This window comes from Lacinutrix sp. (genome assembly GCF_029238095.1).
In the GTDB taxonomy this organism is placed as follows: domain Bacteria; phylum Bacteroidota; class Bacteroidia; order Flavobacteriales; family Flavobacteriaceae; genus Lacinutrix.
Genome location: NZ_JAQWGS010000012.1, coordinates 1 through 57,025 on the forward strand (window position 1 = coordinate 1; position 57,025 = coordinate 57,025).

Annotated in this window: 61 protein-coding genes and 1 pseudogene (1 of these 62 cut by a window edge); 32 read left to right on the forward strand and 30 right to left on the reverse strand. The window is 31.1% G+C overall.

Going from position 1 to position 57,025, the window contains the following annotated elements; all coding sequences use genetic code 11:
* Nucleotides 1-312: pseudogene (locus P8H50_RS03760) on the reverse strand (hypothetical protein); the annotation flags it as partial.
* Between the two features lie 90 nt (nt 313-402).
* Here P8H50_RS03760 and P8H50_RS03765 point away from each other — a divergent pair.
* The 8 genes from P8H50_RS03765 to ftsY all read left to right on the forward strand — a co-directional run bounded on the left by P8H50_RS03765 (nt 403) and on the right by ftsY (nt 5,318).
* On the forward strand, nt 403-1,176 hold the full coding sequence (locus tag P8H50_RS03765; protein WP_300205757.1) for a 3'-5' exonuclease: 774 nt from the start codon (nt 403-405) through the stop codon (nt 1,174-1,176).
* A gap of 104 nt (nt 1,177-1,280) precedes the next feature.
* Nucleotides 1,281-1,892, forward strand: a complete 612-nt coding sequence (locus P8H50_RS03770) for a fumarylacetoacetate hydrolase family protein (RefSeq protein ID WP_300205759.1) — start codon at nt 1,281-1,283, stop codon at nt 1,890-1,892.
* Between the two features lies 1 nt (nt 1,893).
* Nucleotides 1,894-2,235, forward strand: coding sequence for an Hpt domain-containing protein (locus P8H50_RS03775; RefSeq protein WP_300205761.1), 342 nt, complete (start codon nt 1,894-1,896; stop codon nt 2,233-2,235).
* A 3-nt stretch (nt 2,236-2,238) separates the two neighbouring features.
* On the forward strand, nt 2,239-3,486 hold the full coding sequence (locus P8H50_RS03780; RefSeq protein WP_300205763.1) for a CinA family nicotinamide mononucleotide deamidase-related protein: 1,248 nt from the start codon (nt 2,239-2,241) through the stop codon (nt 3,484-3,486).
* Between the two features lie 79 nt (nt 3,487-3,565).
* A complete protein-coding gene (gene rpmB, locus P8H50_RS03785; protein WP_300205765.1) occupies nt 3,566-3,802 on the forward strand; it encodes a 50S ribosomal protein L28 in 237 nt (78 codons plus the stop codon).
* Nucleotides 3,803-3,829: 27 nt separating this feature from the next.
* Entirely contained in the window at nt 3,830-4,012 is a 183-nt protein-coding gene (gene rpmG / locus P8H50_RS03790) for a 50S ribosomal protein L33 (protein WP_076733668.1), read from the forward strand.
* A gap of 8 nt (nt 4,013-4,020) precedes the next feature.
* A complete protein-coding gene (locus P8H50_RS03795) occupies nt 4,021-4,173 on the forward strand; it encodes a DUF4295 domain-containing protein (protein WP_300205769.1) in 153 nt (50 codons plus the stop codon).
* 170 nt (nt 4,174-4,343) lie between these two features.
* The gene (ftsY, locus tag P8H50_RS03800) at nt 4,344-5,318 is read left to right on the forward strand and encodes a signal recognition particle-docking protein FtsY (RefSeq protein WP_300205771.1); all 975 of its coding nucleotides are present in this window, start codon (nt 4,344-4,346) and stop codon (nt 5,316-5,318) included.
* Nucleotides 5,319-5,725: 407 nt separating this feature from the next.
* Here the strand turns inward: ftsY and P8H50_RS03805 are convergent, their stop codons facing one another.
* The gene (locus tag P8H50_RS03805; RefSeq protein ID WP_300205773.1) at nt 5,726-6,796 is read right to left on the reverse strand and encodes a serine hydrolase; all 1,071 of its coding nucleotides are present in this window, start codon (nt 6,794-6,796) and stop codon (nt 5,726-5,728) included.
* Nucleotides 6,797-6,920: 124 nt separating this feature from the next.
* On the opposite strand from P8H50_RS03805, the gene rimO reads away from it, so the two are divergent.
* Nucleotides 6,921-8,225, forward strand: a complete 1,305-nt coding sequence (rimO, locus tag P8H50_RS03810) for a 30S ribosomal protein S12 methylthiotransferase RimO (protein WP_300205775.1) — start codon at nt 6,921-6,923, stop codon at nt 8,223-8,225.
* A 5-nt stretch (nt 8,226-8,230) separates the two neighbouring features.
* Nucleotides 8,231-8,788, forward strand: coding sequence for a thioredoxin family protein (locus P8H50_RS03815; RefSeq protein ID WP_300205777.1), 558 nt, complete (start codon nt 8,231-8,233; stop codon nt 8,786-8,788).
* Nucleotides 8,789-8,804: 16 nt separating this feature from the next.
* On the opposite strand, the gene P8H50_RS03820 is transcribed toward P8H50_RS03815, so the two are convergent.
* On the reverse strand, nt 8,805-9,314 hold the full coding sequence (locus tag P8H50_RS03820) for a hypothetical protein (protein WP_300205779.1): 510 nt from the start codon (nt 9,312-9,314) through the stop codon (nt 8,805-8,807).
* Complete coding sequence (locus tag P8H50_RS03825; protein WP_300205782.1) at nt 9,311-10,201, reverse strand: hypothetical protein; 891 nt, start codon at nt 10,199-10,201, stop codon at nt 9,311-9,313. Before P8H50_RS03825 ends, P8H50_RS03820 begins: the two co-directional genes overlap by 4 nt.
* Nucleotides 10,202-10,334: 133 nt before the next feature.
* On the opposite strand from P8H50_RS03825, the gene P8H50_RS03830 reads away from it, so the two are divergent.
* From P8H50_RS03830 to argS, 3 genes are all read left to right on the forward strand, one after another.
* Entirely contained in the window at nt 10,335-11,186 is an 852-nt protein-coding gene (locus tag P8H50_RS03830; RefSeq protein WP_300205784.1) for a DUF4349 domain-containing protein, read from the forward strand.
* A 64-nt stretch (nt 11,187-11,250) separates the two neighbouring features.
* A complete protein-coding gene (ctlX, locus tag P8H50_RS03835) occupies nt 11,251-12,183 on the forward strand; it encodes a citrulline utilization hydrolase CtlX (RefSeq protein WP_300205786.1) in 933 nt (310 codons plus the stop codon).
* A gap of 144 nt (nt 12,184-12,327) precedes the next feature.
* Nucleotides 12,328-14,124 (forward strand): arginine--tRNA ligase, encoded by a 1,797-nt coding sequence (gene argS / locus P8H50_RS03840; RefSeq protein ID WP_300205788.1) that lies wholly within the window; start codon nt 12,328-12,330, stop codon nt 14,122-14,124.
* 227 nt (nt 14,125-14,351) lie between these two features.
* Here argS and P8H50_RS03845 read toward each other — a convergent pair whose 3' ends face one another.
* The gene (locus P8H50_RS03845; RefSeq protein ID WP_300205790.1) at nt 14,352-15,059 is read right to left on the reverse strand and encodes a hypothetical protein; all 708 of its coding nucleotides are present in this window, start codon (nt 15,057-15,059) and stop codon (nt 14,352-14,354) included.
* A gap of 393 nt (nt 15,060-15,452) precedes the next feature.
* Between P8H50_RS03845 and P8H50_RS03850 the strand changes: the two genes are divergently transcribed.
* The 4 genes from P8H50_RS03850 (at nt 15,453) to P8H50_RS03865 (ending at nt 19,394) form a co-directional block, all read left to right on the forward strand.
* Nucleotides 15,453-16,046: a fasciclin domain-containing protein gene (locus P8H50_RS03850; protein ID WP_300205792.1), complete on the forward strand. Its 594-nt coding sequence runs from the start codon at nt 15,453-15,455 to the stop codon at nt 16,044-16,046.
* 99 nt (nt 16,047-16,145) lie between these two features.
* Nucleotides 16,146-16,763 (forward strand): SprT-like domain-containing protein, encoded by a 618-nt coding sequence (locus P8H50_RS03855; protein ID WP_300205794.1) that lies wholly within the window; start codon nt 16,146-16,148, stop codon nt 16,761-16,763.
* A gap of 48 nt (nt 16,764-16,811) precedes the next feature.
* Complete coding sequence (locus tag P8H50_RS03860) at nt 16,812-17,909, forward strand: mannose-1-phosphate guanylyltransferase (RefSeq protein ID WP_300205796.1); 1,098 nt, start codon at nt 16,812-16,814, stop codon at nt 17,907-17,909.
* A gap of 3 nt (nt 17,910-17,912) precedes the next feature.
* Entirely contained in the window at nt 17,913-19,394 is a 1,482-nt protein-coding gene (locus P8H50_RS03865; RefSeq protein WP_300205798.1) for a DUF389 domain-containing protein, read from the forward strand.
* Between the two features lie 15 nt (nt 19,395-19,409).
* On the opposite strand, the gene P8H50_RS03870 is transcribed toward P8H50_RS03865, so the two are convergent.
* Both P8H50_RS03870 and P8H50_RS03875 read right to left on the reverse strand, forming a co-directional pair.
* On the reverse strand, nt 19,410-20,177 hold the full coding sequence (locus tag P8H50_RS03870) for an ATP-binding cassette domain-containing protein (RefSeq protein ID WP_300205800.1): 768 nt from the start codon (nt 20,175-20,177) through the stop codon (nt 19,410-19,412).
* On the reverse strand, nt 20,177-20,914 hold the full coding sequence (locus P8H50_RS03875; protein ID WP_300205802.1) for an ABC transporter permease: 738 nt from the start codon (nt 20,912-20,914) through the stop codon (nt 20,177-20,179). Before P8H50_RS03875 ends, P8H50_RS03870 begins: the two co-directional genes overlap by 1 nt.
* Before the next feature lie 161 nt (nt 20,915-21,075).
* Here P8H50_RS03875 and pafA point away from each other — a divergent pair, with 161 nt between their 5' ends.
* Nucleotides 21,076-22,737 carry an alkaline phosphatase PafA gene (gene pafA, locus P8H50_RS03880; RefSeq protein ID WP_300205804.1) on the forward strand — a complete coding sequence of 554 codons (1,662 nt, stop codon included), beginning with the start codon at nt 21,076-21,078 and terminating at the stop codon, nt 22,735-22,737.
* Here the strand turns inward: pafA and P8H50_RS03885 are convergent.
* The 7 genes from P8H50_RS03885 to rsfS form a co-directional block, all read right to left on the reverse strand.
* A complete protein-coding gene (locus P8H50_RS03885; RefSeq protein ID WP_300205806.1) occupies nt 22,734-23,084 on the reverse strand; it encodes an SdpI family protein in 351 nt (116 codons plus the stop codon). The two genes, pafA and P8H50_RS03885, sit on opposite strands and share 4 nt — an antisense overlap.
* Before the next feature lie 21 nt (nt 23,085-23,105).
* Entirely contained in the window at nt 23,106-23,372 is a 267-nt protein-coding gene (locus tag P8H50_RS03890) for an acyl-CoA-binding protein (protein ID WP_300205808.1), read from the reverse strand.
* The gene (locus P8H50_RS03895; protein WP_300205810.1) at nt 23,373-24,023 is read right to left on the reverse strand and encodes a phosphatidylserine decarboxylase family protein; all 651 of its coding nucleotides are present in this window, start codon (nt 24,021-24,023) and stop codon (nt 23,373-23,375) included. It lies immediately after the preceding gene.
* A complete protein-coding gene (locus tag P8H50_RS03900) occupies nt 24,013-24,834 on the reverse strand; it encodes a phosphatidate cytidylyltransferase (RefSeq protein ID WP_300205812.1) in 822 nt (273 codons plus the stop codon). Before P8H50_RS03900 ends, P8H50_RS03895 begins: the two co-directional genes overlap by 11 nt.
* A gap of 3 nt (nt 24,835-24,837) precedes the next feature.
* Complete coding sequence (locus tag P8H50_RS03905; RefSeq protein ID WP_300205814.1) at nt 24,838-25,443, reverse strand: LUD domain-containing protein; 606 nt, start codon at nt 25,441-25,443, stop codon at nt 24,838-24,840.
* 111 nt (nt 25,444-25,554) lie between these two features.
* On the reverse strand, nt 25,555-27,531 hold the full coding sequence (gene ftsH / locus P8H50_RS03910) for an ATP-dependent zinc metalloprotease FtsH (protein WP_300205816.1): 1,977 nt from the start codon (nt 27,529-27,531) through the stop codon (nt 25,555-25,557).
* Between the two features lie 8 nt (nt 27,532-27,539).
* Nucleotides 27,540-27,911, reverse strand: a complete 372-nt coding sequence (gene rsfS, locus P8H50_RS03915; protein ID WP_300205818.1) for a ribosome silencing factor — start codon at nt 27,909-27,911, stop codon at nt 27,540-27,542.
* 105 nt (nt 27,912-28,016) lie between these two features.
* Between rsfS and P8H50_RS03920 the strand changes: the two genes are divergently transcribed.
* A complete protein-coding gene (locus P8H50_RS03920; RefSeq protein WP_300205820.1) occupies nt 28,017-28,748 on the forward strand; it encodes a biotin--[acetyl-CoA-carboxylase] ligase in 732 nt (243 codons plus the stop codon).
* Here P8H50_RS03920 and P8H50_RS03925 read toward each other — a convergent pair.
* Both P8H50_RS03925 and pyrE read right to left on the reverse strand, forming a co-directional pair.
* On the reverse strand, nt 28,745-29,140 hold the full coding sequence (locus tag P8H50_RS03925; protein ID WP_300205822.1) for an SRPBCC family protein: 396 nt from the start codon (nt 29,138-29,140) through the stop codon (nt 28,745-28,747). The genes P8H50_RS03920 and P8H50_RS03925 overlap by 4 nt on opposite strands.
* Nucleotides 29,141-29,204: 64 nt before the next feature.
* The gene (gene pyrE, locus P8H50_RS03930; RefSeq protein WP_300205824.1) at nt 29,205-29,849 is read right to left on the reverse strand and encodes an orotate phosphoribosyltransferase; all 645 of its coding nucleotides are present in this window, start codon (nt 29,847-29,849) and stop codon (nt 29,205-29,207) included.
* 130 nt (nt 29,850-29,979) lie between these two features.
* On the opposite strand from pyrE, the gene P8H50_RS03935 reads away from it, so the two are divergent.
* Nucleotides 29,980-30,561, forward strand: coding sequence for an NUDIX domain-containing protein (locus P8H50_RS03935; protein WP_300205826.1), 582 nt, complete (start codon nt 29,980-29,982; stop codon nt 30,559-30,561).
* On the opposite strand, the gene P8H50_RS03940 is transcribed toward P8H50_RS03935, so the two are convergent.
* From P8H50_RS03940 to P8H50_RS03955, 4 genes are all read right to left on the reverse strand, one after another.
* On the reverse strand, nt 30,558-31,241 hold the full coding sequence (locus P8H50_RS03940; protein ID WP_300205828.1) for an N-formylglutamate amidohydrolase: 684 nt from the start codon (nt 31,239-31,241) through the stop codon (nt 30,558-30,560). The genes P8H50_RS03935 and P8H50_RS03940 overlap by 4 nt on opposite strands.
* On the reverse strand, nt 31,238-32,464 hold the full coding sequence (locus tag P8H50_RS03945; protein ID WP_300205830.1) for a glutamate-cysteine ligase family protein: 1,227 nt from the start codon (nt 32,462-32,464) through the stop codon (nt 31,238-31,240). The genes P8H50_RS03940 and P8H50_RS03945 overlap by 4 nt, the downstream gene beginning before the upstream one ends.
* Before the next feature lie 2 nt (nt 32,465-32,466).
* Nucleotides 32,467-33,912 carry a RimK family protein gene (locus tag P8H50_RS03950; protein ID WP_300205832.1) on the reverse strand — a complete coding sequence of 482 codons (1,446 nt, stop codon included), beginning with the start codon at nt 33,910-33,912 and terminating at the stop codon, nt 32,467-32,469.
* 188 nt (nt 33,913-34,100) lie between these two features.
* Nucleotides 34,101-35,834 carry a M14 family metallopeptidase gene (locus P8H50_RS03955; RefSeq protein ID WP_300205834.1) on the reverse strand — a complete coding sequence of 578 codons (1,734 nt, stop codon included), beginning with the start codon at nt 35,832-35,834 and terminating at the stop codon, nt 34,101-34,103.
* Between the two features lie 97 nt (nt 35,835-35,931).
* Between P8H50_RS03955 and P8H50_RS03960 the strand changes: the two genes are divergently transcribed.
* The gene (locus P8H50_RS03960; RefSeq protein ID WP_300205836.1) at nt 35,932-37,554 is read left to right on the forward strand and encodes a SulP family inorganic anion transporter; all 1,623 of its coding nucleotides are present in this window, start codon (nt 35,932-35,934) and stop codon (nt 37,552-37,554) included.
* 46 nt (nt 37,555-37,600) lie between these two features.
* On the opposite strand, the gene coaD is transcribed toward P8H50_RS03960, so the two are convergent.
* The 3 genes from coaD to P8H50_RS03975 form a co-directional block, all read right to left on the reverse strand.
* Nucleotides 37,601-38,056, reverse strand: coding sequence for a pantetheine-phosphate adenylyltransferase (gene coaD / locus P8H50_RS03965; protein ID WP_300205838.1), 456 nt, complete (start codon nt 38,054-38,056; stop codon nt 37,601-37,603).
* Nucleotides 38,057-38,058: 2 nt separating this feature from the next.
* Nucleotides 38,059-38,934 (reverse strand): tetratricopeptide repeat protein, encoded by an 876-nt coding sequence (locus tag P8H50_RS03970; protein ID WP_300205840.1) that lies wholly within the window; start codon nt 38,932-38,934, stop codon nt 38,059-38,061.
* A gap of 64 nt (nt 38,935-38,998) precedes the next feature.
* The gene (locus P8H50_RS03975; protein ID WP_300205842.1) at nt 38,999-39,973 is read right to left on the reverse strand and encodes a D-alanine--D-alanine ligase; all 975 of its coding nucleotides are present in this window, start codon (nt 39,971-39,973) and stop codon (nt 38,999-39,001) included.
* A 206-nt stretch (nt 39,974-40,179) separates the two neighbouring features.
* Here P8H50_RS03975 and P8H50_RS03980 point away from each other — a divergent pair, with 206 nt between their 5' ends.
* The 3 genes from P8H50_RS03980 (at nt 40,180) to yaaA (ending at nt 42,787) form a co-directional block, all read left to right on the forward strand.
* On the forward strand, nt 40,180-40,737 hold the full coding sequence (locus P8H50_RS03980) for a PASTA domain-containing protein (RefSeq protein ID WP_300205844.1): 558 nt from the start codon (nt 40,180-40,182) through the stop codon (nt 40,735-40,737).
* A gap of 6 nt (nt 40,738-40,743) precedes the next feature.
* Nucleotides 40,744-41,790 (forward strand): RluA family pseudouridine synthase, encoded by a 1,047-nt coding sequence (locus P8H50_RS03985; protein ID WP_300205846.1) that lies wholly within the window; start codon nt 40,744-40,746, stop codon nt 41,788-41,790.
* A 238-nt stretch (nt 41,791-42,028) separates the two neighbouring features.
* Nucleotides 42,029-42,787, forward strand: coding sequence for a peroxide stress protein YaaA (yaaA, locus tag P8H50_RS03990; protein ID WP_300205848.1), 759 nt, complete (start codon nt 42,029-42,031; stop codon nt 42,785-42,787).
* Here yaaA and P8H50_RS03995 read toward each other — a convergent pair whose 3' ends face one another.
* The gene (locus tag P8H50_RS03995) at nt 42,788-42,919 is read right to left on the reverse strand and encodes a 30S ribosomal protein THX (RefSeq protein ID WP_300205850.1); all 132 of its coding nucleotides are present in this window, start codon (nt 42,917-42,919) and stop codon (nt 42,788-42,790) included.
* 86 nt (nt 42,920-43,005) lie between these two features.
* Here P8H50_RS03995 and P8H50_RS04000 point away from each other — a divergent pair, with 86 nt between their 5' ends.
* Nucleotides 43,006-43,728, forward strand: coding sequence for a hypothetical protein (locus tag P8H50_RS04000; RefSeq protein ID WP_300205852.1), 723 nt, complete (start codon nt 43,006-43,008; stop codon nt 43,726-43,728).
* A 4-nt stretch (nt 43,729-43,732) separates the two neighbouring features.
* A complete protein-coding gene (locus tag P8H50_RS04005) occupies nt 43,733-44,413 on the forward strand; it encodes a uracil-DNA glycosylase family protein (protein WP_300205854.1) in 681 nt (226 codons plus the stop codon).
* Nucleotide 44,414: 1 nt separating this feature from the next.
* On the opposite strand, the gene P8H50_RS04010 is transcribed toward P8H50_RS04005, so the two are convergent.
* Nucleotides 44,415-45,665, reverse strand: a complete 1,251-nt coding sequence (locus P8H50_RS04010; protein WP_300205856.1) for a carboxypeptidase-like regulatory domain-containing protein — start codon at nt 45,663-45,665, stop codon at nt 44,415-44,417.
* 141 nt (nt 45,666-45,806) lie between these two features.
* On the opposite strand from P8H50_RS04010, the gene bshC reads away from it, so the two are divergent.
* The 6 genes from bshC to P8H50_RS04040 all read left to right on the forward strand — a co-directional run bounded on the left by bshC (nt 45,807) and on the right by P8H50_RS04040 (nt 53,446).
* Nucleotides 45,807-47,405, forward strand: coding sequence for a bacillithiol biosynthesis cysteine-adding enzyme BshC (gene bshC / locus P8H50_RS04015; protein WP_300205859.1), 1,599 nt, complete (start codon nt 45,807-45,809; stop codon nt 47,403-47,405).
* Between the two features lie 3 nt (nt 47,406-47,408).
* Nucleotides 47,409-48,779 (forward strand): aminotransferase class V-fold PLP-dependent enzyme, encoded by a 1,371-nt coding sequence (locus P8H50_RS04020; RefSeq protein WP_300205861.1) that lies wholly within the window; start codon nt 47,409-47,411, stop codon nt 48,777-48,779.
* A gap of 97 nt (nt 48,780-48,876) precedes the next feature.
* Complete coding sequence (gene guaA / locus P8H50_RS04025; protein ID WP_300205863.1) at nt 48,877-50,409, forward strand: glutamine-hydrolyzing GMP synthase; 1,533 nt, start codon at nt 48,877-48,879, stop codon at nt 50,407-50,409.
* A gap of 232 nt (nt 50,410-50,641) precedes the next feature.
* Complete coding sequence (locus P8H50_RS04030) at nt 50,642-52,618, forward strand: LysM peptidoglycan-binding domain-containing protein (protein WP_300205864.1); 1,977 nt, start codon at nt 50,642-50,644, stop codon at nt 52,616-52,618.
* 31 nt (nt 52,619-52,649) lie between these two features.
* Nucleotides 52,650-53,210 carry a hypothetical protein gene (locus P8H50_RS04035; RefSeq protein ID WP_300205865.1) on the forward strand — a complete coding sequence of 187 codons (561 nt, stop codon included), beginning with the start codon at nt 52,650-52,652 and terminating at the stop codon, nt 53,208-53,210.
* On the forward strand, nt 53,210-53,446 hold the full coding sequence (locus P8H50_RS04040) for a DUF3820 family protein (RefSeq protein WP_300205866.1): 237 nt from the start codon (nt 53,210-53,212) through the stop codon (nt 53,444-53,446). Before P8H50_RS04035 ends, P8H50_RS04040 begins: the two co-directional genes overlap by 1 nt.
* A 142-nt stretch (nt 53,447-53,588) precedes the next feature.
* Here P8H50_RS04040 and arsB read toward each other — a convergent pair whose 3' ends face one another.
* The 5 genes from arsB to P8H50_RS04065 all read right to left on the reverse strand — a co-directional run.
* The gene (arsB, locus tag P8H50_RS04045) at nt 53,589-54,635 is read right to left on the reverse strand and encodes an ACR3 family arsenite efflux transporter (protein ID WP_300205868.1); all 1,047 of its coding nucleotides are present in this window, start codon (nt 54,633-54,635) and stop codon (nt 53,589-53,591) included.
* A 3-nt stretch (nt 54,636-54,638) separates the two neighbouring features.
* Nucleotides 54,639-55,271 (reverse strand): protein-tyrosine-phosphatase, encoded by a 633-nt coding sequence (locus P8H50_RS04050; protein ID WP_300205870.1) that lies wholly within the window; start codon nt 55,269-55,271, stop codon nt 54,639-54,641.
* A gap of 23 nt (nt 55,272-55,294) precedes the next feature.
* Nucleotides 55,295-55,762 (reverse strand): DUF6428 family protein, encoded by a 468-nt coding sequence (locus P8H50_RS04055; RefSeq protein ID WP_300205871.1) that lies wholly within the window; start codon nt 55,760-55,762, stop codon nt 55,295-55,297.
* Between the two features lie 48 nt (nt 55,763-55,810).
* Nucleotides 55,811-56,143, reverse strand: coding sequence for a metalloregulator ArsR/SmtB family transcription factor (locus P8H50_RS04060; RefSeq protein WP_300205872.1), 333 nt, complete (start codon nt 56,141-56,143; stop codon nt 55,811-55,813).
* Between the two features lie 188 nt (nt 56,144-56,331).
* Nucleotides 56,332-57,025, reverse strand: the final stretch of a protein-coding gene (locus P8H50_RS04065) for a glycoside hydrolase family 2 TIM barrel-domain containing protein (protein ID WP_300205873.1). It continues 1,124 nt past the right edge of the window; 694 of the gene's 1,818 nt are visible here — the last part of the coding sequence; the start codon falls outside the window, past its right edge; the stop codon is at nt 56,332-56,334.

A 57,025-nucleotide genomic window follows, 5' to 3' on the forward strand; every position in this document is an offset into this window, starting at 1 on the left:
AGGTGCGACTTCGTTTACTATAAAAGTAGTTGTGTATTTACCTTCTGTACCAACTAATTGTATTAAAGTTATAAGTTCTACTTTACTTTTAGCAGGAACATTCATAATTGTTGGTCTGTTACTACTGCGTCTAAAGTCTTCTGTAACCACTCTTAAAAACACATCGTAAGCAATAGAATCTGTATTAGTCGCATAAAGTTTTAAACGTTTGCCTTTCTTTTCTTCAGAGAGTTTAACAAACTCATGCTCATTTTGTGAAAAACATGAGATAGTAATAAGTAAACAAGTAAGTAGTGTTAGGTAGGTTTTCATTGTAAAATTTAAAGAATCAAAGTAAAAATAACATAATACATTTATATTTGCATAAACTGTACCAAGTTTTGGTGCAAAACTATAAATAACATGCAATTAAACCTTAAAAAACCAGTTTGCTTTTTCGATTTAGAAACTACAGGAATTAATATTTCTAAAGATAGAGTTGTAGAAATATCAATTTTAAAAGTGTTTCCTAACGGAAATAAAGAAAGTAAAACATGGTTGGTGAATCCAGAAATGCCAATTCCAGCTGAAACTTCAGCAATTCATGGCATTACAGATGCGCGTGTGGCAAACGAGCCTACGTTTAAAGCTTTGTCTAAGGAAATTAATAGCATGATTAAGGATTGCGATTTAGCAGGTTTTAACTCTAACCGCTTCGATATTCCTCTGTTGGCAGAAGAAATGCTGAGAGCAGACATGGATTTTGATATGAAAGGTAGAGTAGCAATAGATGTGCAAACTATTTTTCATAAAATGGAAAAACGTACATTAAGTGCAGCGTACAAATTTTACTGCAATAAGAGTTTAGAAAACGCACACTCTGCAGAAGCAGATACTTTAGCAACATACGAGGTTTTAAAGGCACAATTAGACCGTTATGAAGATTTAGAGAACGATTCTAAATTTCTTGCAGAGTTTAGTGCCCATAAAAAGTTTGCAGATTTTGCAGGATTTATTAATTATAATGAAGCAGGCGAAGAGTGTTTTAGTTTTGGGAAACATAAAAATAAAAAAGTACTAGATGTTCTAGATAAAGAACCTGGTTATTTTGGTTGGTTATTAAATGCCGATTTTCCTCTGTATACCAAAAAGGTGCTAACAGCAATAAAGCTAAGAGCGTTTAATAATAAGATTTAACAATAACTAATGTTTATTGCCACTTCGAGTAATTCTGAAGCATGAAGAATTGTATCGAGAAGCATTTTAAAGTTTAACAATCCAAAAAATCGAACAATCAAATTATGAAACTAATTTGCATAGGTAGAAACTACACAGATCATATTAAAGAGTTGGAAAACGAAAAACCAACAGATCCTGTTGTGTTTTTAAAACCTGACACAGCCATTTTATTGAAAAAGCAACCGTTTTTTATTCCAGAATTTTCTAACGATGTGCATCATGAAGTAGAAGTTTTGGTTAAAATTAATCGTGTAGGTAAATACATCGATAAAAAATTTGCACATAAATATTATAAAGAAATTGGATTAGGAATAGACTTTACAGCACGCGATTTACAAACCCAATTAAAAGCTAAAGGTTTGCCATGGGAAAAAGCAAAAAGTTTCGATGGAGCAGCAGTAATTGGGAGTTGGTTACCAAAAACAGCGTTTCAAGATTTAAACAATATAAATTTTAGTCTTAAAAAAAATAACCAAGTTGTACAACAAGGAAATACCAGTTTAATGTTGTGGAAAATTGATGAGATTATAGAATATGTCTCTAAATATTTTACTTTAAAGATTGGAGATGTTATATTTACAGGAACTCCAGCAGGTGTTAGTAAAGTGTTTGCTAACGATAAGTTAAAAGGATATCTAGAAGATAAAGAGCTATTTTCTATTACAGTAAAATAAAATGGAACAACATTATAAATTACATAGATTAAGAGAATTAGCAGACAATGACGAAGATTTTCTTTTAGCCTTAGCGCAAGCTTTTTTAGAAGAAGTGCCAGCAGATGCTATGTTGTTAAAACAGGCAGTAGAAAACAATAATAAGCCTCAAGCGTATCAAGTATCTCATAAAATGAAGCCAACTATAGATGTTTTCGAGCTTGGTATATTAGACAAGTTAATCGAGATTCAAGATTGGGCAAAATTCGAAAAAGAAGACGAAGACATGACCAATCAGTTAATTTTAGTCCTTGATGCTATAGAAAAAGCAACTTCAGAAATTAAAGCAGACTTTAATTTATAACAAATGCAAGCTGAAATTATAACCATTGGAGACGAAATTCTTATTGGGCAAATTGTAGATACTAACTCTGCATATATTGGTAAAGCACTAAATAGTATAGGTGTCTCTGTTTATCAAATAACATCTATTCAAGACGATAAAGAACATATTTTAAAAGCTATGGCAGAAGCCGAAGCGAATGCAGATATTGTGATTTTAACAGGTGGTCTTGGCCCAACAAAAGACGACATTACAAAACATACTATTTGTAATTACTTTAACGATGTTTTAGTACGAAATACTGCTGTTACTAAAAACATAGAACGCCTTTGGAGAGATTATATTAAAAAACCAATTCAGCAAGTAAATTTAGATCAAGCTTTAGTGCCTTCAAAAGCAAAAGTGCTTATGAATATGGTTGGTAGTGCTCCAGGAATGTGGATAGAAAAAGGAGAAAAAGTTTTTATATCTATGCCAGGAGTGCCTTTTGAAATGAAAGCATTAATGGAACAAGAGGTGCTTCCAAGGTTAAAAGTAAAATACAAGAGACCTTTTATAAAACATAAAACGCTCCTTACTTATGGTATTGGAGAAAGTGCTTTAGCAGCTATAATTGAAGATTGGGAAGATAATTTACCAAATTACGTTAAGTTAGCTTACTTACCTAATTTAGGTAAAGTAAGATTAAGACTCTCAGGCAAAGGATTTGATGAGCAAGCCTTAGATATTGAGATAGAAAAACAAGTGCAAGCTGTTTTACCACTAATAAAAGAAGTGTTTACAGGTTTTGAAGAGGATGGAGATTTAGAAGTGCTAATAGCAAAAAAACTAATAGAACATAAAAAAACGCTTTCTGTTGCAGAAAGCTGTACAGGTGGAAAACTAGCAGAAATCTTTACGCAACACGCTGGTGCATCGTCTTATTTTAAAGGTGGTTTAATAACATATGCAACGCAAATAAAAATAGATGTTTTAGGTGTAGAAGAAGCATTAATAAATAAGTACTCGGTAGTAAGTACTCAAGTTGCAGAAGCGATGGCAAAACAGTGTAGAATATTATATGCTTCAGACTATGCAATAGCAACAACAGGAAATGCAGGACCTACAAAAGGAGATGCAAATGCAGAAATAGGTACTGTTTATATAGCGATAGCATCAAAAAAACATGTTATTTCACAGAAATTAAACCTTGGAAATAACCGAACAAGAGTAATAAATAAGGCGGTAAATAAGGCTTTAGAGCTTCTTCAAAAAGAAATTTTTAAAAATTGATAAAAAAACAGATTGTCAATACTAAAACATTTCATATATTTGCACCTCGAATTTTAATAACAATTTAAAGTTATAAGTAATGTCAAGAGTTTGTGAACTTACAGGAAAGAAAGCAATGGTTGGAAACAACGTATCGCATGCAATGAATAGAACAAAGCGTAAATTTAACGCGAACTTAATCAAAAAACGTTTTTTTCTTCCTGAAGAAGATAAGTGGGTAACTTTAAAAGTGTCTACCTCTGCTTTAAAAACAATCAATAAGATTGGTATCTCAGCAATGTTAAAAGATGCAAGATCTAATGGATTTTATAAATAATAGCCAAGCTATATAAGGAATAAGAAAATGGCAAAAAAAGGAAACAGAGTACAAGTAATATTAGAATGCACAGAGCATAAAGAATCTGGACAACCAGGAACTTCTCGTTATATTACAACTAAGAATAAAAAGAACACACCAGATAGAATGGAGATTAAGAAATTTAATCCAATCTTGAAGAAAATGACTGTTCATAAAGAAATTAAATAAATAAAGGAATGGCAAAGAAAACCGTAGCGTCTTTACAGACATCGTCAAAAAGATTGTCTAAAGCAATCAGAATGGAAAAATCTCCAAAAACAGGAGCCTACATGTTTGTAGAAGCAATTATGGCACCAGAATTTGTAGATAATTTCTTGAACAAGAAATAAACTATATCCTATACAATACATCAAAGCTGCTTTCTTTAAAGAAAGCAGCTTTTTTAATTTCAAAATATTACGTTTCTTTACAATTATTAATGACAAAGTAGCAGTTTTTTAAAAAAGGCTTAACTATTGTTATTTACTAAACTATTCACCATACAATAGGAAAACAACAGATGAGTTTTTTTAAAAAAATATTTTCTTCAGAAAAAAAAGAAACTTTAGACAAAGGTTTAGAGAAAACAAGCACCAGCTTTTTAGGTAAACTAAGTAAAGCAGTCGCAGGAAAGTCTAAAGTAGATGACGACGTTTTAGATAATTTAGAAGAAGTACTAGTTTCTAGTGATGTAGGTGTAAATACAACACTTAAAATAATTACACGTATAGAAGAACGTGTTGCAAAAGATAAATATTTAGGAACAGATGAACTTAATAAAATACTTCGTGAAGAAATTGCAGGTTTATTAAGTAAAACCAATTCTGGTGAAGAAACAGAATACACCATACCACAATTACCAAAACAAAACAACGGAAGTAAAACACCTTACGTATTAATGGTTGTTGGTGTTAATGGTGTTGGTAAAACAACAACCATTGGCAAATTAGCATACCAGTTTAAAAAGCAAGGTCTAAAAGTTGTACTTGGTGCAGCAGATACTTTTAGAGCAGCTGCAATAGATCAACTTCAAGTTTGGGCAGATAGAGTAGATGTGCCAATGGTACGACAAGACATGGGAAGCGATCCAGCTAGTGTTGCTTTTGATGCTTTAGAGTCTGGAGTAAATCAAAATGCAGATGTTATTATTATTGATACTGCTGGACGTTTGCATAATAAAGTTAATTTAATGAACGAGTTAACTAAAGTAAAACGCGTGATGCAAAAAGTAGTTGGCGATGCGCCACATGATGTTTTATTGGTTTTAGATGGCTCTACTGGTCAAAACGCATTTGAGCAAGCAAAACAGTTTACAGCTGCAACAGAGGTAACTTCTTTAGCAGTTACTAAACTAGACGGAACAGCAAAAGGTGGAGTAGTTATTGGTATTAGCGACCAGTTTCAAATTCCAGTAAAGTATATTGGTGTTGGTGAAGGTATTGAAGACTTACAAGTTTTTAATAAATATGAGTTTGTAGATTCGTTTTTTAAGTAATTAATTCTAATTAAAACTTCAAAAGAAAACAACGTTTTCAACGCTTTAACACAACCAAAACATCTAAACAATTGGTGGACATTAAAATCTACAGGAAAGCCAGAATTGAGTGAAGAATACAATCTTAATTTTGCAGATAAATACAATTAGTATTGTAAAGTTTCTAAACTTAAGCAAAATGAATCAATTTATTTAAAAAGGACAGCTGCTGATGCAGATTGGAATCCTACTACTTTTGGTTTCCATTTAGAAACTCATGAATACATTGCATTGTTGAAATTTACGCATACTAATTGGCAAAAGAATAATCACGAGTTTCGTAACACTTCCTATTTCTGGGCTTTATTACTTAAAGGCTTAAAAAAATATATCGAAACTGGTGTTGTAGTATTATTTGAGGTTCGCAATTAATTTATTACTAAATTAATTTTGGCCCATAAATCGTTATCAAAAGTGGAGAGACCAAAATTAGAATCGTCTGCAGCTTCTCCCATTCTAACAATAACTAGGTCTTTGCTAGGTACAACATATATTTTTTGGTCATTTTTACCTAAAGCAGCATACATATCGTTTGGTGCATTGGGAATTAAAGCGCCATTAAATTCAAACTGCGTTTGTGGTAAATGAAAAGTATTCTTTCCGTTAAGCCACCATAAATAGCCATACGCTTCATTAATATCTTGAGAGGTTGAGGTGGCTTGATCTAAAAAGTTACTTGAAACTATTTCTGAGTTTTCCCACGTTCCATTAGCAGACATTAGCAAACCAAAACGTGCCATGCTTCTTGTATTACTCCAATACACACTTAAATCGCCTAAAGAAATCCAGCTTCCAGACATGCCTATTTTATCTCTTAGTTTTGTGTTAAAATAGTTAGACCAACTTTGGTTAGTGGCTTGTGCAACCACATCTTGCATTTTTACATAAACGTTATGGTAAGCCCATCTTTCGCCAGCATCTGTTATATATTGAAGGTTTTCTGGCGCAACCACATCTCCTAAACTATCATCTAAACCAGAGTTCATAGAAAGTAAGTTTTTGCAAGTAATCAAGTTTTCTTTTTCTAAAGAAGCGCTAGTCCAACCAGTACCTAAATAAGTAGACACCTTATTGTTTATATTTATAAGGCCTTCATCTTGTGCAATACCAGAAACAGCAGTAGTTAATGTTTTTCCTGCACTTGCCCAATACCAATTGGCATTTTCATTATGAGTATTGAAATACTGTTCTACTACAATTTTACCATTATGAAGTACAATAAATCCTTTAGAGTTTTTGTCTTCTAAGAAATCTAAAAGTGGTTGTAATGCGTTTGTATTCCAATTCAAATCATTTGGAGATGTAGTTTCCCAAACATCAGAATTTAAAGGAGGAAAATAAGTAGTTTCAGGAGTAGAAATATTTGCTTGAGGTTCTTCATTTTCTGAAGAACAGCTAACAATAACAAAAACTAAAAGTATTAAATTTTTAAATTTCAAAATCGATGTATTTAAATTAGGACTACCAAATTCACAAAAGGTTTAAATAGTAGATCTCTTAAATATAAATTCTGCAATCGTAAATCGTAAATCATTGCGTATCTTTGCAGACCAAAATTAAGATATGCGCACGAAGTCACTTAAAAAGAACAAAATCAATGTAATAACATTAGGCTGTAGTAAAAATGTTTACGACAGCGAAGTGTTAATGGGACAGCTTAAAGCCAGTGGTAAAGATGTTGTACATGAAGAGGAAGGCAATATTGTAGTTATTAATACCTGTGGTTTTATTAATAATGCTAAGGAAGAAAGTGTAAATACCATTTTGGAATACATGCAAAAAAAAGAAGATGGAGACGTAGATAAGGTGTTTGTAACAGGATGCTTGTCTGAACGCTATAAACCAGATTTACAAAAAGAAATACCTAACGTCGATCAATATTTTGGAACTACAGAATTACCAGGACTTTTAAAAGCATTAGGAGCAGATTATAAGCATGAACTTATAGGTGAACGTTTAACTACAACACCTAAAAATTATGCCTATTTAAAAATTGCTGAAGGTTGCGATAGACCATGTAGTTTTTGTGCCATCCCTTTAATGCGGGGTAAACACAAGAGTAAACCTATAGAGCATTTAGTAACTGAAGCTGAAAAACTTGCAGCTAACGGTGTTAAAGAATTGGTGCTTATTGCACAAGATTTAACGTATTATGGATTAGATTTATATAAAAAACGAAACCTTGCAGAGTTACTAGAAAATCTTGTAAAAATTGAAGGTATCGAGTGGATTCGTTTGCATTATGCATTTCCTACAGGTTTTCCTATGGATGTGCTTGATGTTATGAAGCGTGAGCCAAAAGTGTGTAATTATTTAGATATACCATTACAACATATAAACGACGAACTTTTAAAAAGTATGCGTCGTGGAACAACACACGAAAAAACGACTAAACTATTAAAGGAGTTTAGAGCAAAAGTACCAGAAATGACAATTCGTACCACTTTAATTGTTGGTTATCCTGGAGAAACTCAAGAAAATTTCGAAGAACTTAGAGAGTGGGTTCGCGAGATGCGTTTTGAACGTTTAGGTTGTTTTACTTATTCTCATGAAGAAAACACGCACGCTTTTAATTTGGAAGACAATGTGCCACAAGAGGTAAAACAAGAACGTGCCAATGAAATTATGGAAATTCAATCTCAAATCTCTTGGGAATTGAATCAAGAAAAAATAGGTCAGGAATTTAAAGTCGTTATCGATAGAAAAGAAGGCGAATATTTTGTTGGTAGAACCGAATTCGACTCTCCAGATGTTGATAATGAAGTCTTAATAGATGCAACAAAAACCTATTTAAAAACAGGTGAATTTGCAACAGTAAAAGTAATTGAAGCAGCAGATTTCGATTTGTATGCAGAGGTAGTACAATAAATTATATGGCACTTACAGAGTCTAATACTTTTGAAAACGGAACATTTGCACCTGAATTCGCTTTGCCTGATGTGGTTTCTGGAAAAACAGTAACGCTTCAAGAATTAAAAGGTGCTAAAGGTACTGTGGTTATGTTTATTTGTAATCATTGTCCATTTGTAATTCATGTAAACCAAAAGTTGATTGCTTTAGCAAATACATATTTAACTCAAGGTATAAGTTTTATTGCCATTAGTAGTAACGATGTTGAGAATTATCCACAGGATAGTCCAGAATTAATGCAACATCTAGCAGCTAATTTAAAGTATCCTTTTCCATATTTGTACGATGAAACACAAGAAGTAGCCAAAGCTTACAATGCTGCTTGTACTCCAGATTTTTATGTGTTTGATGCCAATTTAAAAGCTACTTATCATGGCCAATTAGATGGCTCTAGACCAGGAAATGATATTCCAGTTACAGGTGAGGATTTAAGGCAAGCAATAAATGCTGTTTTAAATAATGAGTCACCTCTAGAAAACCAAAAACCTAGTATTGGTTGTGGTATTAAGTGGAAACAATAGTTCTAGAAAGTAATGATTACTTTATTTTATTAAATCTAACCTTTCTAGACTGCATTTGTTTTCCATTTAGTTCTACACCATGAGTGGTAACTTCTGCCCAAATAGAATCTTGTTTTATGTCGTTTTTTGATATTAAGTCAAAAGTAATCTTCATTTTTTCGATAGTATCGTTAAGTTTAATAATAGCTCCTTGTAGTTCAATGTTTTTAATTAATACGTCTTCGATTGTTTTATAATTAGAAAGCGAATCTTTAGTATAATTTTTAAGCTGAGATTTTATTTCCTCACTAAATTCAGGATGCTTATTTTGTAAAGCAATTAAGTCTAAAAACTCTTGAAGCTTTTCTGTGGTCATGTTTTTGTATAGAAAAGTAGTATTGTTTTCTGTGTTTTTTTCAACCAACATCTCTTCAACTTCCATCTCAACAGATTCTGTTGCATGCTCTAAAGTATCAGAACTTTTTGCTGTTTCACTTTTACAAGAAACTATAATGAAAACAATAAAAATTAAGCGTATATTTTTCATTTTACAATAAATTTTAGTGTTTCAATTTTTCCGTTAGCAATTGTTTTATCAAGTATTTCTATTGTTTCTAGGCTTTTTGTTGGTATGGTTAGTAGGTTTATAAATTCATTTTTAGAATACAATTCAATATCCATATTGTTTTTAAAAAGTCTGTAAATTTTTGCGTCATTAGCAATTAATGCTTTAAGTTTTTCGATGTGAACTTTCCAATCTTTAATATTTCCGTTGGCATAGTAATGCAACATTAACGCATAATCATCTGGTTTTACTTTTACAATTTGGTTATAGTTAGAGTTTATGTTTCTTACAATAGTATCTGTTTTATGGTAAGGCGATTGCACTACAAATTTTATAATATCGTTTTTTGTTTTAAAAGAAAAACAACCAGCACTATCTGTTTTAAAATAAATAGGAGACTCGTTATCTTGTAATATTTTTATATCTAATGGAATAGAAGTGATGTTTTCATTTTTAATAGCATCCATAAAACAAAACTCAAAAGTATTTTTAGAATTGCCATAAAATACAATCATTAAAAGTGGAATAATAGACAAGAGCCATAATTTCGACACTTTTTTCTTTTTAGATTTTGTTACTTTTAAGCTGTGTTCTGCTTTAAAAGCGCTCCAGTTTTTATAATCTATATAAGTACTTAGTAGATTTAAAACATCTATTCTTGGTAATTTTTCAGGCTCGTTTTTAATATAAGTATAAAACCATTTCTCGCTAACTTTTCCTTTAACCTTATCGAATAAATCGTTTTGGAAAGCACTTATATCTTCGCCTTTCCAATCTTCAATTGGAACGTTAGAGCGATTACGCTTTAAAAAAGAAGCTTCAATAGCTTTTTTTAAGTGTTTAAAAAGATGTTGATCTTCTGTGTTCAAATTACTCTATTGGTCTAAAAATTAGTGCTTTAAAAATTGTAAAACGTTTTGCAAAAGGTTTACAAGTGTTTTTCAAAAGAAAAACAACTTATGGTTATACGTTTGCTCTAGTAATCTTTAAAAATATAAAATTATGAAAGCAATGAACGTAAAAAACAGATTTAAAATTTTAGTAATAGTGCTATTTACATTAGTATGTTGCTGTAATCAAAAGGAATACAAAGAATCTGTGGCAGCAGAAAGTGTTGATATTAGTAACGATTTTGAAATGGTAAAAGAAGAAAAAGTCGTTTCAAAATTCACCAATAATCAAAACAATGTGCCTTTAGATTTAAAAATCATTAAAACAGCATCTGCTAGATATAAGGTGAATAATGTGGCCAATGCAACGCGAAGAATTAAAGTAATAGCACAACAGCATGGTGCTTATATTTCGGACTTAAGATTCGATAACAATTTGTACAGGAAAGAAAACAGGTTTACCATTAAAGTGCCACAAAAGTATTTTGATAGCGTAATGGATTCTGTAAATACAGTTGTAGATTTTGTAGAGTACGAAAACATAACAACAAAAGATGTTACTGAAGAGTATATAGACCTTGAAACCAGGCTTAAAACTAAACGAGAAGTCAAAGCGCGATATGAAGCTATTTTACGCAAAAACGCAAAAACAGTAGAAGACATCTTACTTACAGAAGACAAACTGCGAATTATTCAAGAGGAAATAGAATCTGCTCAAGGACGTTTAAAATACTTAAGTAGTAAAGTGGCTTTTAGTACCATTCAAATAGATTTATACGAATCTGTAGAATATGTTGAAGAGCCTGAAGCTTACACCAAAACATTTTTAGATGAAACAAAGCAAGGTTTGGCCAATGGTTGGTGTTTTATTGAGTCTTTTGTGATTGTATTAGTTAATATTTGGCCTCTATTAATAATTGGTTTAATAATCTTCTTTTGGCTGAAAAAAAGACTTAAAAAATAAATGTGATAAAATATAGAATAAATAATTTTCTTATTCTCTATTTTTACAACATAAACTAAAGATAATGCAACAAACTACAAATACCATATTAATGATTCGTCCTGTTCATTTTAGAATGAACGAGCAGACAGCGATTAATAATTATTTTCAAGAGGATTTAGACCTTAAAAATGCTGAAATTAATGCAAAAGCACAACAAGAATTTGATGCTTATGTAGAAAAGTTAAGAGCAGTAGGTGTTAATGTAATTGTAGAAGATGATGACAAATTAATGGATACTCCAGATTCTATTTTCCCAAATAATTGGGTGAGTTTTCATGAAAATGGTAATGTAGGTTTGTATCCTATGTTTGCAGAAAACAGAAGAAAAGAGCGCAGAGAAGAAGTTTTTATGCGTTTAGAGAAAGAAGGTTTTAAAATCAATAATATAATAGATTATACCGAAGCAGAAAACGAAGGTGTTTTTTTAGAAGGTACAGGAAGTTTGTTGCTAGATCGTGTAAACGATAAAGCCTATTGTGCATTATCACCAAGAGCAGACGAAAGTTTATTTATTGAATTTTGTGAAGATTTTGAATACACACCAATTGTATTCACTGCAAACCAAACGGTAGATGGTAAACGTATGCCTATTTACCATACTAATGTTATGATGTGTTTAGCAGAAACATTTGCTGTTATTTGTTTAGAAACTATAGACGATAAAAAAGAACGTAAAAACGTATTAAAAAACCTTACTGAAGATAATAAGGAGATTATAAAAATTACTGAAGAGCAGATGGCTAATTTTGCTGGCAATATGTTACAAGTAAAAGGGAAAGACGATAAGCGTTATTTAATTATGAGTCAGGCAGCTTACAATTCTCTAACTCAAGCGCAAATAAATAAAATAGAAAAACACTGTGCCATTTTATCAAGCTCACTAGAAACTATTGAAACTTGTGGAGGCGGAAGCGCACGTTGTATGATGGCAGAAGTCTTTTTGCCAAAAGCATAATTTAACTCTATTACTATAAATTTAGGCAGTTCTACACCAAGAACTGCCTTTTTTTATGGTGTATTAACTTATAGAGATATTAAAACTATATCTCTATTTAGAGCAATTAATGCTATATTTGTGCCTTTAAAATAACAATCACAAATGAGCCTTCAAACACTACTTACAAAAGCAGTTAAACAAGCTGTTAAAACGGTATACAATGCCGATTTAGAAACCGTAGAATTTCAAGCAACACGTAAAGAGTTTGCAGGAGATATTACTGTAGTTGTGTTTCCTATGTTGCGAGTAGTAAAAGGTAATCCTGTACAAATAGGAGAGGCTATTGGTGACTTTTTAGTGCAAAATGTAGAGGAAGTTAAAGCGTTTAATGTTGTAAAAGGTTTTTTAAATGTTGAAATTGTAGATGCTTATTATCTCAACGTCTTTAATATTTTAAAGGCAGACAAGAATTTTGGTGTTTTACAACCTAAAACTAAAGATCATGCTGTAATGGTGGAATACTCATCACCAAATACCAACAAGCCATTGCATTTAGGCCACATACGTAACAACCTTTTAGGTTATAGTGTTGCCGAAATTATTAAAGCCTCTGGAAAGACCGTTTACAAAACACAAATTATTAACGATCGTGGTATTCATATTTGTAAAAGTATGTTGGCTTGGCAACGTTATGGTAAAGGCGAAACTCCAAAGTCTACAGGTTTAAAAGGCGATAAGCTAGTAGGTAATTATTATGTAAAGTTCGACCAAGAATATAAAAAGGAGATTGCAGTATTAATTGCTGAAGGTAAAACTGAAGACGAAGCAAAAAAGGAAGCACCAATTTTACTCGAAGCCCAACAAATGCTTCAAAAATGGGAAGCTGGAGATAAAAAAGTAGTAGCACTTTGGGAGAGCATGAACCAATGGGTTTATAAAGGTTTCGATGTTACTTATAAAAATTTAGGTGTCGATTTTGATAAACTGTATTACGAAAGCCAAACCTATTTATTAGGAAAAGAATTTGTAAACGAAGGACTAAGAACCAATGTGTTTTATAAAAAAGAAGACGGTTCTGTGTGGTGCGATTTAACCGAAGATGGACTCGACGAAAAAATAGTTTTACGTAGCGATGGTACAGCAGTGTACATGACACAAGATATTGGTACTGCAATACAACGTGCAAAAGATTTTCCAAACGTTGGTGGTATGGTGTATGCCGTTGGAAACGAGCAAGATTATCATTTTCAAGTGTTGTTTTTAATTCTGAAAAAATTAGGATTCGACTGGGCTAAAAATCTATTTCATTTAAGTTATGGAATGGTAGATTTACCTAGCGGAAAAATGAAGAGTAGAGAAGGAACCGTTGTTGATGCAGACGATTTAATAGCAGATATGACATCTACAGCTCAAGACATCTCAGAAGAGTTAGGGAAACTTGACGGTTACAGTGATGAAGAAAAAAGCGAGCTATATAAAACCATAGGTTTAGGTGCTTTAAAATACTATATTTTAAAAGTAGACCCTAAAAAACGTATTTTGTTCGACCCTAAAGAGTCTATAGATTTTCAAGGTAATACAGGACCTTTTATTCAATATACTTATGCTAGAATACAATCTATTTTACGAAAAGCTAAAGTTGGAAATGATAACCTTCCTAATGCTGTTGAAGTTTCTATTGAAGAACTTCATGAAAAAGAAAAAAACTTATTAAAACAATTACAATTGTTTCCAGAAGTAATACAAAACGCAGCAGCAAACCACAGTCCAGCTTTAATAGCAAACTATACTTACGATTTGGTAAAAGACTATAATTCTTTCTTTCAAAACCTACCTATTGTAATGGGTAACCATAATGAAAACTCTGTTGCATTTAGAGTGCAATTGTCTCAAGTTGTTGGTAATATCATTAAAAATGGGTTTAAATTATTAGGGATTTCGGTTCCTGAGCGTATGTAATAGGCTTTAATATAAATTTAAAAATCCCAAAACATAAATTTATGTTTTGGGATTTTTTTGGAGTTTCGTTTAAGGGTTATTATAAGATTAGTTGCGTGGTTTGGCAATTAACTTTGCAAGTACACAACGAGTTGGAAATTCCGCAGGAATTTCAAAAATAGGCGAGGACAAGCAATTACATTTGGCCATTGTTGGCAACTGGCTTTTTTAGTTAGTATTGTTAAAGATTAATCAGGTCTTTCAGGAATATAAACAACATCAACTTCTACATTATTTCCATATTTTACTATGATAGAACATAATACAGAAACACTTTTACCATTATTAGTAGCAGGTTTCATTACAGGCATTTTTCTAAGCACTCTTAAGATTTCTGCCTGAACGTTTACTTCTGAATTTCTCACTTTCATGCCAGTTAAATTTCCGTTTTCGTTGATTATAAAAAATGCTTCTACCAGTTTTGGTTCTGAAAGATTTAAATCTTTAGATAAATTCAAGTTAAACTCTCGTTCAATAAATGTCGACACTTTATTATTAAAACATTCTCTTGTTTCTTCTATCGATAGTTCTTCACAACCAATATAAACTGGAACAATTTCTACATCCTTTAATATCATACTATTGTCAGTAGTATAAGTTGCTAAACCATCATCATGTGACACAATGCTACATAAACTTAATAAAGCCTGTTCCTCTACTTCTGTCATATTTCCTTGTGCCATCACTTGTTCCTGAACAGCATTTATCTTCATTATTAATTCACTTTCTGTGTTTATCGAAGCGCTAGGTGAATCCTTGCAAGAAATACATAAGAAACCTAAAGAGATGATTGAAATATATACTAAATTTTGTGTGCTTTTTCTTCTTTTCATACTGAATTTCATAATTTTATTTTTTTGCCAAAGTGTTAGAGCTATGTTTTTAAATTTTCTCATAATATTAAATTTAAAGCTAAAATATTCATAATTTGGGTTTGAAAAATGGGAAAAGCGATATATGACAGGATTGTATAGTGAATCAACAATTTTGTATTGTTGAATTACAAGTAAAATGTCAATTGAGACATGATTTTATTCTGACTAACATACTAAATGGTTTTGAGTTTCTGCGGAGCTTGTTGCCAATGCCATGATAAAAAAGCATTTCAATGTTTTTTATCAGATGTAAACGAAGTTAATTTAAAAAAACTAAAAAGTCAAATCACCTACTTTATTAATACTTTGAGCTAAAATTTATTTTGTTTAAAAATTTTAACTAAACTTTAAACAAAATTTAAGAGTATTACATAATTTCCTATCTAAATTTGTATAAACTTAAAAATTAAATTTATGAAAACTAAAAATGTATTATTAGCTTTTGCAGTTGTAGGTCTAGTAGGATTTACTTCTTGTAAAGAAGAACAAAAAGAAGTAGAAACTGTAACAGAAGAAGTTGCACAAAATGTTGAACAAGTTGTAGAAGAAGTGCAAGATACACCTAACATAGTAGGTGTGGCTGCAGGAAACGATAGCTTTTCTACACTAGTAGCAGCAGTTAAAGCGGCAGAATTAGTAGAAACTTTAAGTAGTGAAGGACCATTTACTGTATTTGCTCCAACAAACGATGCTTTTAACGCCTTACCAGAAGGAACAGTACCAACTTTATTGGAAGCAGAAAACAAAGGGAAATTAACTTCTATTTTAACTTATCATGTTGTTTCTGGAAACTTTGATGCTGCGTCTGTTATACAAGCAGTTAAAGATAATAATGGAACATTTACTGTTAAAACTGTACAAGGTCAAGACCTAAGTATTATGGTTGTAGATGGTAAAGTAATGTTACAAGACGCTAACGGAAACAAATCTACAGTAGTTATTGCAGATGTTAAAGCGTCGAATGGAACTATACACGCTATAGATTCTGTTATAATGCCTAAAGAATAATATTAGTAATTTTTTATTGGTTAGTTATTAATATTCTTAAATGCTTGAGTCGAAAGATTCAAGCATTTTTTTTCATATGTATTCCTTACTTTTGCTGTAATGCAAAACACACTTCAAAACCACATTCCAGAAGAAGCCATACAAAAAGTCATGCAACTTTTAGAACATGATGATTTATTGGTTTTAATAAAAAACGAGCGTAAAACCAGACATGGTGATTATAGAAAATTACCAAATGGTAAACACCAAATTACCATAAACAATAACCTTAATAAATATCGTTTTTTAATTACGCTTATACATGAAATTGCGCATTTTGAAGCTTATAAAAATTATGGTAAGTTTATAAAACCGCATGGTTTAGAATGGAAACGTACTTTTCAACACCTCATGTTGCCATTTATAAATCCAGACGTATTTCCATTAAAGGTTTTACCATTAATAGCAAAGCATTTTAAAAACCCAAAAGCATCTAGCGATACAGATTCAAATTTAGCAATGGCTTTAAAACAGTTTGATTTACACAACAATAAAACATATATTTTTGAAGTACCAATAGGTACTGTTTTTAAATTCAGAAATAGAAAGACTTTTAAAAAAGTAAAAAAACGCGTAAAACGTTTTGAATGTGTTGAAATTAGTACAGGAAAAGTGTATCTTTTCAGTCCTAATGCTGAGATTGAGCTAGTACCTTCTTTAGAAGTGGTCTCAAATTAAAATTAGTGAGAATAATAGAAACAGTAAGCAATTTACATTCGCAAATTCATGGCAAAGAAAATTAATAGGAATAAAAATTATTATGCTATTTTAATGGCTGGAGGAGTAGGATCAAGGTTTTGGCCAGTTAGTACTCAAGAGTTCCCAAAGCAGTTTCACGACATGTTGGGAACAGGAGACACGCTTATTCAAAAAACGTTTCATCGTCTAGCAACACTAATTCCTAAAGAGAATATTTTTATTTTAACAAATGAGCGTTATAACGATTTGGTTTTCGAGCAGCTTCCAGAAGTCACTAAAAGACAAGTGGTTTTAGAACCAGCCATGCGTAATACTGCACCTTGTATTCTTTATGCTTCATTAAAAATACAGAAAGAAAATAAAGATGCTGTTATGCTTGTAGCACCAAGTGACCATTGGATTGAAGACGAGCTTGCTTTTGCAGAAAATGTACAACAAGCTTTTAATTTTTGCGAGAATAATAATGCCTTAATGACTTTAGGTATTACACCAACTTTTCCTAACACAGGTTATGGTTATATTGAATACAAAAAAGAGTCAACAGATGCTATTAAAGCAGTAAGTCAATTTCGCGAAAAACCAAATTACGAAACCGCAAAAAGTTTTATTTCACAAGGTAATTTTTTGTGGAATGCAGGTATTTTTATGTGGAGTGCCAAAACTGTAATTGAAGCTTTTAAAAACAGTCAACCAAAATTGTTTTCACTTTTTGAAAAAGGAATAGCAGCTTATAATACAGCGTTTGAAGACGATTTTATAAGAGACAATTATGGCAATGCCGAAAATATTTCTGTTGATTATGCCATAATGGAAAAATCAAAAAACGTTTTTGTGTTACCAGCTTCTTTCGATTGGAATGACCTTGGAACTTGGGGAAGCCTGTACGACAAGTTAGATAAAGATAGTAACGATAATGCCATTGTAAACTCACAGATATTAGCCGAAGATGCTTCTGGTAATATGATAAGAACCAAAGCAAATAAAGTAGTTGTGATCGATGGCTTGCAAAATTATATTATTGTAGATAAGGAGGATGTTTTACTTATCTTTCCAAAGGCAAAAGAACAAGATATTAAAAAAGTATTACAAAAAGTTAAAGACCAGTTTGGCGAACATTTAGGATAATTTATGAGCGACGAAAGTAAATTTAATTTTGCTGAAGATTCAGCAAAAAATGATGCAGCTAAGGCAGATGCTGCTAAAAAAGATGAAGCTGTACAACAGTCTAAAGACGCAGTAAAAAAAGAAGCTAAAACATTTTTTCAAAGTATAAAGCTTTTTTTTAATGAACTACTAGATTTTAGAGACGATACAGATAGAGATGCAACAATAGATGCAATAAAGTTAGATATACCTTTTAAAGGTGCAACCGCATGGATATTAATATGTTCTATAATGGTTGCTTCTGTAGGTTTAAATGCAGATTCTACAGCAGTTGTAATTGGTGCCATGTTAATTTCTCCTTTAATGGGACCTATTTTAGGAATTGGATTGTCGATTGCAATAAATGACATTGATACTTTAAAAAAATCATTAATAAACTTAGCAACAATGATTGTGTTGAGTTTATTAACAGCGTATTTGTTTTTTAAGTTTTTTCCAACAGCAGATTTAATGACTAATGAGCTTTTTGGACGAACAAAACCAGACCTTAGAGATGTACTTATAGCCTTTTTTGGTGGTGCAGCTTTAATTATTGCACGAACAAAAAAAGGGACAATTGCTTCTGTTATTTTTGGTGTTGCTATTGCTACAGCTTTAATGCCTCCTTTATGCACAGCAGGTTATGGTTTGGCTCATGATTTTGATATTTTCTTAGGAGCAATGAATTTGTTTACCATTAACACTATATTCATCGCTTTAGCCACTTTTATAGTGTTAAAAGTATTGCGTTTTCCAATGCTTAAATATGCAAATTCTAAAAAGAGAAAGCGTATAGCTCAACTGGCATCGCTAATTGCAATTTTAGTAATGATCTGGCCAACCATTGCTTTTCTTCATTTTATTGAAGTAAAAGGTTTGGAAAATGATTATAATAATTTTGTTAAAAGCGAAGTAGAATCTAACAATGAATTATGGTTGCAAAAAGACATACCTAATTATGAAGAAAAAACAATAGCCTTATATTTTAATGGAGAGATACCTAATGCAACAATTGCCGATTTAAATAATGAAATAAAAAAGTATGAAAAAATAAAAGATTTTAAATTAGATATAAAAGGCAACAAAAACAGAAGCTTCGATAAAATTTCTGAGGCTTACGATCGCGCCATAAAAAGTCTCGACGAAAAAGATAATATTATATTAGGTTTACAAACAGAAATAACAAATTTAAGGGAAGAATTAAAAAGTATAAACGAAAGTAAAAACACCATTTCATTTTCAAATTTATCTAAAGACGCAAAAATTAGATTTAACGATTTACAGTCTTTTGGTTATTCAAAAATGTTGGCTTCTAAAGATTTTATATCGGTGGATACAATTGATGTTGCAACAGTAAAATGGAATGCAGGAATAAGTGACAGTATAGCAAGAATTAAAGAAACAGAACTTGTGAATTGGCTTAAAATTCAGGTTAAAACTGATTCTATTATTTTAAAAAGAGACTAAAGTTATTTTAAAATATTATTTATTTTCTTTTAAAACAGCTTCTCTAACCTTTTTAAATAAATTTGAAGAGTAGACAAAGTCTGTTACAACTTTATTGTCTGTTCTAAAGATGTCGTCTTTGGTGCCTTCCCATGCTTTTATTCCATCTTTTAGAAACATAATATTGTCTCCAATTTCCATTACAGAGTTCATATCATGCGTATTTATTACAGTAGTAATTTTATACTCTTCTGTAATTTCATGAATTAAATTATCGATAACTATTGCTGTTTTAGGATCTAAACCAGAGTTTGGTTCATCGCAAAACAGGTATTTTGGGTTATTAACAATTGCACGAGCAATGGCAACACGTTTTTGCATACCACCTGACGCTTCACTAGGCATTTTTTTATGTGCATCTTCAAGGTTTACACGCTTTAATACAATATTGGCACGTTCACGCATGTCGTTTTTTGTAAGCTTGGTAAACATACGTAATGGAAACATTACGTTTTCCTCGATGGTTAAAGAATCGAAAAGCGCACTACCTTGAAATACCATCCCAATTTTTGCACGCATATCTCTTTTTTTAGCTTCACTTAAATTGGCGAAAACTTCACCATCATATTCAATACTTCCTTCTTCATAATCATATAAACCTAACAAGCATTTTAAAAACACAGATTTTCCCGAACCACTTTGCCCAATAATGAGGTTTGTTTTCCCTTGGTAGAAAGTCTGGCTAATCCCTTTTAAAATATGAGCTTCTCCAAAAGATTTATGTAAATTTTTTACTTCTATCATTAGCTTAGTAATAATTGGGTTGCAAGATAATTTATAATAATAATGGCAACACTTGTCCATACAAAAGAGGTTGTACTTGCTTCTCCAACTTCTAGTGCTCCACCTTTCATGTAATAACCATGATACGATGGAATTGTTGCTAAAACAAACGCGAATAAAAAGGTTTTAATAAATGCATAACTAATATGAAAAGGATTAAACTCTTGTTGTAAACCCGTAATAAAATCATCTGTAGAGGCATAACCACCATAAATACATGCCATTAAACCACCAATAACACCTAAAAACATAGCAATTGAGATTACAAAAGGATAAAAAGCCATGGCAATTAATTTAGGAAAAACTAAGTAATTTATAGAGTTAATTCCCATAACTTCTAAGGCATCAATTTGTTCAGTAACACGCATTGTACCAATGCTTGATGTTATAAAAGAGCCTACTTTTCCTGCCATAATAATAGACATGAAGGTAGGTGCGAATTCTAATAAAATAGATTGTCTAGTTGCAAAGCCAATTAATTCTTTCGGTATTAATGGATTATCAATATTTAAAGCAGTTTGAATGGTTACCACACCTCCAACAAAAAAAGCGATAAATGCAACAATACCAAGAGAGCCAATTATTAAATCGTCTATATCTTTAAGTATAAGTTCTTTCATTACAGACCATTTCGTGGGTTTACGAAACATCTCTATAATCATTAAAAAGTATGTGCCAATATTATGTAGATACTGCATATTAGGATAAGATACGATTTAGTCAAAAAAAATAAAACTGTAAAAGTAATTACAATGCTAAAGTATAAAAATCTGCTATGTAATTGATGATATTTTTAAATTGAATTCATAGAGCTATTTAAAATAGTTTATTTTTGAGGTAAAAATATAAAGAAGACAATATGAGATTATTATTAAGCTTATTTCTTGGGCTATTCCTTTTTAATTGTAACGCGCAAAACAATATTACCCAAACTAAAACCAAAACTGAGACTGTTTTAAATGCTAATCCTAAATTAGTAGTTGGTATTGTTGTAGACCAAATGCGTTACGATTATTTAACGCGGTTTTATTCAAAATATGGAAATGGTGGTTTTAAACGCTTAATAAACGAAGGTTTTAATTGTAAAAATAACCATTACAATTATGTGCCTACTTATACTGGACCAGGACATGCTTCAATTTTTACAGGAACTTCACCTAAAAACCATGGTATAATAGCTAATTATTGGTACGATAAGTTTAGTAAAGAGAATGTGTATTGCGCTGGAGATTCTACTGTTTTAGCGGTTGGAAGTGACTCTAAAGCAGAACGTATGTCACCTCACAGAATGAAAACAACAACCTTTGCTGATGAGAATAGGTTATTTACACAAATGAGAGGAAAAACAATTGGAATCTCTATTAAAGATCGTGGAGCTATTTTACCAGCTGGACATTCTGCAAATGCTGCTTATTGGTTTAGAGGTAGAGAGGAAGGTCATTTTATAACTTCTACCTATTACATGAACAGTCTTCCAAAATGGGTTAAAGATTTTAATGCATCTAAAACAGCAGAAAGCTATTTAAAAGAGTGGAATACACTTTATGATATAGACACATATACAGAAAGTGGGAGTGATTTAAATACTTTTGAAGGCGGATTTAAAGGCAAAGATAATGCAACATTTCCGTACGATTTAGCAGCATTAAAAGATAAAAATAAAGGCTTCGATATTATTAAAGCAACACCTTACGGAAATAGCATTGTTACAGATTTTGCAATAGAAGCCATTACTGCAGAGCAATTAGGAAAAGATAATTATACAGATGTTTTAACAGTTAGCTTTTCTAGTCCAGATTATGTAGGTCATAATTTTGGAGTCAATTCAAAAGAAGTAGAAGATACATATATACGCTTAGATAAAGATTTAGAGCGTTTATTCAATGCGCTAGATAAAAAAGTTGGAGTAGGAGCCTATACTTTATTTCTAACTGCAGATCATGGTGCAGTAGATGTTCCAGCATTTTTACAAACGGCAAAAATTCCTTCAGGATATTTTGATAACGATGCATTTAAAAATCAATTGAACACCTTTTTAGTTAAGGAATTTTCAGCTTCAGATTTAATTGAAAACATTAGTAACGATCAAATATTTTTAAATAAGAATCGCTTAAAGCAATTAGACTTAGATATAGGCGATGTGCAATATGCCATAGTTAACGAAATAATTAATTATAAACATATAGATAAGGTATTCTCTTCAGAAACTATGCAAAATGCTAATTTTACATCAGGAATAAAAGCTTTATTACAAAATGGTTATCACCAAAAGCGTTCTGGTGATGTATTAATAGTTAAAAATCCTGCTGTAATAAGTTATAGTAGAAAAGGCTCTACGCATGGTTCTGGTTCTAATTTCGATACACATGTGCCATTATTGTTTTATGGAAATGGTATAAAAAGAGGCAGTACTCTAACTAAAACAGAAATTACAGATATAGCGCCAACTATCTCAGCACTTTTAGGAATTAGTTTTCCAAATGCAGCTACAGGAAATGTTTTAGAATTTGTTTTGGATTAAGAAGGTTTAAACTTATCACGAATTGCATTTTCAGTCTTTAATAAAAGATATAATACACTAAACACAATTACTATAAGACTTATAATTAGTGTTTGTTTAGAAGAGAAATCGAAAGCAATAAAATTCACACTTAAAAGCATCATTATTAGTCCAATAACCGTCATTTTTTTAGCAGAATATGTTTGTGCAAAATCCCAGGCTTGTTGGTTTTTCATTGAGGATTTTGTTCTATAGCCATATAATGCGTTTATATGTTTAGGTGGGAATTTGTAGGTAAGTAAACCCATAATAAAAAAAATACTACCACAGACAGATAATGGGTTGATTAAGTTCTCAATAAGTTCCAAATGATTAAGTTTTTAATTCTGTTACTCTCTATATAGAAAGTAATTATTAACTAATTCAATATAAGTCTGTTTGGCTTCATCTTCACTAATACCTTGTATTTGAAAAAGGGCATTGGTTTTAAAAGCATTAATTATTGGTGTTCTACTACTTGGTCTTTCGTAGTTATTAGTTGCCTTTTTGTAGTAAGCATATAAACGAAGCAGGAAATCTGCAGGAAAAGGTTCTGTATGAGTATTTATGCACTCTACAGCCTCTCTAAATGTGATGTCTATTTCTTCAGAAGTCATTTATATTTCGGCAATAATACTTTCGCCTCCTTTTACTTTCTCGTTTAACTTTACTTTAATTTTAGTGTCTAAAGGTAAGTATAAATCTACACGAGAACCAAATTTTATAAAACCAGAGTCATTACCTTGAATGGCTTCGTCTCCTTCTTTAGCATAGTTTACAATACGTTTTGCTAATGCACCAGCAATTTGTCTGTATAACACTTTACCATAGCTAGAGTTTTCTACAACAACTGTTGTTCGCTCATTTTCCTCACTTGCTTTTGGGTGCCAAGCCACTAAATATTTTCCAGGATGGTATTTGCTAAATAATACTTTTCCATTAATTGGATATCGTGTTACATGTACATTTAAAGGCGACATAAAAACACTCACTTGTAGTCTTTTTTCTTTAAAATACTCTTTTTCAAAAACTTCTTCTATGACAACTACTTTACCATCTACAGGAGAAAGAACGTTGTTATTATTATTTACAGTATTTCTTTTTGGGTTTCTAAAAAACTGAAGAATTAAATATAAAAAAATGGCAAACGTAGCAAATAGTATATATTTAAGCCATGCTATATCTATAAAACGATCTACAGATATGAAACATGCAACAATAATTATAAAAGTAATAACAATAATTTTATGGCCTTCTTTATGAAACATAGTGTAGTATTCTTAAAAATAAATATATAAATGGCGCTGCAAATATAATACTATCAAAACGGTCTAACAAACCACCATGACCTGGCATAATTACACCACTATCTTTTACGTTTGCTTGACGCTTAAATTTTGATTCTATTAAATCTCCTATTGTGCCTATAACACTAATAATAACAGCTAATATTAACCAATTGTTAAATGTTAAAGTGTTGGTATAGGTCCAAATAAAATAACTCGCAATACAAGAAAATAACAAGCCACCTAGGAAGCCTTCAACTGTTTTTTTAGGTGATATGCTTGGAAATAGCTTTTGTTTGCCAAAATTTTTACCAACTAAATACGCGAATGAATCGTTAACCCAAACAATAATAAATGAGCCTAATAGTAGCTTAGGTGAAAACACATTATTAAAGTTAGCGATAAGTATTAAAAAAACAAATGCACTAGAAATGTAAAAAGTAGTTAATATAAAACGTTTAGTAATAAATAAAGGAATAACTTTCTCTGAAAACAAATCCTTGATTAAGAGTAATTGAACAAAAATAGTAACAACTTGCATTATCTGTGTTGCCTCATCTAATCCTTTAGAGGAATTCATTACTAATTGCCAATACCCAAAAATAAAATAGAGTATTGTGAAAATAACGTATGGTAAAAAGCTTTTTAAGTTGATAAGCTTTTTAAATTCTGCAATACAAATAATACCAAATACAAAAAAAAGTATGATTAATGCATGCTGATTTAAAAGCGATGTAACAAGTAACGTTACGTATAGAATACCTGAAAGTGCTCTTGTTGTAGTTTCTTTCATTAATTATAAATCTTCAAGAAGCAATAAATATAAGTTTTTTGAAGCACTACCGTAGGTTAAAAAATCTTTTTCATCAAGATCTTTAAAATGTTTTATAGTAGTAATGTTTGTAGGTATTTTTTCTGTATTCTTATTTTTAATTTGGCGTAAGCCTTCTCCAATAGTATAAACTAATTGGCTAGTAGTTGCAAATACAATAAAATTATTAGGAAATTCGGCTAATTTTTTCTCTGCAATTTGATGAGATGAAATAAGAAGTGATCCATCGTTTGCTATTAAATTTTCGCAAGTAGTAAAAAAGTAGGTTGCTTCATTTAAAGCACTTTTTTTAAGATTTAAATTTTTAAAACGTGCTTCTAAATTCTTATCGTAAAAATAGCCAGGCTTATCTTCCCAATTATTTTCTTCAAAAATATGATTTACATTTTCGAAAACCTCTTCTAAGTTTTCGCAATACAAGAACTTGCCACCATTAGATTTAAAGTTTATAGTAAAACTTTCGTCTATAGGTAGTTTAATTTTAGGCATGTATTTACTTGTGTTTTCGTTTCTAGTCTCCTCTGATTCTTTATTAGACTTAGAACGAAAAAAGTTTTTAAAGATGCTCATTACTTGTTGCTATTAACCAATATCTTTAAGGTATTTTATCAAATATAAAAAATCTCAAATGAACTAAAGCGTTAATTTGAGATTTTTAGAACTATTATAGTGTTAAAGTCTTTATTCTACTTCTGTTTTATCTTCTTTGTTATCTGTTAAAAGTTTTTCAGAAGGTTTTTCTGCAACATTTTCAAAAGGGCGTTTACCTAAAATTTCTTCAAGGTCATCTTTAAAAATCACTTCTCTTTCCATGAGTCTTTGTGCCAATTTTTCTAACACATCTCTCTTAGAGGTTAAAAGCTCAACTGCACGATCATATTGTGTTTCTACAATATTTTTTATTTCGTTATCTATTAACTCTGCAGTGCTTTCGCTGTAAGGTTTTACAAAACCACTTTCTCCAGCTGGATCGTAATAAGTAATGTTTCCAACTTTTTCATTTAAGCCATAAATCATTACCATTGCTTTTGCTTTTTTAGTTACATTTTCTAAATCGCTTAAAGCACCAGTAGAGATTTCGTTAAATATTATTTTTTCGGCTGCACGTCCACCCATAGTCACACAGATTTCGTCTAAAAACTTACTTGTTCTTGTAATGTAAGCTTCTTGAGGTAAATACCAAGCAGCACCTAGAGAGCGACCACGTGGTACTATTGTAACTTTTACTAATGGATCTGCATGTTCTAAAAACCAGCTTACAGTGGCGTGGCCAGCTTCGTGGTATGCAATAGTTTTCTTTTCTTCTACTGAGAATAGGTGACTTCTCTTTTCTAATCCACCAATAATACGATCTACAGCATCTAAAAAATCTTGTTTTTCAACTGCTTTTTTATTATTCCTTGCAGCAATTAAAGCGGCTTCATTACATAAGTTCGCTATGTCTGCACCAGAGAAACCTGGTGTTTGTTTTGCTAAAAAGTCTAAATCTAAACCTTCAACTTTTTTAAGTGGTCTAAGGTGTACTTCAAAAATAGCACGACGTTCGGTAAGGTTTGGTAAATCTACATGTATTTGTCTATCAAAACGTCCAGCACGCATTAATGCTTTATCTAAAATATCTGCTCTGTTTGTAGCTGCTAGAACAATAACATTTGTATTAGTGCCAAAACCATCCATTTCTGTTAGTAATTGGTTGAGTGTGTTTTCACGTTCATCGTTACTTCCCGACATTGCATTTTTTCCTCTGGCTCTACCAATAGCATCAATCTCGTCAATAAAAATAATAGCAGGAGATTTTTCTTTTGCTTGTTTAAATAAATCTCTTACACGAGAGGCACCAACACCAACAAACATCTCTACAAAATCTGAACCAGATAGTGAGAAAAACGGCACTTTTGCTTCTCCAGCGACTGCTTTTGCTAGCAAGGTTTTACCTGTTCCTGGAGGACCAACTAATAATGCTCCTTTAGGGATTTTACCACCTAATGAAGTATATTTTTCAGGATTTTTAAGAAAATCTACAATTTCTTGTACTTCTTCTTTTGCGCCTTCTAATCCAGCAACGTCTTTAAACGTAGTTTTTACCTTAGTATTCTCATCAAATAATTTTGCTTTTGATTTTCCGATATTAAAAATCTGTCCACCAGCTCCACCACCAGCTCCACCAGACATGCGACGCATTATAAATATCCAAACACCTATTAATAAAATGAATGGTAATAGGCTTAATAAGAGGTCTGCAAAAAGGTTTTCTTCTCTGTCGTTGTCATAGGTTGTTGTTAAATTATTTTTATCAATAATTTCTATGTACTTATCTTCAAAATTACTTAAATCTCCATATTGAAATTGATAATTTGGTATTTTACCATTACCAAATAAAGTATTAGAATTTAAAGCTTTTTTATGTTTGTCTAATTTTTTTGCTTCATCAGTAAGATATATTTTTACAAAGCCTGTGTTTTTTATAACATCAAAATTTTGAACATCACCATCTTTAAGAATTTGAAAAAATTCTATGGGTGTAATTTTTTTGTTATCGTTTTCATTACTATTTCCAAAAAGTTGAAAAGTTATAAGCGCTATTAAAAGTGCACCAGAAATCCAATAAGGATTAAACTTAGATTTTTTAGGTGCTTCAGTTTTTTTATTATTTGCCATGAATGGTTTTAAAATTTAGATTCAATAATTGTAGTTTTGGCATCTCCCCAAAGACTTTCAATATCATAATATTCGCGAATATGTTTTTGGAATACATGTACAACAACGTTCACGTAGTCCATTAAAATCCACTCTGCATTGTCTTCTCCTTCAATATGCCAAGGCTTATCTTTAAGTTCTTTGCTTACCTTTTTTTGTATGGCACCAACAATAGCGTTTACTTGAGTGTTAGAGGTACCTTCGCAAATAATAAAATAATCACACACTGTATTATCAATCTCTCTTAAGTCAAGAATAATAATGTCTTTTCCTTTTACATCTTCAATACCACTAATTATAGTTGCTATAAGTGAATCTGTGTTTACTTCTTTTTTAGTCATTAATAGGATTTAATTTGTGCAAAGTTATTATTTTTTGGTTCTTTATACTTTAAAATTATGATAAAGATTTGTTATAAATTTTAATCACGAAGATAACCAATTTATATGCGTATTATCAAACTTGATGCCATCGATTCTACAAATGCTTATCTAAAACAGATTAGCAGTGCAGAAACACTTGAGGATTATACTGTAATTACTGCAAAACAGCAAACTAATGGTCGAGGTCAAATGGGTAAGCATTGGCATTCTAAAGCTGGAGAGAACCTTACTTTTAGTGTGTTTAAACGTCTAAATGGACTCTCTTTCTCTAATCAGTTTTATCTAAGTATTGTAATTGCACTTGCACTACATAAAACATTAACACTCTATAATGTGCCTAATTTATTTGTTAAATGGCCTAACGACATTTTGTCAGCTAACAAAAAAATTGCAGGAATATTAATAGAAAATGTAGTAAAACAGAATAAATTAGACTATTGTATTATTGGTATTGGGTTAAATGTAAACCAAACTATTTTTAATGATTTATCTAAAGCAACATCATTAAAAATATGTAGTGGGAAAGTATTTGATTTAGATGAAATACTCCTTAAATTTTTGGTAGTCTTAAAGGACAGTTTTAAAAAATTAGAAACTAATGCATTTGAAGCATTAAAAGCTGATTACGAATCTAAATTGTTTAGAAAAAATAAACCTTCAACATTTAAAAATGCTGAAGGTTTGTTATTTTCTGGTTTTATAAAAGGTATTTCTTCAAATGGAAATTTAGTTATCCTCTTAGAGGATGAGGTTATTGAAGAATATTCATTAAATGAAATAACTTTACTTTATTAAACTGCTGTTTGCATATTTATTGCAAGTGTATCTATAAATTTGCTAATAGGACCTTTAATCATCATGGCCATCATAGCATTAAATTCGCCTTCAAAATGAAGCTGGACTTCGCTTGTATTACTATCTATTTCAATAATATTTCCAATTAAAGAAAAATCGAGTTTTCCACCAGCTGCACCTAAAACGATTTTGCTATTTGGTACTGTTTCTTTTTTCTTTAATATAATTTCTGGCATACCTTTTAGAGCAAAAAGAAATTTGTCTTCTCCTAAAACTTCGAATTTACTTATGTTTTCAGGCATTAAGGTTTCGAAGTTTTTAACATTACTTAAAAAGTTAAAAGTATCTTCTGCAGATTTATTTAATGTTACTTTTTGGGATTCTAAATTCATATTAGCGTACTGTTTTAATTTATTTTATTTGGATGTTTTAATCCTTTCTATATGCATTTAGATATCAAGAAGCATTCCATTCGCTCGGGTTTTCATTCCACGCAGATAAGGTTTCTAATTGATGCTCTGTAATATAGTTTGTTTCTACAGCCTCAATTAGTAGGTTTTCGTAGTTACTTAAGGTGTGTAATTGTATGTTTTCGTTTTCAAAATTAGTTTTAGCAATATCAAAACCATAAGTAAAAATAGCAATCATACCTTTTACATTTACGTGAGCTTCTTTTAATGCTTTTACCGCATTAAGACTGCTTTTTCCTGTGCTAATTAGGTCTTCAATAACCACAACGTTTTGTCCACGTTCTATAAAACCTTCAATTTGGTTTTGGCGACCATGACCTTTTGCTTCTGGTCTAACATATATAAAAGGTAAGCCTAAGTATTCTGCTACTAACATGCCTATACCTATGGCACCTGTTGCAACTCCAGCAATAGCATCTGGTTTGCCGTAATGTTCTTCTATGAATTTAGACATTTGTTCACGCACATAATTTCTAACTGGAGGAAAAGATAAAATAATGCGATTGTCGCAATAAATAGGAGATTTCCATCCAGAAGCCCAAGTAAATGGTTCTTTAGGGCTCAATTTTATAGCGTTAATTTGTAAAAGCACTTTTGCGGCTTGTCTGGCAATGTGTTTGTCGATAATCATACTTGCAAAAATAAACAATATTTTAATTGTATTGGTCAAGAAATAAAGCTAAAAAATATTTTTTTAAGAGAACAAAAACTAAAATAAAAATAATATTTTTACCAAAGTTAATTATTTGCCACACCTAAACATGTATTACATTTTTGTAAACGACAAACCTATTATTTTAACAACTTTGGTTGAAAAAGAAACAGACTTTAAAAACTTTCTTTTAAACGATGTAGATATTGAGGAAGCTTTAAAGGTGCTTAAGAAGAAAAAAAATAAGTCTATAAGACTTATACATCATAACGAAGATAAGATATTAAAGAAATTTTTAAAAAAGCTACCAAATGTTATAGCTGGTGGTGGTAAGGTTTATAACAAGAATAAAGATATATTATACATCTTCAGAAATAATAAATGGGATTTACCAAAAGGTAAAGCAGAAAAAAAAGAAACCATAGAACAAACTGCACTTCGGGAAGTCGAAGAAGAAACTGGAGTTTCTGGATTAAAAATTGTAAAACCTTTAGAAACAACATATCATATATTTAAAAGGAACGATAAATTGAGAATAAAAATCACTTATTGGTTTGCAATGGAAACCGATTTTGAAGGTGAATTATTTCCTCAAGAAAACGAAGGAATTACTAAAGTAGCATGGTTAAATAAAACACAAAGTATAGAAGCCTTAGAAAACAGTTATGCAAATATTAAATTGTTGTTTTAAGAAGAAACGTTTTTTATAGCTATTAAAAGCACATCCTTTAGGTTTTTGTTTATTTTATTTTTTATCGAAAATTTCTGATTTAGCTCTATTTCAATCCCTAAATAATTCTCAGGAAATTGTTTTCTTAAATACATTGTAAAACCATCTGCTTTGCCTAAATACGGATAGTTAAATCTAACGTTAAGTGTTTTATCTTGTTTTAAAATTTCACTTTTTAAATTTTTACTAAACTTTTTTTCGGCTATGTTTCTAGAGTCAAATAATAAACCGATATCGCAATGTCTAACTTGGTTGTTTAAAATAGGAGTGAAAGAATGTACAGATAAATGTAGCACCTTATTATTTGAATAAATATATTTTTTTATGGAAGCTTCAACGTTATTTCTAAACTCTAAATAATAATTAGAAATTAGTTGTTTTTTATCGTCTTTTGAAAGTGTTTTAGAAAATTCTGAAAACAATTTTTTATGGTGTAAACTTCTATTTAATTCAATTAATAATCTGCTATTATCGCTATATTTTGAATAATTTGAAAGTGGTTTTAGATAATTAAACACATCTAAAGCACCTAAGTCGTATCCACGATGAGAATTTAAAACTAGATCTTGATTTTTAAAATACAATTGGTATGGTTTCGGAATTTTATTTCCACCATGTTCGCATGTTAATATAAGTTTCAAGATGTAAACATTTTATTTTCTTGCAAACAAGATGCTAATTTATTGTAAGTTTTTGTAATGTTTTCTTTTGAAAAATCTTCATTTACAGACTTTAATATTCTAGTTGCTAAAGTACCTTGGTTTAAAATAACTTCTAAAGCTTCATAATGCGATGCATCTATATTTGGTTTAGCTATTTGGTAAAGGTGTTTCCAGAGGTTTTGTACTGTTATATTATCTTTAATTTTAAATACCTCTAAGAATTCGAGATTAGAAATTTTATAGGTTTCTGCATCTTTAATAATTGGGTTTAAAATAGCAAATAAGTCTTGTTTTAGCCACTTTTTCTGATTTTTTAAAGTGCCAAGTTCTTTGTTTACTAATAGTTTTAAAACTTCAATTATTAAAACACAAATAGCAATATCTGCTTTTGGGCTTTCTTGTATATCTACTAACCTAATTTCTATAGCATTTCTATCAAAACGTGCTATTGCACCACGAGAGTTTAAAAAATGATGGTCTAAAATATTTTTAGTATCGTGAGGTTTTATGGCATTATTTATAGGTTCAAAAATAGTCGCATAATAATCTACTTTACTAAAAACACCTTCTGGAATGACCAAACCAGTCATTTCAGGAATTTCTTTTTGGTTAGTTTTATAGTATTCTAACCTTGTGTCTTTATAACCTGTCTCTTTTCCTTCTAAAATTGGAGAGCTTGCACATAAACCAGGTATTAGAGGTAAAATAACACGAATAGCAGCATGTAGTTTTTCGAATTCTTTATCATCGTAAAAAGGTAGATTTATATGTGTGCTTTGTACGTTACTCCAACCATGACCTTTGCAATTAAAAATGCGGTTGTAAAGTTCATACACTTCACTATAACTATGCTTCCATAGTTTAGTGTCTGTTAAAGGGTTCATTAAAGGATGGCAAGCCGTTGGTAATAATTGCGCGTTTAGCTTATTTAAAAGGTGGTTTATTTCCACAACGTTTTTATGAAACAACCCAGACAAGGTATTTAAATTTGCTGCAGGACCATTGGTTTTTAATTCTAATACATGCGCAACAAGTTCATTACTCCATGCAATTTCACCATTATCAATATCAGCAGTTAATTTACCCGCTTTTTGTATTAATAATGTGTCTACAATAGGAGCGACTTTAAAGGTGCTACTATTTATAAGCATATATTCTAGTTCTATGCCAAAAACTTCAAACAAGTGGTATTTTTTTCCCATGTTTAATCTAATCTGTTTTTAAAAGCGTTAAGAATTTTGGTATATACCAAATCCCCATAATGTAAATCTTCTACACCAAAATCAATATTTGGGTTATCGTTAATTTCAATAACCATAGGTTTGTTGTTTACCACTTTTATATCTATGCCATATAAGCCTTTTCCAATAAGTCTTGAAGACTTTAAAGCCATATCTAATACTTTTTTAGGCACTTCTTCTATTGGTAAACAATCGGCATCTCCATCTTGATCGTTCTTTTTCTTTGCTTTCCAGTTATAAATTTGCCAATGTCCTTTTGCCATATAATATTTACAAGCATAAAATGGTTTGTCGTCTATAATTCCTATACGCCAATCATAATCCGATGGACAAAATTCTTGCGCAATAATAAGATCAGATTCTTTAAGCATTTCATTAACCAAACTGTTGTATTCGTCTTCTGTTTTTGCTTTTTTTACACCAAAAGAAAAGGTAGAGTCTGGTGCTTTTAAAACACAAGGCAAACCAACTTCTTGAATTACATTATTTCTATTGTCTTTATGAACAATAACTGTTTTTGGCGTCGCTATATTGGCATTGTTTAAAGCTTCTGTCATATAAACTTTATTGCAGCATTTTAATATAGCATCTGGATAATCAATTATAGCAATACCTTCTTGTTGTGCTTTTCTGGCAAATGCATAAGCCTCGTTGTTTACTTCTGTACTTTGTCTAATAAAAAGGGCATCAAAAGAAGATAAACGCGATAAGTCTTTAGGCTCAATAATTTCTGCATAAATATTCATTTTTTCAGCTATATCAATAAACTTTCTTATGGCTTTTACATTACTTGGAGGTGCAGGATCATTAGGATTTACAAGTATTGCTAAATCAAAATCAGACTTTATTAACTTTGGTGTATCGTAACGTTTTTTTGCAAAATATTGGTTTGCAAATTCATGCACACTTTCTAAGTGTTCTTCAGGAATTTCAGATTCTGAAACCACGCGTACACTTTGAATATTCCACTTTGTATTATGACTAAATTTTACCTGAAAAAAAGGTACTTGAAAGTGCTTATAAAATAAGCTACTTAATTCTTTATATTTTAAAGCGACGTTTTGCCCAAAATAAATACTTAATGTAAATTCTCTGGATTTAATGTTTTTTAAGCTTTGCTGAATAACATCATCGAACTCGTCTGAAACTATACGAACGAGTTTTAAGTTTTTTAAGTCTACAATATTTTTAACCGTTGGAATGGCTAAATGACCTCTAGCTTCTGCTAAAAGCGACACATAGTAACCTTTAGATTGGTAGGAATAATCTTTACAAAGATTAAATATTCTAGCTTTTTTTAAAAGGGAAAATGTAGGATTTGTAAGATATTCTTGCGAAGAAATTACTGTAATATTCTCAATCGAAAAATTCCATTTTTCAGGTTGATTGACAACAATGTATTTATTCATTTATAGCGTAAATCGCGATGTGTATTTTAAACAAAATTATATTATTTTTTAATTGGTTTTACAAAATTTAAAAAATAATATAACATTTTTTAACCTCTAAAAAAGCAAGCAGCTACTTGCTATTTTGTTTGTGCATTTTTGCACTCAGAGAAATAACAAAAAGCTATATTTTTAATCTAAAAAGAGTGCTATTTTACTCTATAAACAGGATACTGTAGGTGTGCCTTTTCGTAATTCTCGCTTTTTTTATGAATCCAATCTAATTGTGCATACCAATTATCAGCAAAATCTGGTTCGTAAGATTTTTTTAGATTCAGTTCTATTTGTAATCTTGGATTTTGCAGTAAAATTAGTTTAGCCTTCTCTTCCCAAACATAAGGCGAAAAACCTTCTTTTTGCTGTAAAATGGTATCGAAAAAATTCCAATTAAAAAACGAATCTGGAGCTTGTGGTTCTAAGGTTTCAAGCAAATATCTTAAACTTGTTTGGTTCGTTTTAATTAAATAATCACCTTTTTTAAAAGTTATCGTTTTAATTTTTGAAGATACTGTGGTATTATAATGAAGATAATGGCCTTCGTAAGGAGTGTTTCTACTTTTGTAATCTTTAATTTTATAAATCTCTACTGTATATGAAGAATCCTTTTCTAACTGGAACATTTCAGTGTTATTTATCTTTAATAAATCTATTACAGGCCACCAACCTTGAGGAATTATATATGCTGAAGGAATTGTTACTGAATCTGTAGGTTTAAAATAATTTTGGTAGCTAACCTCTTTTGTAAAAGGTTTGTTTCTATTAAATTTTAAGCGTTGCTTTCCAGTAATTTCACTAGGTATCATTTCGCCCTCAAAACCTTTAAAATTTAACATTGAAGTTTTGCTAGTATCTAATTCCCAATTTAAAGTATACGTTTTATTTGTTAGTAGTTTTTTATTAGCGTGTTCACGAAGTTTTTTTATTTTTTCGCCATCGTTTTCTGTAATATCAACCATACTTTTCATAAGTTCATAAGTACCTTCCACACGTTGCTTATAAGGTTTTAGCATGTGTGTTTCTACCATCATGCCTAAGGTGTTAAATAGTGTTGTATAACCTGTGGAATAACGAGGAGAGTCCATAAACTGACTAAAACCAGATTCTGGTGTTTTATTAAAAACATTAACGTAAGGTGTAATGTCCCAATCTTTATCTGCTAATTGTTGTTCTAAATTGGGCATCATTTCATTGTGTAAATACGCTCCTAAATCGCCTCCAAGTTTGTTATGTTGTGTAAATAAGTGTGTAAGCGTGTATTGGTAATCTGCGCCATTACTAACATGGTTATCTATAAAAACATCTGGTTGTACTATATGAAATAGTTGAGCAAATGTTTTTGCATTTTTAGTATCACATTTTATAAAATCTCTGTTAAGGTCGTAATTTCTAGCATTACCTCTAAAACCATAGGCTTTTGGACCATTTTGGTTGGTTCTTGTTGTTGAGTTTCTATTTAAACTACCACCAACATTATAGATAGGAATAGTAACTATAACAGTGTTTTTGGGTGCTGTAATTTTACCTTTAGCAAGGTCTCTGTAAAGCATCATGGTAGCATCTATACCATCACTTTCTCCAGGATGTATGCCATTGTTTATTAAAAGAATGCGTTTGTTTTTGCGTATTTCTGAAAAATTAAAAATACCATCAGTGTTTAAGGTAACCATGTGTAACGGTTTTCCTGAGTCTGTTTCTCCAATAGAATCTATTTTTATTGAGGCATAAGTAGCTGCTAAATTCTTGTAATACTCAATGGTTTCTGCATACGTTGCTGTTTCTAAACCATTAGATTTTTCGAAAACAGTAGTGAAATTGTACTCTTTCTCTTTTTTGGAGTTACAACTTAAAATTACAAGAAGTAAAAGAATAAATATTTTTTTCATAATTGATGCACAGATTAAATTCAATAAACCAAATATAAGAATTCCAAGTTTGTGTATCTATTAATTAAACGTACTTTTGCAGCTTGAAAAAAAGACCATGACAGCATTTTTTAGAAAACAAACCGCAAACGCCAAAAACGATATTTTAAGTGGAATTACCGTTGCTTTAGCCTTAGTGCCAGAAGCAGTCGCTTTTGCATTTGTTGCAGGAGTAGATCCATTAGTAGGTTTGTATGCCGCTTTTATGATTGGCTTAATTACCTCAATTTTTGGAGGAAGACCAGGAATGATAAGTGGTGCAACTGGAGCATTAGCAGTCGTTATGGTATCTCTTGTTGCCGAAGGTAATGGTATGGGAGAAGCTAGTGAGAACTTAGGACTTTATTACTTATTTGCAACCGTTATTTTAATGGGAATTATACAAATGTTAGCTGGAGTTTTTAAACTTGGAAAATTTGTGCGTTTAATTCCGCATCCAGTAATGATGGGATTTGTAAACGGTTTGGCTATTGTGATTTTTCTTTCGCAATTAGGTATGTTTAAAGAAATTGTTGGAGGAGAAAAGGTTTGGATGCAAGGTGCTGCATTGTATATAATGATAGGTTTAGTATTGCTTACCATGGCAATCATGTTTGGTTTACCAAAACTTACAAAAAAATTACCAGAAGCCTTAATCGCGATTTTAGTAGTTTCTGCAATTGCTATTTTTGGAAATATAGATGTTGCTACAGTTGGCAGCTTTATTCGTGATGGAGGAGGAGCAGGTTTAAAAGGAGGTTTGCCTAGTTTTCAATGGGATATTTTTAGTAAAGTGCCACTAAACTTAGAAACTTTAAAATTTATTTTTCCTTATGCTTTAATTTTAGCAGCTATTGGTTTAATTGAATCTTTAATGACTTTAAACTTAGTAGATGAACTTACAGAAACCAGAGGAAACTCTAACAGAGAATGTTTAGCTCAAGGTGGTGCAAACATAGTTACAGGATTTTTTGGTGGAATGGGAGGATGTGCCATGATTGGGCAATCGCTTATTAACATAAAAGGAGGTGGACGCGGCAGATTATCTGGTATTGTTGCTGCATTAACATTATTAGCCTTTATTTTATTCGCTTCAGGATTAATAGAACAAGTGCCAATTGCTGCTTTAGTAGGTGTTATGTTTATGGTAGTTATAGGTACTTTTGCTTGGTCTAGTTTTAGAATTTTAAATAAAATACCAAAAAGTGATGTTATTGTTTTAGTAGCAGTTTCTGCATTAACAGTAATTTTCGATTTAGCGATTGCAGTAATTGCAGGTGTAATTATAAGCGCCTTAGTATTCTCATGGGAAAACGCAAAACGTATTCGTGCGAGAAAACGTATGCGTGAAGATGGCACTAAAGTTTACGAAATTTGGGGACCTTTATTCTTTGGAAGTATTCAAGCTTTTAACGACAAGTTTGATGCTAAAAACGATCCTGAAAAAGTAGAAATCGATTTTGTAGAGTCAAGAATAAGTGACCATTCTGCTTTAGAAGCAATTTTTAATTTAGTCGAAAAATATGAAGCTGATGGCAAAAGCATTAAGCTTAAGCATTTAAGTGAAGATTGTAAAGTATTATTGTACAAAGCGAATCCTAAGTTTAGAGAGGTTATAGTTGAAGCTATAGACGACCCAAGGTATCATTTAGCTGAAAATCCAGAAAAGTTTACAAAGCCTTTATCGGAATATAAGTTGTAAAAAAATGCTCCTATGTTTTAGGAGCGTTTTTTTATAAATCAAAGTGTTATTTTACTCGAACACTATCTGGAACTAACTTAGTGTAATCACCATTATTTCTTATTACTTCTCTAACAATAGAAGAAGAAATATAGCTTGTACTCGCTGCAGTTAATAAAAACACTGTTTCTATAGGAGCAAGATCTCTATTGGTATGCGCAATTGCTTTTTCAAATTCAAAATCTGCAGGATTTCTTAAACCACGAAGTATAAAGTCTATGCCTAATTCTTGGCAAAAATGTACGGTTAAACCTTTATAGCTTACTACTTTTATTTTGGGTTCGTCTTTAAAAGCTTCTTTTATAAAATCCATGCGTTCTTCTAACGTAAACATATATTTTTTTGCAGAGTTTACACCAATGGCAACTATAACTTCATCAAACAAAGTAACACCTCGTTTAATAATATCGTAATGTCCAGATGTTATAGGATCGAAAGATCCTGGAAATAGAGCGCGTTTCATTTTTATTTTTTATTTAATTCAGCTTCAAAGTAATCAATATATTTAATATACTGTGGTGTTTTTTCACCATATTTTCTAGCAATAGCTGCCCACTTTTTAAATCTTATTTTGTCATTTTCTTTAAAAAGTAATTGAGCCATATTTACAGCCATTTCACATTTTATAGCAATATTTTTTGAAATTGAAATTCCTTTTTCATAAACTTTCTCAGCTTCATCTATTTGCTTATTGTTTACAAGAGCATAACCTAATTCTTTGTATAATAGCTGATTGTTCTCGTCTTTTTTTAACGCTTTTTCTAAAACAGGAATTGCTTTAGAAAATTGTTTTGTGGCATTATAAGCAAAACCAAGTTCGAACTCTAAGCCTTTGTAATGCGGTTCTTTTTTGTAGGCTTTCAAAAGAGGTTCTATTGCATTATGGCTTGCACCATCATGATTATAAAAATAACCAATTTTTGTTAAATAACCAACATCGATACTGTCTTTCGGCTTGTAACTTTTCAACCATTCTGGTTGTTTAGGCAGTTGTAAATCTGCTTTTTGTTCATTAGTTAAAACAGATACAAAAGCGGTGTTTCTATTTAAACGCGCTATTAATGCAGATGTATTTTTATCTGGATTAGGTTGCAGTTTCAGTTTTCCTTTTTTGTTAATACTAAATTGGTCTTCGAATCTCATACTAAAACCAGCCATTTCATCTACATATATAAAATATATTGAGAAAGTAGAGTCTTTTTCTTTTTTAGGAAACGCTACATATTGGTCTACTGCATCAAAATACTTAGTATCGAATTTTAATTCTGTTAATTCATTTTGAGCATTTACAGCATGTAGAAAACAAATAAATACAATTATTACAGCTAGAGTCTTTTTCATAAATTTTATTTTATGTACTTATACTTTATAAATATAATGAAAATTTACAGGCTTGCCTTTTATGCTATTTTAGAGCTTCTTCAATCGCGCTTTCAAACAATTGAGCCATTGTAATACCAGCTTTGGCAGCTTGTTGTGGCAAAATACTTTCGTTTGTTAAACCTGGTACAGTGTTTATCTCTAGTAAATGTGGTTCGTTATTTTTAAAAATAAATTCACTCCTTGTAAAGCCTTTCATTTTTAATATGTCGTAAACCTTTTTTGCTAGTGTATTCACTTTTTCTTCTTGAGATTTAGTGAGTCTTGCAGGCGTAATTTCTTGAGATTTACCAAGGTATTTAGCTTCATAATCGAAAAAATCATTCTCACTAACAATTTCTGTAATTGGCAATACTTTAGTTTTGCCGTTGTAGGTAATAACACCAACCGAAACTTCTGTACCATCTAGAAAAGATTCAATAATAATTTCATCATCTTCCTTAAAAGCATTATCAATTGCAGTTTGAAGGGCTTCCTTTTTATAAACCTTAGAAATACCAAAACTACTTCCTGCTTTATTTGCTTTTACAAAACACGGTAAACCTACTTTTGCAATAATTTCATCTTCGTTTATAGTATCTCCTAAATTAAGATAATAGCTTTCTGCAGTTAATATACCATAAGGTTTTAAAACACTTAAACAATCTCTTTTGTTAAATGTTAATGCAGCTTGATATGCCTCACAACTTGTTTGTGGCAAACCAATAAGCTTAAAATAAGCTTGCATAAAACCATCTTCTCCTGGAGAACCATGAATAGCATTAAAAACACAATCGAATGTAATTTTTGTTTGGTTAATTACAACAGAAAAATCGTTTTTATCAATAGGAAATTCATTGTCATTAGCGTCTACCAAAACCCATTTGTCTTTAAAAACATGAATGCAATAGGCATTATATTTTTCTTTGTTTAAGGTGTTGTAAACAACAGTTCCACTTTTTAACGAAATTTGGTATTCGCTAGAATAACCACCCATAATTATGGCTATATTTTTTTTCATCTTTAATATTTCCTTATTTTGGCTACGCTTAACAAAAACTTCAGCGGTAGTCTATAAACGTTTAAACTTCGTATAAATTAATGTAAAGCAAACAAAAAAAGCCTTAAAGTTAATTTTGTTTAGCTAAAATATCATTTATTTAATAGCAAACGAAAACCTTTTTGTTTTTATATATTTGCCAGACTTATTTTAACTAATTTTAAACTATGAGTATTTTTAAATTTCTAACTAGTAAAACCTTTTTTAAACAACTTGGGTTAGCTATTGTTGCTTTATTAATTTTATGCTTTATTATTTTTAAATGGTTAAATATTAGCACAAATCACGGTAATTTTGAAACGGTTCCAAATTTAAAAGGCAAATCTATAGATGTTGCAAAAATTGAATTAGATGAAAATAACTTGGTAATGGAAATTCAAGATTCTGCTAATTTTAATCCAGATTATCCTAAGTTTTCTGTTATAGATCAAGATCCTCCAGCAGGAGAAAATGTAAAAGAAAACAGAAAAATATACATTACACTTAATCCTTCAGGATACAGAAAAATTCCTGTTCCAAATATTATCAGTCGTACTTTTCGCCAAGCAAGACCAACTTTAGAGTCTTTAGAATTTGAAATTGGTAAAAAAACCTACATTGATAATATTGGTAAAGACGAAGTACTAAGCTTGCGTTTTGAAGGCGAGGTCTTAAAACCTGGAACACTTTTACCTAAGCATTCTAAAATAGATATTGTTTTAGGAAACGGAAATCGTCCCAACTAAACATACATGGACAATAAAACACCTCAATTACCAGAACAAAACCAAGCTGGAGATACGCTTTACGAACATCATGCATTTACAGCAGATAAAGGTCAAGCACCTTTACGCATCGATAAATGGTTAATGAATAAAGTAGAAAATGCAACTAGAAATAAAATTCAGGCTGCGGCAAAAGATGGTAATATTTATGTAAACGAAGTGGCTGTAAAATCTAACTATAAGGTGAAACCTTTAGACGAGATTCGCGTGCTATTTTCGCATCCACCTTTTGAAAACTTGTTGGTTGGAGAAAACATGCCTATAGATATTGTTTATGAAGACGATGCGCTTTTGGTAGTTAATAAACCAGCTGGTATAGTAGTGCATCCAGGACATGGAAATTATTCTGGAACTTTAATAAATGGTTTGATTCATCATTTCGATAATTTGCCAAAAAACTCTAGCGATAGACCTGGTTTGGTTCATAGAATAGATAAAGATACTAGTGGATTGTTAGTGGTTGCAAAAACCGAACATGCCATGGCACATTTGTCTAAACAATTTAAAGACAAAACCAGCGAACGAGAATATGTCGCTATTGTTTGGGGAAATATGAATGAAGACGAAGGTACCATCGAAGGTAACATTGGTCGTCATCCTAAAAATAGACTGCAGAACACTGTCTATCTAGAAGACGAAGCAGATAATGGTAAACCAGCGGTTACACATTATAAAGTGATTGAGCGTTTAACTTATGTTACTTTAGTGTCTTGCAAGCTAGAAACAGGTAGAACGCACCAAATTCGTGTACACATGAAACATATAGGTCACACACTTTTTAACGATGAGCGTTATGGTGGTGAGCGTATTTTAAAAGGCACAACGTTTACTAAATATAAGCAGTTTGTAGATAACTGTTTTAAAATATTACCACGTCAAGCATTACATGCAAAAACCTTAGGTTTCGAGCATCCAACAACTGGAGAGTTTATGCGTTTTGAAACACCTGTACCTCAAGATATGTCAGACTGTATAGAGAAATGGAGAGGTTACAGTAAGCATATGGATATTTAGTTTGGTAACCTAAAGAGCGTGCTTTCCGTTATATCTTTTTTTTATGCTTCAAAAAAGGATACCACATCAAATGCTTTGTATTCACGATTTTATGTATTTAAAATATTAAAGAAAGAGAAATCGCTAACGCAAATCGAATTTCATAATCAACACTTATACAAGCATAGAATTTTTCAGTTTTAATATTTTATGTATTATAGATGTAAATTGTAAATTCGTAGAAGAAAAAATTAAAGTCATGAAACTCGTATTATCACCTGCAAAATCTTTAGATTTTGAAAGTAAACTACCAACAACAAAAACTACAGATGCTCAGTTTTTAGAACAATCTCAACGCTTAAATAAAGTTCTAAGAAAGAAATCTGCAAAAGGCATTTCAAAATTAATGCATGTAAGTGATGCTTTAGGTCAATTAAATTACGACCGCAATCAAGACTGGCAATTGCCATTTACAAAAGATAATGCGAGACAAGCTATTTATGCATTTAGTGGTGATGTTTATAGAGGATTAGACGCTTATACCATTTCTAACGATAAAATAGATACATTACAGAATAAGGTGAGAATATTGTCTGGTTTGTACGGTATACTCAAACCATTAGATTTAATGCAAGCTTACCGCCTAGAAATGGGAACAAAATTACCTGTAGGAACTAAAAAAAATTTGTACGAGTTTTGGAAGAAAGACATAGTAAATGCACTTAACCAAGAATTAGAAGATGACGAGGTTTTTGTAAACTTAGCAAGTCAAGAATATTTTAAAGCAATAGATACAAAGGCACTTAAAGTGCCAGTTGTAACTGTAGATTTTAAAGAGTTTAAAGATGGCAAATATAAAATTATTGCCATTTTTGCTAAACTAGCTAGAGGCTTAATGGCAAGATATATTGTAGATACAAATGCGCAAACCATAGATGATTTAAAAGGTTTTACAACCGATGGTTATGGATTAAGTGACGAATTATCTAGCGAAAACCACTTAGTCTTTACAAGATAATTAAGGCTTAATTTTTTTATTAATCTCTATTTTTGTTTCCGGTCGAACACGCTTTTTTATTTTTGGTCGTCTTGCACCATAAGTACCTCGACTTATTTTTCCGCGTTTTGTTTTTTTGTCTCCTCTTCCCATTTTTTTATGTGTTTCAATTTCCCATAAATTAGTGAATTTTTGAGTCTTTCTTCACTATATTTAACACTTTAAATTAATTTTAACTCATGTTTACCTATCTTATTGTTGCTTTACAAGCTTTCTGTATATATCATGTTATTAAGAACAGAAATCAATATTTCTGGATTTTCATCATCATTTTCATACCAGCAATTGGCTCTATAATTTACCTAATTACACAAGTGTACAATAAACGCGATGCTTCAATTATTAAAGAAAATTTAACTTCAGTTTTAATACCTACAAAAAAAGTAAAAGATTTAGAAAAAAAACTTCAATTTGCCGAAACGTTTCAAAACCGATTAGATTTAGCTGATGCTTTTTTTGAAATTAAAGATTACCAAAACGCCATTATTCATTACGAAGTCGCCTTAAAAGACGAAAGCCAAAATAACTATTTCATTCTTGAAAAGTTAGTTGCTGCTTATTATAATCTTGAAGATTATGATAACACTATATCTTATGGAGAAAAACTAAAACACCATCCAGAGTTTAAGCAATCTAAATCAGAATTTATTTACGGTCTAGCTTTAGATAAAACAGGTCAAACCGAAGCTGCCGAAAAACATTTAAGAGCTATAGATCAACGCTATTCTAATTATAGTGAACGTTTGGTTTTAGCAAAGTTTTTTATAGAAAAGGATAAAGTTGAAGAAGCTAAAGCTATTTTAAATGAAATTTTTGTAGAATCTCAACACATGACTAAGCCTAATAAACGCAAGTATGGAACTACAATAAACGAAGTAGAAAAGCTTTTAAAGCGTTTATGATTTTATGTTTAAACATACTCATCCATACCAACCATTTATAAAAAATGACACAAAAAAACTTATTGTTGGTACCTTGCCACCACCAAGATTTACAACAGGAAATCTACTAGAAAAAGACGTTAACTTTTGTTATGGAAGTTACTATAATAGCTTATGGTTGTTTATAGATAAAATTCACAATTTAAATTTACGTTATAACAATTCTAAAGCTGCTGTTAAAGAACGCCAAGAGTATTTAATAAAGCATAATATAGGTGTTTGCGATATTGTAGAAAGTTGTGAGCGCGAAAAAGTAGATGCTTCAGATTTAGGAATGCAAAATTGTAAGCTTCGAGATATAATAGCTTATTTAAAACAATTTCCTAATATTGACACGTTATTATTTATTGGTGGAAATTCTAAAAATGGACCAGAGTATTTCTTTCGTAAACACATTAAAGAGTACAATATTAAATTAGAATTAGTCTCTAAAGAGACACCAAAAATTCAAGAATTCGTTATGCCTAATAAATTGTTAGAAGTTAATTCAAAACAACGCATAATAAAAACGGTATCATTAACGTCTTCTTCTGGTGCAGCAAATATTTCTATAGGTAGTAATCCATTGTACAAACAATTAAAAGCTAATAATCCAAAATTTAATACTTTCGATTTTAGAATACTTCAATACCAAGAATATTTGTAGTTTATAAATCTTTTTTTAGCTGTTTGCTTATTTTTTTAATTGCAGATTCTATAGATTTTTCTGGCTCTATAATATTGTATGCTCCCCAAAAATCTGGATCTGCAAAGCCAGAGGCTTGGTCTGCTAGTATAGTATTAGGTTTTAACCTATCTTTAGGTTTGTTTTTAAATGTAGTTGTGTTAAGGTTCCAATCTGTAATTGCCATTTCACTTTGTAATGTATAACGACTATTAAATAGCTTGTTATCCCATTTTACCTTGAAGGTTAATAATGTGTTACTGTAGCCAAAATACCATTTACCATCTTTAGTTCTATAATTAACACGATATGACGCTTCTGTAGGATAAACAGTAGCTTTTCGTGGTTTCCTTTTTACAAACAGCTTGCTAGCTTGTTCTTTATTACTCACATTTAGATTGTAAATAGCACTTGTTAAGGCGTAAGTTTCTGCATCAATAAATAGTTGACCATAATACATTGGTCTTGTAATTGCTTCTTTTTGTTTAAAACCCACTACAAAAACCAATTTGTTATTTATTTGTGTAGATTGATTAAAACTAAAAATATAATCATCTATATCTTCTGCGTTAAAAATAAATTCTGGATATTTAATTATATCTGTGTATAGCGAACTAAACGGTCCACCTTGTAATTTTAATGCAAGCGTATCTAATCGAGAATAATCCGTTTTTTTTCTAGCTTTTATTATTTTAATAGCATCTGATCTGTTTGTAATATAGGGTTGTTTTTGTATTTTTAAAACTGCTTCAGATAGTGATGCATTTTTATTTCTCTTTTTTATGGTTTCTCTGTAGAAACTAGTCATAACCACTTCATTGTTTAAGTAATTTTGTCCTTTTAAGCTTAATGCTTTTTTTACAAGAGTTTCTGCGTCTTTTGGAGCATTTACATCTACTTGAGCTAAAACTGTTGCTGCAACTGTTAGTGCAATTTTTGTGTTCTTATTTTTAAATTGCGATAAAGGGATTTGTTGTTTTTTATAGCCTAAATAAGACACTAAAACAGAATTAGACATGAAAGTATTTGGTACTTTAAGTAAAAATTCACCTTCGCTATTTGTAATGGTACTAATGTTAGTGTTTATAATCTGCAAATCTGCAAGAGGAAGTGCTTTTTTAGTATCCTCATCAATAACTTTTCCTCTAAATTCTTGAATATTTTGAGCCAAGCAAAAGCAAGAAATAAGTAGAAAAAAAGTGATAAATAATTTTTGTTTTTGAAAATGATTCATTGAATTTTTATATTAAAAAAGGAATGAAAATAGTTATTAAATTTAGGGAAATCCAATCAATTTTCTTTAGTTTTTATGTTAATTTTGCCACAGTCTTTTGGTTAAAGAGCCTTATATTTACAAAGAATAACCAAATTATTTATGCTATCAAACAGTATTTCGTTTAAAGACACTGGATATTTTTCTAAACTTATTTGTGATTATTTAGCTGAGGCTGAAACACTAACACCATTTTACAATCGCTTTCCAAAGCTTGAAAATTTTAAAGCGCAAATAGAAGAAAAAAGTACGTCTATAAAACAAGAATCAAGAACCGTTTTAGTGGACGTGCTAAAAAAGCAATACAAAAACACTCAAGCATCTCATGCTACTATAAATAATATACGATCTCTAGAAGATAGTAATACCTTTACTGTAACCACAGGTCATCAATTAAACTTATTTACAGGACCTTTATATTTTTTGCACAAAATTGTATCAACGCTAAATTTAGCAAAACAATTAAAAGCAAAATATCCCAAACACAATTTCGTGCCAATCTATTGGATGGCTTCAGAAGATCATGATTTTAATGAAATTAATTATTTTAATTTTAAAGGACAAAAAGTACAATGGAACCAAAAGGGTTCTGGAGCAATTGGAGATTTAAGTACAGAAGGATTAGAGGCAGTATTTAATACGTTCTCTAAAACTTTGGGTCTTGGAAAAAAAGCAGATGTGCTTCGAGAGCTTTTTAAATCTGCTTATTTAGAACATAATAATTTAGCAACAGCCACTAAATTTCTTGCTAACGAACTCTTTAAAAACTATGGTTTAGTTATTGTTGAAGCAAACAATAGAGATTTAAAACGTTTGTTCATTCCGCATATCGAAAGAGAGCTAGTAGAGCAAATTTCAGAGAAAAATGTTTTAGATGTTAATTCTAAAATCGAAGCTTTAGATTTTGGAATTCAAGTTAATCCTCGAGCAATAAACCTTTTTTACCTTTCTGAAGGTCTTAGAGAACGTATTGTTTTAGAGAAAGAAACTTATAAAGTTTTAAACACTAATATGAGTTGGAGTAAGAGTGAAATATTAAAAGAAGTCAATGAGTTCCCTGAACGTTTTTCGCCTAATGTTATATTAAGGCCATTATATCAAGAAGTAATTTTACCAAATCTCTGTTATATTGGAGGAGGAGGAGAATTAGCCTATTGGTTTCAATTAAAATCTAATTTTGAAGCGAATAAAGTCGTCTTTCCAATGTTGTTGTTACGTAATTCGGTTTTAATTAAAACTAAGTTGCAAGCTAATAAACTTGAGAAGTTGAATCTTTCTAACGAAGCTATTTTTTTGAAGCAAGAAATATTAATCAACAAAAAAATTAAGGAGGTTTCAGCTATAAATATTGATTTTTCAAAGCAAATCAATCACCTAAAAAATCAATTTAAAGATTTATATGTATTAGCAGAGAAAACCGACAAATCTTTTCTTGGAGCAGTTTCAGCTCAAGAAAAAAAGCAAATTAATGGTTTAAAACATCTTGAGAAGCGTTTGTTAAAAGCACAAAAAAGAAAGTTAAAAAGCCAAGTGCAACGTATAACAACAATTCAAAACGAGTTGTTTCCAAATGGTAGTTTACAGGAGCGAAATCTTAATTTTAGTGAATTATATTTAGAGTTTGGAAACGATTTAATTCCAAGTTTAATTAACTCTTTACAGCCTTTAAAAGGAGAGTTTTCAATACTAACCTTAGATTAAATTATGCATAAAATAGATATTGAGTTAATAGAAATGACTTTGGATATCATGAAATATGCCATTGGTAGAATTTCTGCAACAGAGCATCCTATTGGTAAACCAAAAAAATACGAAGAATTAAAAGCTTTAGTAGGAGAATCTATCACAAATAAGGGTGTTGGAGGAGAGTATGCTTTTAATTTATGGAAAGAGCATTTAGCAAAAGCAAATGTACCAGTAGATCACCCAAGAAATTTAGCTTTTGTGCCTGCTTCACCAACACGAGCAGCAGTTATGTTCGATCTGGTTACATCTGCTTCAAGTATTCATGGAGCTTATTGGATGGAAGGCGCAGGAGGAATATTTTGCGAAAACGAAGCTATGAAATGGATTGTCTCTCTTACAGGATTACCAGAAGGTGCTTTTGGTGTGTTTACAAGTGGTGGTACAGCAGCAAATCTATCTGCCATTGTTACTGCAAGAGAATATTGGAGAGAAGATGAAACTTACAAAAGAGAAAAAGGATTAATAATTACTTCTATTGGAGCACATTCATCTATTAAAGCAATGGCCAAGGTTGCAGATGTTGATATTTTATTAGTAGAATCTGAAGAGCGCTTAACAGGAAAAGCACTCAGCGATACTATAGATAAGTTAAACTTTCACCAACGTAAGCGTTTATTTGCAGTTGTAGCAACAGGAGGAACTACAAATGCAGGAATTATTGACGATTTAGAAGGTATAGCAGATGTTTGCAAAAAAGAAAATATTTGGTTTCATGTTGATGCAGCTTATGGAGGAGGAGCTTTAGCAGCAGATTCTGTAAGGCATCTATTTAACGGAATTGAAAGATCTGATAGTATTACCATAGATCCTCACAAGTGGATGTTTTCACCTTACGATTGTGGAGCCGTTATTTATAAAAATCCAGAACTGGCAAAAAAAGCACATTCGCAACAAGGTTCTTATTTAGATATTTTTAAGGATGAAGGTGCTCATGGTTTTAATCCAACAGATTATCAAATTCAACTTACACGTCGTGTTCGTGGATTGCCACTATGGTTTTCACTAGCTACGCATGGTACAGATAAATATAAACAAGCAGTAGAACGAGGCATCGAGTTGGCTCAAATTGCTGGTAAGTTAATAGAAGAAAATCCAAATGTAGAATTAGTTAGAGCGCCAAGTCTATCTTGTGTGCTTTATAGAAGAATAGGTTGGAAGCCAGAAGATTATACACACTGGACCTACGAAAACCATAAAAAAGGATTTGCTTTAGTAACACCAACCAAATGGAAAAATGGTGATACATTCGAGACCGTTTCTCGTTTTTGTTTCATTAGTCCAGATACCACAGAAAACGATATTCAAATGATTTTGGATTCGATGAATTAATAACAAAATTGAACCTTTAAGTTTTCGTTAAATGGTTATTATTTTAAAATTTGTTTTGTTAAACTATTAATTAAAAAATCAATTACTATTTTTGCACATGCAACACGATAAAGTACTTATTTTAGATTTCGGATCGCAATACACACAACTTATTGCGCGTAGAGTTAGAGAACTTAATATCTATTCCGAAATATTTCCTTTCAATAAAATTCCAGCAAATTTAAACGACTACAAAGCGGTTATTCTCTCGGGAAGTCCAATGTCTGTAAGGTCTGCCGAAGCATTTCATCCAGATTTAAAAGGTGTTAGAGGTGTAAAACCAATGCTTGCAGTTTGTTATGGTGCGCAATATTTAGCTCATTTTTCAGGAGGAGAAGTAGCAGAATCTAACACAAGAGAATATGGTCGTGCTAACTTAAGTTTTGTAGAAGAGGATGCTTTTTTAAAAGGTATTTCTTCAGGAAGTCAAGTCTGGATGAGCCATAGCGATACTATTAAAAACTTACCAACAAACGGCAAGCTTTTAGCAAGTACACACGATGTTAAAAATGCAGCTTATAAAATAGAAGGTGAAACCACTTACGCCATACAATTTCATCCAGAAGTATATCACAGTACAGATGGAAAACAATTACTAGAAAACTTTTTAATAGGTATTGCAAATGTTAATCCAGACTGGACACCAAATGCATTTGTGGGTGAAACCGTTGAAGATTTACAAAAGCAAATAGGAAACGATAAAGTAGTTCTTGGATTGTCTGGTGGAGTTGATTCTTCTGTTGCAGCCATGTTATTACACAAAGCCATTGGTAAAAACCTTTATTGTATTTTCGTTAACAACGGTTTATTGCGTAAAAACGAATTTACAGATGTATTAGAACAATATAAAGGCATGGGATTAAACGTAAAAGGCGTAGATGCTTCGGCACGCTTTTTGGAAGCACTTGCAGGAAAGAGTGATCCAGAAGAAAAACGTAAAGCCATAGGTCGTGTATTTATAGAAGTTTTTGATGATGAAGCACATGAAATAGAAGATGTAACCTATTTAGCACAAGGCACCATATATCCAGACGTTATAGAAAGTGTAAGTGCAACAGGAGGACCAAGTGCGACTATAAAAAGTCATCATAATGTTGGTGGACTACCAGATTTTATGAAACTTAAAATTGTAGAGCCATTAAAAGCCTTGTTTAAAGATGAGGTGCGTCGCGTAGGCGCATCTATGGACATGGATCCAACGCTTTTAGGTCGTCATCCTTTTCCTGGACCAGGTTTGGCTATTAGAATTTTGGGCGATATTACTCTAGAAAAAGTGCGTATTTTGCAAGAAGTCGATGCTGTTTTTATTAATGGATTAAGAGACGCTGGATTGTACGATAAAGTTTGGCAAGCAGGTGCTATTTTATTACCTGTAAATAGTGTAGGAGTTATGGGAGACGAGCGTACATATGAAAAATGTGTTGCACTTAGAGCAGTAGAAAGTACAGATGGTATGACTGCAGATTGGGTAAATTTACCATACGAATTTCTGCAAAAAACAAGTAACGACATAATAAACAAAGTAAAAGGCGTTAATAGAGTGGTGTACGATATTAGTAGTAAACCTCCAGCAACAATAGAATGGGAATAAAGTTGTTATTTCGAGTGATTTGAGAAGAACAAGCAAATAGTATCGAGAAGTAACCGATTTTATAAATAATATTAATAATTATGGCGTTTCAGTTTGTTAATACCTATAAGGTTTTTAGAAGTCTTTCAGGATTACAAAAAGTCATGTTTTTTGTTATATCTTTTTTTGCCATACATGGAAAAAAAAGATACCATTACAACCGCTAACGCAACTTATTACGTACAATATACATATGAAGAAAATAATATACATCTTAAGCCTGTTTATACTATTGGCTTGTGGCTCTGCAAACGCACAGAAGTACAATACACATCGAGTTAAATCTGGAGAAACAATAGAAAGTATTGCTAAAAAACACAAGGTATCTGCTTCAGATATTTATAAACTCAATCCAGATTCTAGAAAAAAAATAAATGTTAATTCCATTTTAATTATTCCAAAGGCAGGCAGTGTAGCTTCTACCAAAACAACTGTAACATCAGAAAAGGAAAAAGTTGTTGAGAATGTATTCGATAGGTACCAAAAACACAAAACAAAACGTAAAGAGACACTATATAGTATTTCTAAAAAGTATGATGTAGACATTGAAGACATAAAAAAACACAATAAGTTCTTATATGCAAATAACCTAAGAAAAGGAGATAAACTACAAATACCTATTTATAAAAAAATCACCTACGTTACTGTCCCAGAAGTAGTTGTTGCAGAAAACACAACTTATGTTGTACAACCAAAAGAAGGAAAATGGAGAATAGCTTATAAATATGGTATTACAGTTCAAGAGCTAGAAGCATTAAATCCTAACATGCCAAATATATTACAGCCAGGTCAAACTATTAATGTACCAAATTTAGAAACAGATAAAGTTAAGACTATAGAGGCAGAGTATAGTTACTATAAAGTGTTGCCAAAAGAAGGATTCTATAGGCTAAAAGTTAAATTAGGTATAGAACAAGCAGATTTAGAACGTTTAAACCCAGAATTAACAACTACTGGTTTAAAAGAAGGTATGATTTTAAAAGTGCCTTTAGATACCTCAGTTAATACTATAGAATTTGAAATAACCTCAAGCGATACGATTAGTAAGAATTTAGATTTTGTTAATTTATCTAATAAAGTAACAGATTACAATGTTAAAAACATTGCACTAATGTTGCCTTTTACGCTTAATAAAATAAATACAGATTCTATTTACGACACAAAGAATAAAATTAAAAACGATAGAACCTTAGCGATTACTTTAGATTTCTACACAGGAACTTTAGTGGCTTTCGATTCTCTTAAAAAATTAGGAATCAATTTAAAAGTCGATGTTTACGATACGCAAAATAGACTAAGCGAGGTTAATACCATTGTTAGAAGAAACGATTTTTCTGCAACTCACGCTTTTATAGGTCCATTACTATCTGGGAATTTTAATGCAGTTGCTAGTGCTTTAGAAAGCGATAATGTGCCTATAATTTCACCAATAGTTAAAACTGTTAATTTAGGGCCAAATGTGTTTCAATCAAGACCAAACGATGACAATTTAAAAGCTAAAATTGTAGATTATTTTAAAGCAGATTCAACAGCTCAAATTGTTGTGATTTCAGATCGAAATAATAAAGCAACAAGTACGATGCTTAAAGGTAGGTTTACCAATGCTAAATTAGTAAGTTCACGACTAGACAAGAAAACTCAAAAAGACGCATATTACATTGTAGAGCAGGATTTAATAGATGTTATTAAACCAGGTAATAATGTAGTGTTTTTAGAAACAGATAATGCAGGATTTGTATCTAACGTAACAAGTATACTTAATGGATTGCAAATAGAAGGTACTAAAATAACCTTAACCACTACAAACCAAAATAATGCTTTTGAGGATGATGAGGTTTCTAATTACCACTTATCTAATTTACATTTTACATATCCTTCAATTAATAAAATTCTAAATTCAGAATCAAGTAATTCATTTGTAGAACAATACAAAAAGCTATACAACACTTCTCCTAATGCATACGCTATTCGTGGTTTTGATATAACTATGGACGTGGTATTACGTTTGGTAACGTCTCAAAATTTATTTGAGTCTGTAGACTATTCACCATCCACCTCTTATATCGAGAATAAGTTTTCATATAAAAAGAAGCCATTTGGAGGTTTCTACAACGAAAGTGTTTACTTAGTGCAATATAACGCATTAGAAATCGAAGAGATTAAGCAATAAGCAATGTAGATGTTTCGTTTCAATAAACAAAATGAAACACAATTTTACTATGACTACTTTTTTTATAATTATTAGTTTTTTGTTGTATTTTCAAAGTAGTGATACTAAAGAAATTTCATGGCATGAAAACCATAAACTAAAGTGGACTGATTTTAAAGGTAAGCCAGATGAAAATTCTAATGCAGCTGCTATAACAGCTTCTGGAATAACCTTTAGCTATTCTATACAAAAAACCAGTTCTCAAGTTGTTACTAGTTTTAAAACTAAGGTTTTTGCACATTTTTATCCTGAAGAGTCTTGGTGTAAAAAAAACCTAATAGACAACCATATTTTAACACACGAACAGTTTCATTTTAATATTACAGAATTACATGTCAGGTATTTTCGAGAGAAAATTGCAACATTAAGCGTGAGTAACGCTATTGAAAAGGAACTAACAAAAGCTCATAAAAAAGCGAATAACGACCTAGAAGCCATGCAACACCTTTACGATACAGAAACCAACTATTCTATAGATAGAGAAGGACAGCAAAAATGGAATGCTTTAGTAAACAAAGAATTAAAACGATTAGAGAAATATAAATCTAACTAATGCAACTACAGCCAGATAAAACGTTTCTAATTAAATTAGCACATACAAAAATGCCTTATGGTAAATACGAAGGTAGATACCTAATAGACTTACCAGAATATTATATTGTTTGGTATCACAACAAAGGATTCCCAAAAGGAAAACTAGGAGACATGCTAGAAACCGTTTATACGCTTAAATTAAATGGCTTAGAAGAATTGGTAAGGAATATACAACGTAATTTTTCTAAGTTGTAAAAGCTGGATTCAAGTTTTATTTAACGTTCTTATACATGAAAAGTAGTTTTGGATTTAGAAATTCCCTTACTGTTTAACCGTGAGACATCTTTTATTTTTAGGTTTTTTATAAATCTGCAAGCATTGAAAAATATATATTGCTTTAAGCGTTGGCTTTTCCATAATACTTTTTTCGCAACCAAAAGGAAACTCGAACCAATAAAATCAGCGCTGGAACTTCTACTAAAGGACCAATAACTCCTGCAAATGCTTGTCCTGAATTTAATCCAAAAACTGCAATAGCAACTGCAATTGCTAATTCAAAATTATTTCCAGCAGCTGTAAATGCAACCGAAGCGGTTTTGTCATATTCTGCTCCAGATGCTTTGGTAAAGAAAAATCCAATGATAAACATTAGCGTAAAATAAATAAGTAAAGGAATTGCAATAATTACAACATCCATTGGGATTTCTACAATCAATTCTCCTTTAAGTGAGAACATAACTACGATTGTAAACAAAAGCGCTATTAAAGTTATTGGCGAAATTGCCGGAATAAATGTATTGGTGTACCAATCCTCACCTTTCAATTTAACTAAAATTAATCTGCTTAAAATTCCCATCACGAAAGGAATACCTAAATAAATAGCAACACTTTCTGCAATTGTTCCGATTGAAATATCTACAATTGCTCCTTCAAAACCAAAATAGGGCGGAAGAACTGTAATAAAAAGCCAAGCATAAAAACTGTAAGCAAATACTTGAAAAACACTATTTAATGCAACTAAACCTGCTCCATATTCACTACTTCCTTCTGCAAGGTCGTTCCAAACCAAGACCATTGCAATACAACGAGCTAAACCAATTAGAATTAGTCCGACCATATATTCGGGATAATCACGTAAAAATGTAATTGCCAAAACAAACATTAAAACGGGACCAATTACCCAATTTAGAATAAGTGAAATAGAAAGGGTTTTTGTGTTTCTAAAAACCTTTGGTAACAAAGCATAATTAACCTTTGCCAAAGGTGGATACATCATTAAAATTAAACCAATCGCAATCGGAATATTGGTTGTTCCACTACTAAATGAGTTTATAATGTTTGGAAAAGATGGAATAAAATATCCAAGTCCAACTCCAATTGCCATTGCGACAAATATCCAAAGTGTTAGATTTCTGTCAAGAAAACTTAATTTTTTTGAAGCCATTTTTTATGAATTTATTTGAGAGAAAACGTAAAATAACTCTGTTGCTATTTGTAGACTTCTTTCATTGTATTTTTCTGCTTGCTGTGGTGTATTGTCAAATGCTTTTGGGTCTTCAAAAGTTATTGGAATACGTTTTTTTGCACCAGGAACAAATGGACAAGCTTCATTTGCTGAATCGCAAGTCATAATCGCTACAAATTCAGATTTTGGATTAAAATCGTCATCTAACTTTTTTGAAAATCCGATAATAGGATGCTCATTGTCGGCATATTTAATGCTGTAAATTGGGTTCTCGTTTTTTGAAATGGTGTTTATTTGAAATCCAGAATTTTGCAAAGTTTCTGCAACCATTGGAAAAAGAGCGGTACTTTCCGTGCCACCTGAATAACAAAACACATTTTTAATATTGAAATAATTTGCCATTGTTTGTGCCCAAACTTGCGATAAATGACTTCTTCTCGAATTATGAGTACAAATGAAATTGATACGAATTTCTTGATTTCCGGAAACCTTTGACTGAATAAAATCAGTTAGTGGTTGTAAAACTGTTTTACGTTCACTTGATATAGTTTCTGTATTTAATGATTTGATTAAATCTTCTATTTTTAAAAATAGGGTTGGTTTTGTTGTTATCATTTTTTTTAAAATTTAAATTGGTTTTAGCAACAGTTTCCATCTGGTGAACAGCAAGGTTCATCATTTAAATTAGATAATTTTACTTTTGTCTTTTCTACTGGAATTCCGCAATTGTCTTTTGCTAGACAATCGGTTTGTTTGTTAGTTAGCAAGAAGTTTTTGCCGTCAAAGTCTAGTCCAAATTTACCAATGGTATCTGCTTGATATTCTACTTCGATTTCTAAATCGGCTATTTTTAAGATTTTTTCCGAAAGTTCAATGATATTCAACAGCTTTTCGGGATGTAATCTGTGGTCGTAGTCGTTTGCATTCCAAAGTTGGAAGTTTACAACATCTTCTTTCCTTTCTGTTCCGCCACAATCGATAAAATGTTTTGTGATTTTACCAACTTCTGTAACGTGAAAGTGATTTGGAATTAATTCTCCGTTTGGTAATTGAAAACCTATAGTTTCCACTTCTCTTAATACTGATTTTGCTTGTGATAATTTCATAACTCTATTTGTTTATTGCGATTATACGATTAATTGATTCAAATTTTTTTAACAGCAATCTTGGCTTTTGCTTAAGTCTTGGTTTAGAAATTCGGTCATTATAGTTTTCATTACTGTCCAGTTTTCTTTGTGAATACAGTAACAAACACTCGTTCCTTCTACATTTCCTTTTATTAAGCCTAAATGTTTTAGTTCTTTTAAATGTTGTGATATTGTAGGTTGAGCTAATCCAATTTCGTTTACCAAATCTCCACAAACACAAGAGTTAATTTTAAACAAATGTTGTAAAATCGCTACTCTCGCAGGATGCCCGAAAACTTTTGCAAAAAGAGAAATTTCATTTTGTTGATCGGTAAATATTTCGGTTTTTGTTAATCCCATTTTCAGTAAATATTAATTTATTGCAATATTACGATAAATATTTGAGAGTTCAAATTTTTTTGACTTTGTATAATAGAACTCACAAATAAGTTGGCTTAATTTTTTAACAAAGTCAAGTATACTTTAATTAAATCAAAAATTTAAAAACAAATAAAGTAATAATTTGTTGTAAAATGGCGTATTTTAATCTATTCGAAAACAACATCATCAATATAAATTATTTGGTCACTTTTAAAGCCTCTTGAAAAAAGTGTAAAGCCAGACCTAATACAACTTAAGTCTAGTCTTTTGGTATTAATAGAGTATTGTTTCCATTTGGTGGTAAGTTTAACTTCTATAGCTTTTTTTGCTGTATCTGGAAAAGTTTTGTTTTTTCCTATTAAACCAAAACCAATGGTTGCCACCACATCTTTTTTATTGGCTTTTGCCCAAAAAGTGAGTTTTTTAGCTCCAGTAATATTGTATCCACCAAGAATATCTCCCCAATCATTAGCGGGATTTACAAGACCTAAGCCATACCAATCGTATTCTTGTTTGTATTCAATTTTCAAAGCTGCTTTTCCAGAGTGAACTTCGGTTTTATGCTGTGTATCAACAGTCATAACTTTATAATTTCCCATATAAGCAGATGCTGTATAAGGATCGTTATCGCCATCTTTATATACGTAAAATGGTAAACTAACCTTTGGAACTAGATATTTTTGATTTTTAGCATTTTCATCCAAAACAACAATAGATGTAGAGCCTATACCTATATTTTTATAACTGTCTTTTACATAGACATAAACTTTAATAGCTCCATTTTCTTTAGGCAATTGTATTTCGAAACCATTAACAAGGTCTCCTCTATAATGTAATGGGTTTATTTGGTCACGACGCTTT

What these genes read in the sequence shown, in the direction of transcription:
- P8H50_RS03765 (WP_300205757.1), top strand. Translation starts at nt 403, where the DNA reads ATGCAATTAAACCTTAAAAAACCAGTTTGCTTTTTCGATTTAGAAACT.
- P8H50_RS03770 (WP_300205759.1), top strand. Translation starts at nt 1,281, where the DNA reads ATGAAACTAATTTGCATAGGTAGAAACTACACAGATCATATTAAAGAG.
- P8H50_RS03775 (WP_300205761.1), top strand. Translation starts at nt 1,894, where the DNA reads ATGGAACAACATTATAAATTACATAGATTAAGAGAATTAGCAGACAAT.
- P8H50_RS03780 (WP_300205763.1), top strand. Translation starts at nt 2,239, where the DNA reads ATGCAAGCTGAAATTATAACCATTGGAGACGAAATTCTTATTGGGCAA.
- rpmB (WP_300205765.1), top strand. Translation starts at nt 3,566, where the DNA reads ATGTCAAGAGTTTGTGAACTTACAGGAAAGAAAGCAATGGTTGGAAAC.
- rpmG (WP_076733668.1), top strand. Translation starts at nt 3,830, where the DNA reads ATGGCAAAAAAAGGAAACAGAGTACAAGTAATATTAGAATGCACAGAG.
- P8H50_RS03795 (WP_300205769.1), top strand. Translation starts at nt 4,021, where the DNA reads ATGGCAAAGAAAACCGTAGCGTCTTTACAGACATCGTCAAAAAGATTG.
- ftsY (WP_300205771.1), top strand. Translation starts at nt 4,344, where the DNA reads ATGAGTTTTTTTAAAAAAATATTTTCTTCAGAAAAAAAAGAAACTTTA.
- rimO (WP_300205775.1), top strand. Translation starts at nt 6,921, where the DNA reads ATGCGCACGAAGTCACTTAAAAAGAACAAAATCAATGTAATAACATTA.
- P8H50_RS03815 (WP_300205777.1), top strand. Translation starts at nt 8,231, where the DNA reads ATGGCACTTACAGAGTCTAATACTTTTGAAAACGGAACATTTGCACCT.
- P8H50_RS03820 (WP_300205779.1), bottom strand. Translation starts at nt 9,314, where the DNA reads ATGAAAAATATACGCTTAATTTTTATTGTTTTCATTATAGTTTCTTGT.
- P8H50_RS03830 (WP_300205784.1), top strand. Translation starts at nt 10,335, where the DNA reads ATGAAAGCAATGAACGTAAAAAACAGATTTAAAATTTTAGTAATAGTG.
- ctlX (WP_300205786.1), top strand. Translation starts at nt 11,251, where the DNA reads ATGCAACAAACTACAAATACCATATTAATGATTCGTCCTGTTCATTTT.
- argS (WP_300205788.1), top strand. Translation starts at nt 12,328, where the DNA reads ATGAGCCTTCAAACACTACTTACAAAAGCAGTTAAACAAGCTGTTAAA.
- P8H50_RS03845 (WP_300205790.1), bottom strand. Translation starts at nt 15,059, where the DNA reads ATGAGAAAATTTAAAAACATAGCTCTAACACTTTGGCAAAAAAATAAA.
- P8H50_RS03850 (WP_300205792.1), top strand. Translation starts at nt 15,453, where the DNA reads ATGAAAACTAAAAATGTATTATTAGCTTTTGCAGTTGTAGGTCTAGTA.
- P8H50_RS03855 (WP_300205794.1), top strand. Translation starts at nt 16,146, where the DNA reads ATGCAAAACACACTTCAAAACCACATTCCAGAAGAAGCCATACAAAAA.
- P8H50_RS03860 (WP_300205796.1), top strand. Translation starts at nt 16,812, where the DNA reads ATGGCAAAGAAAATTAATAGGAATAAAAATTATTATGCTATTTTAATG.
- P8H50_RS03865 (WP_300205798.1), top strand. Translation starts at nt 17,913, where the DNA reads ATGAGCGACGAAAGTAAATTTAATTTTGCTGAAGATTCAGCAAAAAAT.
- P8H50_RS03870 (WP_300205800.1), bottom strand. Translation starts at nt 20,177, where the DNA reads ATGATAGAAGTAAAAAATTTACATAAATCTTTTGGAGAAGCTCATATT.
- P8H50_RS03875 (WP_300205802.1), bottom strand. Translation starts at nt 20,914, where the DNA reads ATGCAGTATCTACATAATATTGGCACATACTTTTTAATGATTATAGAG.
- pafA (WP_300205804.1), top strand. Translation starts at nt 21,076, where the DNA reads ATGAGATTATTATTAAGCTTATTTCTTGGGCTATTCCTTTTTAATTGT.
- P8H50_RS03890 (WP_300205808.1), bottom strand. Translation starts at nt 23,372, where the DNA reads ATGACTTCTGAAGAAATAGACATCACATTTAGAGAGGCTGTAGAGTGC.
- P8H50_RS03895 (WP_300205810.1), bottom strand. Translation starts at nt 24,023, where the DNA reads ATGTTTCATAAAGAAGGCCATAAAATTATTGTTATTACTTTTATAATT.
- P8H50_RS03900 (WP_300205812.1), bottom strand. Translation starts at nt 24,834, where the DNA reads ATGAAAGAAACTACAACAAGAGCACTTTCAGGTATTCTATACGTAACG.
- P8H50_RS03905 (WP_300205814.1), bottom strand. Translation starts at nt 25,443, where the DNA reads ATGAGCATCTTTAAAAACTTTTTTCGTTCTAAGTCTAATAAAGAATCA.
- ftsH (WP_300205816.1), bottom strand. Translation starts at nt 27,531, where the DNA reads ATGGCAAATAATAAAAAAACTGAAGCACCTAAAAAATCTAAGTTTAAT.
- rsfS (WP_300205818.1), bottom strand. Translation starts at nt 27,911, where the DNA reads ATGACTAAAAAAGAAGTAAACACAGATTCACTTATAGCAACTATAATT.
- P8H50_RS03920 (WP_300205820.1), top strand. Translation starts at nt 28,017, where the DNA reads ATGCGTATTATCAAACTTGATGCCATCGATTCTACAAATGCTTATCTA.
- P8H50_RS03925 (WP_300205822.1), bottom strand. Translation starts at nt 29,140, where the DNA reads ATGAATTTAGAATCCCAAAAAGTAACATTAAATAAATCTGCAGAAGAT.
- pyrE (WP_300205824.1), bottom strand. Translation starts at nt 29,849, where the DNA reads ATGATTATCGACAAACACATTGCCAGACAAGCCGCAAAAGTGCTTTTA.
- P8H50_RS03935 (WP_300205826.1), top strand. Translation starts at nt 29,980, where the DNA reads ATGTATTACATTTTTGTAAACGACAAACCTATTATTTTAACAACTTTG.
- P8H50_RS03945 (WP_300205830.1), bottom strand. Translation starts at nt 32,464, where the DNA reads ATGGGAAAAAAATACCACTTGTTTGAAGTTTTTGGCATAGAACTAGAA.
- P8H50_RS03950 (WP_300205832.1), bottom strand. Translation starts at nt 33,912, where the DNA reads ATGAATAAATACATTGTTGTCAATCAACCTGAAAAATGGAATTTTTCG.
- P8H50_RS03955 (WP_300205834.1), bottom strand. Translation starts at nt 35,834, where the DNA reads ATGAAAAAAATATTTATTCTTTTACTTCTTGTAATTTTAAGTTGTAAC.
- P8H50_RS03960 (WP_300205836.1), top strand. Translation starts at nt 35,932, where the DNA reads ATGACAGCATTTTTTAGAAAACAAACCGCAAACGCCAAAAACGATATT.
- coaD (WP_300205838.1), bottom strand. Translation starts at nt 38,056, where the DNA reads ATGAAACGCGCTCTATTTCCAGGATCTTTCGATCCTATAACATCTGGA.
- P8H50_RS03970 (WP_300205840.1), bottom strand. Translation starts at nt 38,934, where the DNA reads ATGAAAAAGACTCTAGCTGTAATAATTGTATTTATTTGTTTTCTACAT.
- P8H50_RS03975 (WP_300205842.1), bottom strand. Translation starts at nt 39,973, where the DNA reads ATGAAAAAAAATATAGCCATAATTATGGGTGGTTATTCTAGCGAATAC.
- P8H50_RS03980 (WP_300205844.1), top strand. Translation starts at nt 40,180, where the DNA reads ATGAGTATTTTTAAATTTCTAACTAGTAAAACCTTTTTTAAACAACTT.
- P8H50_RS03985 (WP_300205846.1), top strand. Translation starts at nt 40,744, where the DNA reads ATGGACAATAAAACACCTCAATTACCAGAACAAAACCAAGCTGGAGAT.
- yaaA (WP_300205848.1), top strand. Translation starts at nt 42,029, where the DNA reads ATGAAACTCGTATTATCACCTGCAAAATCTTTAGATTTTGAAAGTAAA.
- P8H50_RS03995 (WP_300205850.1), bottom strand. Translation starts at nt 42,919, where the DNA reads ATGGGAAGAGGAGACAAAAAAACAAAACGCGGAAAAATAAGTCGAGGT.
- P8H50_RS04000 (WP_300205852.1), top strand. Translation starts at nt 43,006, where the DNA reads ATGTTTACCTATCTTATTGTTGCTTTACAAGCTTTCTGTATATATCAT.
- P8H50_RS04005 (WP_300205854.1), top strand. Translation starts at nt 43,733, where the DNA reads ATGTTTAAACATACTCATCCATACCAACCATTTATAAAAAATGACACA.
- P8H50_RS04010 (WP_300205856.1), bottom strand. Translation starts at nt 45,665, where the DNA reads ATGAATCATTTTCAAAAACAAAAATTATTTATCACTTTTTTTCTACTT.
- bshC (WP_300205859.1), top strand. Translation starts at nt 45,807, where the DNA reads ATGCTATCAAACAGTATTTCGTTTAAAGACACTGGATATTTTTCTAAA.
- P8H50_RS04020 (WP_300205861.1), top strand. Translation starts at nt 47,409, where the DNA reads ATGCATAAAATAGATATTGAGTTAATAGAAATGACTTTGGATATCATG.
- guaA (WP_300205863.1), top strand. Translation starts at nt 48,877, where the DNA reads ATGCAACACGATAAAGTACTTATTTTAGATTTCGGATCGCAATACACA.
- P8H50_RS04030 (WP_300205864.1), top strand. Translation starts at nt 50,642, where the DNA reads ATGAAGAAAATAATATACATCTTAAGCCTGTTTATACTATTGGCTTGT.
- P8H50_RS04035 (WP_300205865.1), top strand. Translation starts at nt 52,650, where the DNA reads ATGAAACACAATTTTACTATGACTACTTTTTTTATAATTATTAGTTTT.
- P8H50_RS04040 (WP_300205866.1), top strand. Translation starts at nt 53,210, where the DNA reads ATGCAACTACAGCCAGATAAAACGTTTCTAATTAAATTAGCACATACA.
- arsB (WP_300205868.1), bottom strand. Translation starts at nt 54,635, where the DNA reads ATGGCTTCAAAAAAATTAAGTTTTCTTGACAGAAATCTAACACTTTGG.
- P8H50_RS04050 (WP_300205870.1), bottom strand. Translation starts at nt 55,271, where the DNA reads ATGATAACAACAAAACCAACCCTATTTTTAAAAATAGAAGATTTAATC.
- P8H50_RS04055 (WP_300205871.1), bottom strand. Translation starts at nt 55,762, where the DNA reads ATGAAATTATCACAAGCAAAATCAGTATTAAGAGAAGTGGAAACTATA.
- P8H50_RS04060 (WP_300205872.1), bottom strand. Translation starts at nt 56,143, where the DNA reads ATGGGATTAACAAAAACCGAAATATTTACCGATCAACAAAATGAAATT.